The organism is Leisingera sp. F5, from assembly GCF_001593695.1.
Genome location: NZ_LUKH01000008.1, coordinates 111732 through 168579, shown reverse-complemented (window position 1 = coordinate 168579; position 56848 = coordinate 111732). Strand labels below are relative to the sequence as shown.

Below are 56848 nucleotides of genomic sequence, written 5' to 3'. Positions count from 1 at the left end.
TACAAGCACGCCAGCACCGCCACCGGCGGCGGCATGACCTTTGGCCTGTTCCTGCCGGAAGAAGCCAAGGACGGCCCGGTGCCGGTACTGTGGTACCTGTCCGGCCTCACCTGCACCCATGAAAACGCCATGACCAAGGCGGGCGCCCAGGCCTGGTGCGCCGAGCAGGGCATCGCCATTGTCTTCCCCGACACCTCGCCCCGCGGCGAAGGCGTGGCAGACGACGAGGCCTATGACCTGGGCCAGGGCGCAGGCTTCTACGTGAACGCCACCCAGAACCCTTGGGCACCGCATTTCCGCATGTGGGACTACGTGGCCGAGGAACTGCCCGCCCTGCTGGGTGAAAAATTCGCCATCGACCTGGACCGCCAGGCAATCACCGGCCACTCCATGGGCGGCCACGGCGCGCTGACGCTGGCGATGAACCTGCCGGGCCGCTACAAGTCGGTCTCCGCCTTTGCGCCGATCTCCAACCCCACCGCCTCCGACTGGGGCCGCAAGCAGCTAAGCGCCTACTTGGGCGATGATGAGTCCGCCTGGGCCAAGCACGACGCCACCCTGCTGATGCGCGAGAAAGGGTTCGACGGCCCGATCCTGATCGACACCGGCACTTCTGACCAGTTCATCGACCTCTTGAAGCCCGAAGCGCTGGCCCACGCGGTGGCTGAGCGCCGCCAGCAGGCCACCCTGCGGATGCAGCCGGGCTATGACCACAGCTATTTCTTCGTGTCGACCTTTATGGAGGAGCATGTCTCCTTCCACGCCGACGCGCTGTACCAGAACTAAGACCAACAAAGGACGCGGCCATGAGTGAAGACTTTGATTATGACCTGATCATCATCGGCTCCGGCCCCTCGGGCCGCGCCGCCGCCATCCAGGCGGGTAAGCTGCACCGCCGGGTGCTGGTGATCGACCGCAAGGACCGGCTGGGCGGCGTGTCGGTGCACACCGGCACCATCCCCTCGAAAACTCTGCGCGAAACCGTGCTGAACCTCTCCGGCTGGCGCGAACGCAGCTTCTACGGCCGCTCCTACCGGGTCAAGGATGATATCCTCGCCGAGGACCTGAAGGCGCGCCTGCACAAGACCCTGGACCACGAGGTTGACGTGCTGGAACACCAGTTCAACCGCAACCATGTGGACACGCTGATGGGGCTGGCGAAATTCATCGGCCCGAACGAGGTCGAGATCGCCACCGAAGCCGGCGAAACCACCCGGCTCACGGCAGAGAAATTCCTGATCTCCACCGGCACCCGCACCTACCGCCCGGACTATGTGCCCTTCAATGGCCGCACCGTGGTGGATGGCGATGATTTCCTTGAGATGGCAGATATTCCGCGCTCTCTGGTGGTGATCGGCGCCGGCGTGATCGGGGTGGAATATGCCACCATGTTCTCCGCCCTCGATGTGCGCGTCACCCTGATCGAACCGCGCGAAAGCTTCCTCGATTTCATCGACAAGACCCTGATCCAGGACTTCACCCATCAGATCCGCGAAAACGGCGTCGACCTGCGGCTTGGCTCTGCGGTTGAGACCATCGAAGACGCGGGCGAGCATGTCGAGGTCACCCTGGCCAACGGCCGCCACGTGCGGGCCGAAATGCTGCTGTTTGCGGCCGGGCGCCTGGGCGCCACCGCCTCGCTGAACCTTGGGGCAACGGGGCTGAAGACCGACCACCGCGGCCGCCTCAGCGTGGACCGCAAGACCTACCAGACCGAGGTGCCGCATATCTATGCCGCCGGCGATGTGATCGGGCATCCGTCGCTCGCCTCCACCTCGCTGCAGCAGGGCCGGGTTGCCGCCTGCCATGCGCTCGACACACCAACCATGCCGGAGAGCCCCTGGTACCCCTATGGCATTTATTCGGTGCCGGAAATGTCCACCTGCGGCATGTCCGAGGAAGAGCTGCAGGAGCGCGGCATCCCCTATGAGGTCGGCGTCGCGCGCTTCCGCGAAACCTCGCGCGGGCATATCATGGGGCTGGAACATGGCATGCTGAAAATGCTGCTGTCGCTGAAGACCCGCCGGGTGCTGGGCGTGCAGATCGTCGGTGAAGGCGCAACCGAACTGATCCACATCGGCCAGGCGGTGATGAACCTCCAGGGCACCGTGGACTACTTCGTGCAGAACACCTTCAACTATCCGACGCTGGCCGAGGCGTATAAAATCGCCGGCCTCGACGCCTTTAACCGGATGCCGATCCCCGAAGAGTTCAAGGTCAGCAAGCCCGCCCGCAAGACCAAGGCCAAACCCGCCCCCAAGGTGGAGAACAAGCCCGAGGCAGACAAGAAGGCCGCCGAGTGACCGCGCTGTACATCGACGCCGACGCCTGCCCGGTGAAGCAGGAGGCCGAGCGGGTCGCCACCCGCCACGGGCTGCGCATGTATGTGGTTTCCAACGGCGGGCTGCGCCCCTCGCAGAACCCGCTGGTGGAGAATGTGATCGTCTCCGAGGGCGCCGATGTGGCCGACATGTGGATCGCCGAGCGCTGCGGGCCAGGTGATGTGGTGGTGACGGGCGACATCCCGCTTGCCGCCAAATGCATCGAAGCGGGTGCGCGCGTCCTGCGCCACAACGGCGAGTGCTTCACCGAGGCCAATATCGGCCAGCAGCTGGCGATGCGCGATCTGATGGCTGACCTCCGCGCCGCCAACCCGCTGGGCGCCGGCGGCAGCGGCAAAGGCTTCACCAAGGCCGACCGCTCGCGGTTCCTGGACGCGCTGGAGCGCGAACTGCGCACGGCCAAAGCCGGCCGCTAAGCCATCGCGGCTTTCAGCGGCGCCAGATCCCCCTCCAGAACAGGGCGCAGGAAGGTCCGGTCATAGCGCCGGACAATGTCGTTTTCCCGGGCGAAGCGGAACGCCGCCTGGCAATCGGCATCCTCAAAGCTCTTTGCGCGATACGCCTCATAGGCCGCCAGCGACGGGAAAGAAAACAGCGCCACCGCCAGATCATTGGCGCTTTCATGCGGCAGGAAATAACCGTGATGGGTGCCGCCGAACCGCTCCACCAGCGGAATCCAGGCCTTGCCGTAGATCTCAAAGGCCTCGGCCTTATCGGGGTGAATTTCATAAGTGATGTAACAGGTGATCATGGCCGCCTCATGTGCTGGTTCACGGCCAAACCTAGGCGCCGCTGCCCGCCTTGCCCAATGACATTGCGTGATCCCTCAATTCGCAAGCGTAGATATGCGCCCCAACAGGCCTGCTCCCGGGTCCAGGCTCCGCTTCAGCGGACCGTGCGCAGCACAGCTTGGCCTTGACGCGGGAGCAGGCCGTCAAACACTCAGACAGGCGCGTTCAGGGCAGACCTGCCCCTGAACCGCTTCTCAGCAAGAAATCCGGCCTCTCCCCGGCCCCGAAGCCCCATGTTCAGCACCCCAAAATTCCGCCCCGGAATTTTGCCCGGAAAAATTGCATTTTTCCGCCCCCGCCCATTGCCCGGCTACATCAAATCCGCCACTGATCAAGAGCAGGAGACGGGAGGGAAACAGCATGAGCGCAGAGATGAAAGTCAGCGTCCCCGGCCTGTTTGCCGCCGCCGGCGCGGGCATCGCCTTCTCGGTCATCGACATGATCTTCAAGTTCCTGTCGGGTGACTACCCGCTGTATGAAATGGTGCTGTTCCGTTCGGTCATCGCAGTTACGGTCATGCTGGCGATCATCGTGCCGCTGGAAGGCGGCTATCACCTGTTGCGCACCCATCAGCCGAAACTGCACCTCATGCGCTGCTTTGTGGTGTTCTTTGCCAATATCTGCTTCTTCACCGGCCTCACCCTGCTGCCGCTGGCCGAAGCTGTGGCGATCGCCTTTGCAACGCCTTTGATCGTCACCATCCTGTCGGCACTGTTCCTGGGTGAACGCCCCGGCCCTTGGCGCTGGGGCGCGGTGATTGCCGGTTTCCTAGGTGTGCTTATCATCATGCGGCCCGGCGCAGACAGCTTCCAGCCCGCTGCGATCCTGCCGTTCCTCGGCGCATGCGGCTATGCCACCCTGCATGTGCTGACCCGCCGCGCCGGCGGGACAGAGGCAGGCGCGACGCTGGCCTTATACCCGATGCTGGGCTTCCTGATCCTCAGCGCGCTGGCTGGGCTGATCTTTGGCGACGGCCGCTTTGCCACCGGCAGCAGCCCGGCCCTGGACTTCATCCTTCGCGCCTGGATCTGGCCCGCACCGGAAGACTGGCCCTATCTGATCGGCGTCGGCATTGCAGGCTCTGCGGGCGGCTATCTTGTCAGCCAAGCCTACCGCATGAACGAGGCAGCGCTGGCGGCACCGTTCGAGTACATCGCCATGCCGATGTCGGTGCTTTGGGGCGTGCTGATCTTCAACGAATGGCCCGACCTGCCGGTCTGGCTCGGCAGCGGCTTGATCATTGCCTCAGGCCTGGTCTCCGTCTGGCGCGAAACCCGCCGCAACCGCCCCGCCCCGCGGCCCCGCCCGCGTGCAGAAGGATGACCCCGATGCCCATTGATGCCATCGTCTTCGACATTGGCCGCGTGCTGATCGAGTGGGAGCCGGAACGCTTCTATGACAGCCGCATCGGCGCGGAGCGTCGCCGCCAGCTGTTCGAACAGGTGCCGCTGCACGAGATGAACCTGAACGTCGACCGCGGCTATCTCTTCCGCGGCAGCGTCTATGCTCTGGCAGAGCAGCACCCGGATTGGGCCGAAGAAATCCGCTGGTGGCACGACTGCTGGCTGCAGATGGTGCCGCGCGCCATCCCCCGCACCGTTCGCCTGATGCAGGCCCTGCAGACCAAACACATCCCGGTCTTTGCCCTCAGCAACTTCGGTGCGGAGACATTTGAACTGGCCTGCGGAACCTACCCCTTCCTGCGTGGCTTTGACCGCACATTTGTCTCCGCGCATCTGAAATGCATCAAGCCAGAGCCGGAAATCTATGCCATTCTCGAACGCGAAACCGGGGTGGCGCCGGACAGGCTGCTGTTCACCGACGACCGCCCCGAAAACATCGAGGCCGCCAATGCGCGCGGCTGGCAGACCCATATGTTCACCGCCCCCGCCCCCTTTGCGGCGCGGCTGGTGCAGGCCGGGCTGCTGACAGAACAAGAGGCCGCCTGAGACGGCACACGAAGAAGGAAGACAGGCACATGAGTATCCCAATCATCGGGTTTGACGAGGGCGAGGCGCTGCTGGACTGGGTCAGCTTCACGGACGCGCTGGCCGCCAGCCACGATTTGCCCAAGGCAGAGATCGGCGATACTTTCCTCTACCGCGATCCAGACACGCTGCTCAGCCGTTCTGCCTGGATTGACGGCATGGGTCTGGCGGTGAAGACAGCCAACATCTTCCCGCGCAACCCCGATGCAGGCAAGCCGATGATCAACGGCTCGGTCTGCCTTTACTCGGACGCGGACGGCACCCTTGAAGCCCTCGTCGATTTTCACCTGGTGACCAAGTGGAAGACCGCCGGCGACAGCCTGCTCGGCGCCCTGCGGCTGGCCGACCCCGATGCGCAAGAGGTGCTGATCGTCGGCGCCGGCACCGTCGGCGGCTCCCTGATCGAGGCCTTCAGCGCCGGTTTCCCGCAGGCGCAGATCCGGGTCTGGAACCGCACCGGATCCAAGGCCGAAGACCTCTGCGCCCAATACCCCGGCACCCTCCCTGCGCCGGATCTGGAACCCGCAGTGCGCGCCGCCGACATCATCGTCACCTGCACCATGTCCTCTGACCCGGTGATCCACGGAGGCTGGCTCCGCCCCGGCCAGCACCTCAACCTGATCGGCGCCTACCGCCCCGACATGCGCGAGGCCGATGACGCGGCCCTGAGGCGCGCAAAGATCTACTGCGACAGTTTTGATACCACGCTGGACCACATCGGTGAATTCAAGATCCCGCTGACCACAGGCACCATCCAGCGCAGCGATGTGCTGGCCGATTTCTACAACCTTGACCGGTTTCCGGCCTATGACCCGGCGCAGATCACCCTGTTCAAAAACGGCGGCGGCGCCCATCTGGATCTGATGACCAGCCACCACATCCTGCAGAAATGGAAGGCCAAGGCATGATCTGGCTGCTGGTTTTTGTTGTTTTGCTGATCGCCGCAGCGCCTTTCCTTCGCGAACGCCTGCGCAAACCCATGAACGCCAAGGCCCGGCAGGCCGCCCCTGGCGACTTCGCACAGCTCTCCGGCGGGCTGACCCACTACCGCTGGTCCGGTCCTCTGCGCGGGCCGGTTGCGGTCTGCGTGCACGGCCTCACAACACCATCATTTGTCTGGGACGGGATGGCCCAGGGCCTGGCCGCCATGGGCTACCGGGTGCTGAACTATGATCTTTACGGCCGCGGCTATTCCGACCGGCCTGAAGGGTTGCAAGACAGCAGCTTCTTCACCACCCAGCTTGAGGAGCTGCTGCAGGATCAGGAGGCCGGCGACGATTTCACCCTGATCGGCTATTCGATGGGCGGCGCCATCGCCACCGCCTTTGCCGCCGCCCACCCAACCCGCCTGCGCGAACTGATCCTGCTGGCCCCTGCCGGTTTCGGCAGCAGCCCCGGCCGCCTCACCCGGATGATCCGCCAAATCCCGATGCTTGGCGATTGGCTGATGCACGCACTCTATCCGGCCCTGCACATCCGCGGCACCGAGGCCGAGCGCACCCTGCCGTCCTCGGTGCCGGGCATTGCCGATCTGCAGCAGCGCGAGTTGGGCTATAAAGGCTTCATTCCCGCGGTGCTTACATCCCTGCGCGGCATCCTGAACGAAGATTTCACCAAAGAACTGCACAGCCTGCACAGCAAGGGCGTGCCGGCCCTGGCGATCTGGGGCCAGAACGACGCGGTGATCCCGCCAAACTCCGCCGGCCGCCTGGCCGAACGCGCCCGCTCCGTCCGGCAGGAGGAAATCGCAGGCGCAGGCCACGGCCTGCCTTACACCCATACGGACGAAGTGCTGCAGATCATCGCCGAAAACCACCGCCGCGGTTTAATGTAACACCCGCGGACTGGCCCCTGCCGCTTCTTCTTTGCAGAAATACTCCGGGGGCTGCCTATTGGTGCGCCATTGGTTCAAGCCCAATGGCGGCGGGCAGCGCCCCGGTCCGGTGCATTCTGCAAACAAACCGCCAGCGTTACGCCGCCACCGCCGCAGCCCGCAGCGGGCGCTCCTTAACGGGCAGATGCACAATCGCACTGAACGCTCCGACACCAACGCCGATCCACCAGACAAAGGTGTAATCGCCATAGGCGTCATACATCCGCCCGCCCAGCCAGACGCCCAGGAAGCTGCCCAGCTGATGGCTGAAAAACACAATGCCATAGAGCGTGCCCATATAGCGAAGCCCGTAGATATGCGCGACCAGCCCTGACGTCAGCGGCACCGTCGCCAGCCACAAGGACCCCATAGCAACCGAGAAAATGATCACGCTCAGCGGCGTGATAGGAAAGATAATGAAAGCCGCCGCCGCAATGGTCCGCCCGGTATAAATCGCCGCCAGCAGGTATTTTTTGGAGTACCGCTTGCCCAGATACCCCGCCAGCAGCGTGCCGCCCACATTGGCCGCCCCGATCAGCGAGATCGCCACCGCCCCCAGCGCCGAGGTTGAGGTGATGCCAATGGAATAGAGCGTCCCGCCCGGCAGGATCGGCCCGCACATCTCGGTCACGAACGCCGGGAAGTGCGCGGTGACAAAAGCCAACTGATAGCCACAGCTGAAAAAGCCGAGAAAGATCAGCGTATAGAACGGATCCTTGAAGGCCTTGATCAGGATCGCCCCCATGCTCTCTTCCAGCTCCGCCTTGCCGGCCGCCTCCGGCGCGCGCATCAGCGGCAGCGTGGCAATCAGCGCCAGCACCACACCGGCAAAAATCAGAAAGATCGTCTGCCAGGGCAGGAAGCTCAGCAGCCACTCCGCCGCCGGCGCGCCGAAAATCTGCCCGGCAGAGCCCGCAGCGGTGACAACCGCCAGCGACATCGACCGGTTTTCATCGGAACTCGCCCGCCCGACCACGGCCAGCACCACGCCGAAACCGGTGCCCGCAATGCCAAACCCTACCAGCCATTCATAGGCCTGCATTTCAAACGGCGTCGTCGACCCGGCACTCAGCACCAGCCCGGCGGCATAGACAATCGCCCCCATGATGATCGCCTTGCGGTCGCCGATCTTCTCGGCAATGGCGCCAAAGATCGGCTGCCCGATGCCCCAGGCCAGGTTCTGAATCGCAATCGCCAGCGAGAACTCCGAGCGCAGCCAGCCGAATTCCTCGGCAATCGGGATCTGGAACACCCCGAACGAAGCACGCACCGCAAAGCTCACCATGATGATGATGCAGCCGACGATCAGAACGGGGGTAAACAACGGCGCGGGCCGGTCCATGGCGTCTCTCCTGACAAGCCGGAAAACCCTCAAGGATATTGCGGCGGCCGTCAAATCAGGAATTTTGGGCACACCATTAAGAAATTTTGATGTGAGGCCAGCACTTCCCGGCCGCCATCCATCCCCGCACGATTAGTCTTTGCGGTGCTTCCCATCCCCCGCGCCCCGCGCTATCCCTTTCCCATGACCCATCTGACCACGCTGTACCGGCAGAAGATCGACGCGGGCGAATTGCAGCCCGACCCGGCCCAGGAGGCCGTGCTTCCCCATTTCGACCGCATCGCCAAAGGGCTGACAGCGCCGCCGGTGAAACGCGGCTTCTTCCGCAAGGCGGAACATGAAGCGGTCAAAGGGCTTTACCTCTGGGGCGGGGTGGGCCGCGGCAAGTCGATGCTGATGGATCTCTTTGTCGACAGCCTGGAAGATATCCCCGCCCGCCGGGTGCATTTCCACGCCTTCATGCAGGAAATCCACACCCAGCTGCACGAAGCCCGCCAGAGCGGGGTGGAAGACGCGCTGGCCCCGGTGGCCAAGGCGGTTGCAGACTCGGTGCGCCTGCTGGCCTTTGACGAGATGCAGATCACCGACATCACTGACGCCATGATCGTGGGACGTTTGTTCGAGGCGCTGTTTGCCGCAGGGGTCTGCGTGATCACCACCTCCAACCGGGTGCCGGATGATCTGTACAAGAACGGGCTGAACCGGCAGCTGTTCCTGCCCTTCATTGATCTCATCAAGGCACAGATGAACGTGCATGAGATGGTCAGCCCGACCGATTACCGCCAGCACCGTCTGACCGGCGCCCAGGTCTATTTTGCCCCCGTCGATGCCGAAGCCCGCGCGCAGATCCGCGCGATCTGGACCGATCTGTCCGGCGGCCCGGCGCAGCCCCTGACGCTGGAGGTTAAGGGTCGCGAAGTCACCCTGCCCGCCTTCCGCAACGGCGTGGCGCGCGCCACGTTCTATGATCTCTGCGGCAAGATGCTGGGCCCCGGCGACTACCTCGCCATCGCCGAAGAGGTCAAGGTGCTGGTGCTGGAAGACATCCCCCGCCTTTCCCGCAACAACTTTAACGAGGCGCGGCGCTTTGTGACCCTGATAGATGCCCTATACGAGGCCAAAGTGCGGCTGATCTGCTCCGCTGCGGCGCAGCCTGAAATGCTCTATGTCGAGGGCGAGGGCACGTTTGAGTTCGAACGCACCGCCTCCCGCCTGCGGGAGATGCAGGCCAAAGACTGGGGAGCCGAGACCCCATGATCGTTCGCGGCACGCCCCGGCGGCGCGAGATTTTCCTGATCCTGAACGGATCGGTGGTGCCGCGCATCCTGCCCAATATCATCGGCGCCGCGCTTTGGGCGCTGCTGGTGCTGGTGCTGGACCGCTATGTTCTTGCGATGCCGCAGATCTCGATCGGCGCGATGGGGGTCTTCGGCCTGTCGCTGTCGCTGTTCCTCAGCTTCCGCAACAACGCTGCCTATGACCGCTGGTGGGAGGCGCGCAAGATCTGGGGCCGCATGGTCTCAGACGTGCGCAGCCTGGCGCAGGAGCTGCGGATCTTTGCAGGACGTGGCCCGGACGAAGATTACATCCTGACCCGCATTCTGGCCTTTCACCACCTGCACCGCGCCCAGCTGCGCGGCGATGAGGTGGCCGATACCGTCCGCCGCTGGGTCGGGCCCGAAGACGCAGATCAGCTGATGAAGACGGAAAACAGCCCCAACGCCGCCTTGCGCGACATCGCCACCCGCCTGCGCCAGATGGCCGAGGAGGGCCGCATCGACGGCTTCGGTCAGCGCACGCTGGCCGAACGGCTGGCTGCTTTCCCGACCGCGCAAGCCGGCAACGAACGGCTTCTCAGCACGCCCTTGCCCTTTGTCTATTCGCTGCTGGTCTGGCGCACCACCTATCTTTACTGCCTGCTCCTGCCCTTTGCCCTTTTGGACAGCGCGGGCTGGTTCGAACCGCTGGTGGCGGCGGTGGTGGCTTATGTCTTCTTCGGCCTGGCCGAGGTCACGCATGAGCTGGAACACCCGTTCCGCAAACAGGCCAATTCGGTGCCACTCAGCGCCATGTGCCGGGTGATGGAAATCTCGGTCTGCAATGCCTTGGGCCGCGAGGTGCCGCCCAAGCTGGAGCCGGTGGACTACGTTCTGGACTAACGGCTGGCCGCAGCAAGGGGGCGCTGCCCCCTCGGCCTTGCGGCCTCACCCCCGAGGTATTTAAGACCAGAAAGAAGCAGCGCGCCGCGCCAGCGGCGCCCGGCCCAACGGGTTGAGATCGTCGGATCGAAGCCGGGCGGGAGAACCTCCCCCGCCACGGGCGCAAACCTCAGCCGTTTTTGCGCAGGATATGCCCCGCCAGGTAGAGCGAACCGCAGATCAGCACGCGAGCCTGCGGGTCTTCGGCGGTGATTGTTTTCAAAGCCGCCATGGTGCTGTCCGCTGTACCTGCTTCGATACCGACCGACTTGGCCGCAGCCTCGGTGTCTTCAGCGCTCAGCGTGTTGATCTCATCCGGGATCGAGATTGCGGTCAGACTTGCGACATGCGGTGCCAGGGGAGCCATGTAGCCGCTCACGTCCTTAGTGTTCAGCATGCCGCAAATAAGGTGCGTGGGGCGCTCCGGCAGTTTTACCAACACATCCGCCAGCGCAATACCGGCCGCCGCGTTGTGGCCCCCGTCCAGCCACAGCTCTGCCTCCGGCGCGGCCTCGATCAGCGGTCCGGTCTTGAGCCGTTGCATCCGCGCAGGCCATTCGGCGTTTTTCATCGCCGCCTCGCAGGCCGCCTCATCGGCGTCCAGATGGCGCAGAGCGGCCAGTGCGGCACCGGCGTTCTGGATCTGATGCGCGCCCAGCAATGCGGGCAGCGGCAGATCCAGCAGGCCGGTTTCGTCCTGGAACACCAGCCGGCCGTGTTCCTCGGAAACATGCCAGTGCTGGCCATAGGCAATCAGCGGCGCGCCCAGACGGGCGGCGGTGGCTTCAATCACCTCCATCGCCTCGTCAGGCTGCGGGCCGACCACAACCGGCACGCCGCGCTTGATGATACCGGCCTTCTCGGTGGCGATCTTGGTCAGCGTGTCGCCCAGGAACTGCTCGTGATCGATGGAGATCGGAGTGATCACGCTGATGGCGGGCTTATCGATCACATTGGTCGCATCCAGCCGCCCGCCCAGGCCCACCTCCAGCAGCGTATAATCCGCTGGGGTGCGGGCAAAGGCCAACAGGCCCGCCACCGTGGTGATCTCAAAATAGGTGATGTTTTCGCCGCCGTTCGCGCCGTAGCACTCGTCGAGAACTTCAGTCAGATACGCCTCGGAGATCAGCTCGCCCGCCAGCCGGATCCGTTCATGGAAACGCGCCAGATGCGGCGAGGTATAGGCATGAACGCTCTTGCCCATGCCCTCAAGGCCGGCGCGGATCATCGCCTGGGTCGAGCCCTTGCCGTTGGTGCCCGCCAGATGGATCACCGGCGGCAGCTTGTCCTGCGGGTTGTCCAGGGCCGCCAGCAGTCGCCAGACCCGGTCCAGCGTCAGATCGATGATCTTGGGGTGCAGCGCCATCATGCGGGCGAGGATCGCGTCGGAGGTCTGGGTCATCGGCCTGGTCCTGTCAGATCGGATAGTCTTGCGTGGAAAAAACAGCGCCCGCCCTGATAAGGACGGGCGCGGCCAGGCCTTGCAGCCGGGCGATTCAATATAGGCCGGATTATTCGGCAGCTTCTTCGCTGACTGCGGCCTCGGTTGGCGCATTTGCGGCCTTGGCGGGTTCTTCGTCTTCCGGCGAGGGCAGGTCGCCCACCACCTGCGGCGGCAGATCCATCAGCATCCGGATAATGGTGATCAGCTCGCCGCGCATTTCGGTGCGCGGCGTCACCCGGTCCAGCATGCCGTGGTCCAGCAGATACTCGGCGCGCTGGAAGCCCTCGGGCAGCTTCTCGCGGATGGTCTGCTCAATCACCCGCGGGCCGGCAAAGCAGATGAGCGCGTTGGGCTCGGAAATATGCACGTCGCCCAGCATCGCATAAGACGCGGTCACCCCGCCGGTGGTCGGATGGGTCAGAACCACGATATAGGGCAGACCCGCCTCTTTCAGCATCTGCACCGCCACGGTGGTGCGCGGCATCTGCATCAGCGACAGGATGCCTTCCTGCATCCGCGCGCCGCCTGCGGCAGAGAACAGCACCAGCGGGCGGCCCAGCTTCACCGCTTCTTCAGCCGCGGCAATGATGGCGTTGCCGACATACATGCCCATCGAACCGCCCATGTAGGAAAAGTCCTGCGCGGCGGCGATAATGGGCGTGCGGCCGATATCGCCCGCAGCCACCAGCATCGCGTCTTTTTCACCGGTCTTCTTCTGCGCCGCCTTGATCCGGTCGGGGTATTTCTTCTGGTCCTTGAACTTCAAGGGATCCGCCAGCGGTTCCGGCACCGCGACCTCGGTGAAAACACCGCCGTCGAACAGCGCGGTGAACCGGTCGCGCGGGGTGATATGCATATGGTGGCCGCAGCTGGTGCAGACGTTCTGATTGTCGCTCAGCTCGCGGTGAAACAGCATGGTGCCGCATTCATCGCATTTCTGCCAAAGGTTCTCGGGCACTTCGCGGCGCGAAAAGATCGAGTTGATCTTGGGCCGGACGTAGTTGGTGATCCAGTTCATATTGCTTGCCTCTCCGGGGGCGCGGTTTGCCCCCCAAATAAGACGCCTTGGCCGCAATTGCAATCAGCGGCGTATGGCAAGCCGCGCTGTCAGCCAGCTGACCAGCATCAGCGCAAAGTCCACAGCCATCCACGGCCGCAGCGCCTGCACGTCCGCCATCTCGAACGGGATCAGATACAGCGCCAGCCCGTTCAGGCTGGTCGGCGAGGCAAACAGCAACAGCGCAGTGACGTTGTTGAAGAAATGCACTGCCATCGCCGGCCCCAGAGTGCCGGCCCGCGCCGTCAGATCCGCCATCAGCACCCCGAACAGCCCGGCCCAGACGGTGATCAGCAGCGCATTCTCTCCGGCCTCAGCCGGCAGATAATGCCCCAGCGCAAACAGCGCCGATGGCCCTAGCAGCCACACAGCCGGGCTGCGGAACCGCGCCGCCAGTGCCTGCTGGATATAGCCGCGAAACAGGATCTCCTCCGAGGAGGTCTGCACCAGCACCGCAGCAATGGACAAAGGCAGGATGCCCAGCCAGGTCCAGACCGGCAGGTTCGGGGTCATCGCCGGCCCCATGCTGTAGGGCGGCAGCAGCATGATCAGCACGCTCAGCCCCATCAGATACAGGCTCACCCTCGCGAACTGCCAGATCAGCGGCCTCAGATGCCCGGTGACGGTGGCGAACCCGCGCTGGTGAAACAGCCGCGCCGCCATGGCCACGCCCAGCGACAGAAAGGCAAAGCTGCCCAGCAGCACCAGCATAGCACCGGGCGTGCTGCCGTCGGCCAGCCCTTGCAGCCAGGCGCCGGGGAACAGGCCTGCCACCGTCACCTGCAACGCCGCTGTCATCGCAAAGCTGACCGCCGCCACCAGCACCAGCCCCAAAAGCAGCCGCCACAGTGCGGGCTGCAGCCGGGCAAAGCGCACCAAGGCCTCATGCGCCCTGTAACTGTGCCCGTCGCTGTACCCGTCTCTGCGCCTGTGCTGCATGTATCCTCCGGCTGGAATGGCGACAAATTGCGCCAACGTTATGCATTGCTGCAACGCCATGGCAAGGCAGACAGCCCGGCGCGCGGTTCACACTTGCCGCGCAGCAGCCCTGCCCGTAATAAAATTGTCAAAAAACAAGACCGGCAGGGATAGCAGTGACCATAATAAGCAACGGGAAACCTGTGTCTTTTCCGTCCGCCGGCGGAAAGACGCCAAGACTGCGCAGGGTTGCAGCCGCAACCGCGCTGGCCGGCCTGGCCCTGGCGGGATGCAGCCCCGCTCCCACCAGCCTGTCCTTTGCCGCCCGCGGCACCAGCCAGACGCCGCGCCTCAGCGGCCAGGTCATGTCCTTTGCCGGCGGCGGGGTGCTGCTGGCCGCCCCCGAAACCTATTGCTTTGACCGGCGCAGCAGCACGGCGGATGACAGCGGCGGCTTTGCCTTGATTGCCCATTGCAGCCGGCTGGACCGGAACCGCTGGTTCGGCTCCCGCAATGCGGCCGTGCTGACCGCCTCGATCGGGCCGGCGCAACAGGGCGCCGCGGCCCCGCAAGCGGCTGATATCCTGGCCATGTTCCCCGGTGCCACGCTGCTGGAAACCCGCGAGGACCAGCTGCTGCCGCTGGTCCGCCTGGAGTTCCCCGAAGCCGTCGCCGAAGGGGCCAGCCCGGTTCACTGGCGCGGCGCCTTTGTGCTCGACCGGCATCTGGTCGCCCTGGCGCTTTACGCGCCGGAGGGCAGCCGTGCCCTGGGCCGTCAGGGGGCAGCGCTTCTGAACGAAGTGACCCACCGCTCGCTTGAAGCCTCCACCCTGCCGGATCTTGAGGAAGCCGGCGCGGTGCTGCCCAAAGGCCCCCGCCAGTCCCTGCGTCCCCTGGCGCGGCCCGTAACAGCTGCAACCGGTGCCCCGGAAAGCGGCGGGGCGCCAGCGCCGCGCAAAAAACGCGGGCTTGGCCAGCGGATTGCCGGTTTATTTCAATAGCCGCCAGAGGTTACACTGGCGCCAGCGCCCGCCGCATTGTCGCGCGGGCCGGACCCCGCAACACGGCGCAACAGGCAAGAGAGAGCACGATGGGCAGGATCATGGACCGGCTGATGCACCTGCGCAGCCTGCGCCGCTGGCGCGCTGCGGCAGAGGAGTCGTCCCGCGCGCCGCTGTCTGAACTGCGCCGCCAGCGCAATCAGGCCCGCCAGCTGCGCACCCATCTGGACCGGCTGATCCACACCGCCGACGGCCGCCTGGCGTTGCCGCAGATCGGCTCCTCCTTCTTTCCCCGTCCGCATGGCACCGACTGGTCCTGGCGCCCGGAGCTGTGGCGCGGGCCGCTGCCCGAATGCGGGCTGTCTTCCGTCCCCACCAAAGCGCGGCTCGGCGATGAGGCGCAGCTGTTTCACGATTGCGCCTTCTCCGAGCTGACCCTGCGCCAGCTGCGCAATACCCGCGAAGAGGACCTCGCCCCCTTCGGCCTGCGCATGGATGTGTTCCAATTCGACGGCTCGTTCCTGTCGCTGGTGATCGACCTGCCGCCTGCCGCTGCCAATGGCATGACCCGGCAGCATCTGCTGCGGATCGACAGCATTATCGAATCCGAAAAACCGATTGAGATCTTCGCCCGGCTCAACATCCAGCACGGCCCCAATACCGAACAGATCGTGCGCGAGCTGCCGCAGGACGAGAAGAACATCGTGGTGGAGTTCGACCTCGCCTATTCCAAGCTGAACGAAAAGCGGATCGAAAAGATCTGGCTTGATCTGATTTTTGAAGCGCCTGATATGAACCAGGTGATCCTGCGCGATCTGACCTTCTCGCGCCACCGCCGCGCGGCGATCTGAGGAACCTGAGCCATGAGCGACCTGTCACTGACCAAAATCCGCTTCCGCAACGGCATCTGGGAGGGCCGGATCAGCAACGCCTCCGCCAGCGGAGCGCGGCCCGAGATTTCCGTGATGTTCCAGGATCAGCCAGTGGCTGATGCAAAACTGGAGGAAGGCCAGGCCGGCGGCGAATGGCTGGTATCGGTTCCCGTCCCGGCCGAGGCGCTGGCTGACGGGGTGCAGACCTTCGTGATTTTCGATGCTGCCGACAGCACCCGGCTGGGTGATTTCACCCTGATCGCCGGGGAGGCCGTGGCGGACGATCTGCGCGCCGAAGTGGAACTGCTGCGCGCAGAACTCGACATGCTGAAACGCGCCTTCCGCCGCCACTGCCTGGAAACCACCTGAGCAGCGTTTACTCCAGCGTTTGGAAATGCTCCGCCAGCACCTGCATCAGCTTGGCGTGCGGGATCGGGCCATAGCTGCAGCGCGCCACCCCGGCCTGCCGCGCGGTCTCCAGCGTGATGCCGCGCATCATCGTGTTGACCGGCAGGCTGCAGCCCTCGCAGACTTGCGCAATCAGATCCGGATCGGTCAGGCCCGGGATGAAATACCCATTGCCGCCGGCCTCGGCATAAGCCGCGCCGCGCTCCAGCGCCTCCGCCATCAGGCCCGCGTGTTTCGACGCATCTTTTTCCTTCAGAAACAAATCTGTGCGCGCATTGACGAAAATATCCGCATTGGCCGCCCGCACCGCGGCAACCCTCCGGGCCTGCTCTTCAATGCTGTAGAACCCCGCCGTCCCAACCACCTGGTCCTCAAAGTTCAGCCCCACGGCGCCGGTTTCGGCCAGCCGTTTCACATTGGCGGTCAGCTGTTCGGGTTCGCGCGCATAGCCGCCCTCGAAATCAATCGTCACCGGCAGCTCCGTCGCCGCAACGATGCGCTCTGCATTGCCCAGAACAAACTCCAGTGGCATCTGTTCGCCGTCCGGGAACCCCTGCGCTGCCGCCACCGGGAAACTGCCGGTTGCCAAGGCCGCTGCCCCTGCACCGGCAATCGCCCTGGCGCTGCCCGCGTCCCATATATTGTATAAAATCAACAGGTTACCCGGCTGGTGCAGCGCCGCAAAGGCGCGTGCGCGGTCGGAATATGTCATGCAGAAATCCTCTGTTTGTAACTTGTTTCTATCTCGATCAGCCGCTGCTTACGCCACAAACCGCCGCCATAGCCGGTCAGCGACCCATCGGCGGCAAGCACCCGGTGGCATGGCACCACCAGCGCCAGCTGGTTGGAACCATTGGCCCTCGCCACCGCGCGGGTGGCCGAAGCCCGGCCCAGTTCGCGCGCGATCTGCGAATAACTGCGGGTTTCGCCCGCCGGAATGGTCAACAGATAGCGCCAGACCTCGCGTTCGAATCCGGTGCCATGCAGGGCCAGCGGAGTTTGAAAATCAGCTCCTTCACCGGTAAAGAACCGGCGCAGCTCTTCGGCAATCTGTTCCGTCGGGGGCAGACGGCCAAAGCCCAGGCCGCCGGGCTGTGCCTTTTGCAGCTTCGCCACCTCGCGCGGCAGCGCCTTACGGTCGGCAAATTCCAGCAAATGCAGCTGGTGCTGGCAGCTGATCGCAATCATCGCGCCAAGCGGCGTGTCGATCCAGTCGGCCAGCAGCAGCGCGTCCTTGCGGAACGCCCCGGGCGCAATCCCGACCAGTTTGGCAAAGGCGGCGCGGAATGCGCTTGCGGACCCGAAACCCGCATCAATCTGTGCCGCAATCACCGGCTCGCCCGCCTTCAGCGTGGTGAAGCCTTCGCGCAGGCGGCGCTGGCGGGCCATCTCCAGGAAGGTCATGCCGAAATGCCGCTTGAACGCCCGCCGCACGGTGGACGCATCCAGCCCCAGCCGCACCAGATCGTCCTCGCCCCAACGATAGGCGGGGCGTTCTTCCAGCCGCGCCAGCAGGCCCTGCACCACCGGATCATCCCCGGCAGCCGCCGCCAGCGGCTTGCAGCGCTTGCAGGCCCGGAACCCCGCTTCTATGCATTGGCCGGGAGAGGCATAGAACTGACAGTTCTCGAACTTCGGATTGCGTGCTGGGCAGGTCAGCCGGCAAAAGATGCCGGTGGAGGTCACACCGACATAGGCGCGCCCCTCATAGGCATCATCACGGGTGATCAGCGCTTGGTACAGCGTCTGGGAATCAGGCAGGTCAATCATCATAGGTCGAGCATAGACCAGCCGCACCCGCCAATGCGCCGAAGATCGGGCGTTGATGTTCACTTTGACGCCAGGACAGGGAAGAGCCGGGCAGAGCCCGCCGCCAATTCCAGGCGGCACTGCAGATATGAAAAAGGCCGCCCAACCGGACGGCCCCTTTGGTGCTGCAATATGACCAAGCCTTACTTCGGTCCCAATGCCACCATCCCCTTCAGGATGTCGATGGCATAGGCCAGCTGGTAATCCTCTTCGCGCAGTTCGGCGGTTTTCTCGGCCTTTTCGCGCTCTTCCTCGATCTGGCGGATTTCATCCTCGGACAGGCTGTCGTTGTTCAGGCTGCCGCGCAGGTCCGCCTCCGAGCGCGACCGGCGGGCAGGCGAGTCGTTCTCCTCCTCGGCTGCGGCCCTGCGGCGAGGCTGCGCCACCACGATATCCGGGGAGACGCCCAGCGCCTGGATCGACCGGCCCGACGGCGTGTAATACCGTGCAGTGGTCAGACGCATCGCGCCCTCGCCCTTCAGCGGCATCACGGTCTGCACCGATCCCTTGCCGAACGACTTGGTGCCGATGACGATGGCGCGGCGGTGATCCTGCAGCGCACCGGCCACGATTTCCGAGGCCGAGGCCGAGCCGCCGTTGATCAGCACCACAATCGGCTTGCCATCAGCCAGGTCGCCCGGGGTTGCGTTGAACCGCTCGCCATCCTCGGGGTCGCGGCCGCGGGTCGAGACGATCTCACCCGACTCAAGGAAGCTGTCCGCCACCCTGATTGCCTGGGTCAGCAGCCCGCCCGGGTTGTTGCGCAGGTCCAGAACGATGCCGTTGACGTTGTCGATGCCGCCGGCGTCCTCGATCTGCTTTTTCAGATTTTCCTCAAGATTCGGCGTGGTCTGATCGTTAAAGGTGGTGATCCGCATCACCACGGTATCGCCCTCGGTGCGGGCGCGCACAGCTGTCAGCTTGATGGTGTCGCGGATGATCGACACATCAAACGGCTCGCTCTCGCCTTCGCGCACCACGGTGATCACGATTTCAGACCCCACCGGCCCACGCATCAGGGTGACCGCATCATCCAGCGACAGGCCCAGCACGCTTTCGCCATCCACATGGGTGATGAAATCGCCGGCTTCCATGCCGGCCTCATCCGCCGGGGTGCCGTCGATGGGAGAGACAACTTTGACAAAGCCCTCTTCCTGGGTGACTTCGATCCCCAGGCCGCCGAATTCGCCGCGGGTCTGCACCCGCATGCTGGCCGCGTCATCCGGCGACAGATAGCTCGAGTGCGGATCCAGCGAGGTCAGCATGCCGCCGATCGCCGCCTCGATCAGCTCTTTCTCATCGACTTCCTCGACATATTGCGCGCGGATACGCTCGAAGATGTCGCCGAACAGGTCCAGCTGCTCATAGACATTGGCCTCGCGCGCGCCTTCCTGCGCCAGCAAGGGCCCCGCCACATAGGTTGTTGCCACGATCCCTGCCAGCGTGCCGCCAATGGCGGCCATCGCAAATTTTTTCATCAAGCCTTCATCCACCTTTTCCAGTGCGGAACCATGTTTCCGGGTCCACCGGGCTGTTGTCCATTCTCACTTCTATATAGAGCGTTTCTGTCCGGTCAGTTCCACCCCCTTCACCGCTTAGTGACAGAATTGCATCCGGCTTGGGGTTTTCTCCGCTCATCAGGCCGACCGGGGTGCCCTCGGGAATCACCTGGCCCGCCTCGCCGAACACTTCGGCCAGGCCGGAGAGCACAAACAGCGTGTCCGCCTGCGGTTCCAGAATCACCACATTGCCCAGATCCAAGAGCGGCCCGCGGTAGCGGATTGTGGCAGCGGCCGGCGCGGTGACCAGGGCACGCGGACGGGCAGCAATCAACAGACCGGGGCGGGCAATGCCTGCCGCATCCCGTTCGCCGTATCCACGCAACACCAGCCCTTCGACCGGCAGCGTCAGGGTGCCGCGCAGATCGCTGATGTCAGCGCTGGTTTCAGCGATATTGCCACCGGCAATCTCGGCCAGCCCGTCGGCAAAGCCCGACAGCGTCTCGGTCGAGGAAATCAGGATCGCGGTGCGCACCGGATCGGCGGTAAAGCGGCGCGGCAGGGTGGTGCGGTCGGCAATCGCGGTCGACAGCTGCACCCGCGCGGACTGCACGCCCGCCAGCCCCTCTTCCAGCGTTCTGGCCGCGTTCTGCTGCAGCCGCCGCAGGCCCTGCACCTCATCCAGATCCGCCTTCAGCGACTGCGCCCTGGCGTGCAGGGCCGGGGTCACCTCGGCCAGCATCATCGCCGACCGCGCCGCGCCCAAAGGGCCGGAGGGATGCACCATCAGCACCGGCGGCGGCGAGGTTTCAATGGTCTGTATAATCCCCAGCAGCCCCGAGACCTCCTCTTGCCGTGCGGCCAGCTGCGCGCTCAACTGCGCCTCGCGCCGCGCCACCCGGCGCAGGCCGTCGCGCATCGCCGCCAGCCCGGCCTCGAACGCCTGCACGGTTGCGGTCAGCGCCTTCACCCGGTCGCGGGAGCTGTCAGCCTCCTGCAGTTGCACCGAGACCCCCTCCAGCTGCGCCGCCGCCTCGCGCGCGGCCCCTGCCGGATCCGCTGCCGATTGCAGCGGCGCGGCCAGCAGCGCCAGCAGCAAAAGGCCCGCACGCAAAGTCATGACAGCAGACTCTCTCCAGTCATTTCCGCCGGCTTCTCCAGCCCCATCAGCTCCAGAAGGGTCGGCGCCAGATCTGCCAGCCGGCCATCGCGCAAACGCGCACCCTCCGGCCCGCCGACCAGCGCCACCGGCACCGGGTTCAGCGTATGCGCAGTATGGGCACCGCCGGTTTCGGGATCCACCATCACCTCGCAATTGCCATGGTCAGCGGTGACGATCATCGCGCCGCCCGCCTTCTCCAAGGCTTCAACCACCTGCGCCAACCCGCGGTCCACTGCCTCGCAGGCCAGCATCGCCGCTTTCAAGTCACCGGTATGGCCGACCATGTCCGGGTTGGCGTAATTGGTGACAATAAGGTCATAGTCCGCCTCAATTGCCTCGACGAATTTCGCTGTCACCTCCGGCGCCGACATCTCCGGCTGCAGGTCATACGTCGCCACATTCGGCGACTTCGGCATGAACCGGTCTTCGCCTTCTTCCGGATCTTCCTTGCCGCCATTCAGGAAAAACGTCACATGCGGGTACTTCTCGGTCTCCGCCAGCCGGAACTGGCTTTTGCCCTGCTTCGCCACCCATGCGCCCAGCGTGTTCACAATCGCCGCCTTGGGATAACACGTAGTCATGTAATCGCTATGGCTGTCGGAATACTCCACCATGCCCAGCAAGGCTGCCAGGTCCGGGCGAATGCCGGTGTCGAATTCGGCAAAGCCAGGTTCACCGATGGCGCGCAGGATTTCCCGTGCCCGGTCGGCGCGGAAATTAAGGCAGAAGAACCCGTCCCCGTCCTTCACGCCGCCATATCCCGCCAGCACAGTGGCTGCGATGAATTCATCAGTTTCCGACTGGTTATAAGCATGATCCACCGCGCCGTGGGCATTCATCCCCGGCCGGCCCTTGGCGTGGATCATCGCGTCATAGGCCTCGCTTACCCGGCCCCAGCGGTTGTCGCGGTCCATAGCAAAATATCGCCCGGTCACGGTGGCAATCCGCGCGTCTTCGGGCAGTTTTTCCTCTAGCCGGCGGAAGTGGCGGAAGGCCGATTTCGGCGCCACGTCGCGCCCGTCGGTGATGGCATGCAACCAGACCGGCACGCCTGCATCCGTCACCGCCTTCACTGCCGCCAGGATGTGGCTGATATGCCCATGCACGCCGCCGTCCGAGACCAGCCCCATCAAATGCGCCGCGCCGCCGGTTTCCTTCAGCCGCGCGATAAAGGCTTGCAGGGCCTCGTTTTCAAAGAACGATCCATCCTCGATCGCCAGGTCGATCTGCCCCAGATCCATCGCCACCACCCGGCCCGCGCCGATGTTGGTGTGGCCGACCTCGGAATTGCCCATCTGCCCGGTCGGCAGACCGACATCCGGCCCATGGGTGATCAGCCGGGCGGCCGGCCCCTTGGCCAGGATTGCATCGAAGGTTGGGGTGTTCGCCAGATAGGGCGCGTTTGCCTTGCCCGGCTCGCCACTGCCCCAGCCGTCAAGAATGCACAGGACAACGGGTTTGGGTGCGGTCATGGGTCGGCTCCGGGGCTAGGCAAGGTTGGGCAATGTTCGCAAGCCTTCTAACGCCTTGCCGCGCCGGGGTGAACCGGCATTCCTGCCACAGTTGGCGTTATCGGGCCGCTTGGCGGCAGCTAGTCTCCTGCAAGCCCCCTCATCTTTCCTGAAATACTCAAGCGCCGCTGCGCCGCTGCTGGCGTTCCGCGGCGCCAGAACCGGCACCCGCCGTGCCAGATCGCTGGCCAGCGTTTTCGCCGGGAAGTACCTGCCCAACACGCCCGGCTGCAGGAGATCGGCATTGCCATTCAGGGAGGCGTCCGTGTCCTGATAGCCGCCCGCGGCCAGTTCCGCTGCCATCACGGCATAGTCGGCACGTGCGCTCATTGCGGATCCTCCGTCAGGCCGTGGCTGTCGGCGACGGTCAGGTCCAGCCCGTAGACTGCGCGCAGCGCTTCGATCTTGCCAAGGGTTTCGTCCGAGAACGGCGCCTTGCCCTCAAAAGCGTGCAGCGCCATGCCTTCGACCAGTTCGGCCACCGAAATATCCAGATATCTCCGCCAGCGCCTTCATAGTCTTCAATAGCCGCGTCTCCAAACGCAGCCCGGTTAGCACCCGTGTTGCTGTTTTTATCACGCTTTCCTTTCGGGAGGTGATATAGAGGGCATTGGTGGCAAGGTACTTGGATTTACCCCTTAAGTTCCCCGCCCCTTCATCTTTGCCCAAATACTGAACGACTACCGGCTGGCGCCTGCAGGATCGGCGATATGGTTTTCCAGGCACTGAAGTACGATGTCTTCAGTGATCGCTCCGTTGGTGGTTGAAAAACACCCGCGCGCCCGGAACCGGCAGCCCCAGTAGCGTCTGCGGATCACCGGAAACTCCCGCTGCGCCCGGTAAGACGAGCGGCCCTTCATCTTGCGCACCAGATCCGGAATGGCGAGCTTGGGCGGCACCGGGACGAACATATGCACGTGGCCGCCCGACAGCACCCCGCGCAAGAGGCTGACACCGTTCTCAGTACAGACCTGGCGGCTCTCAGTACAGACCTGGCGGCAAATGTCGCGCACCCGCAGGCGCAACGCCCCGCGCGGCACCTTGCAGCGGTATTTGGCGGATCGCACGATGTGATAGCGGTGGCAGAAAACGCAGTGTTTGCCGGTATCATTTTCCAAGGTAAGGCCATAACCGGATTCTTTCACGCTAAAGCGGTTCCGGCTGGTGCCGGAGGGTTTGCTCCAGAGAGTGGATACAAAATTCCCTGACTGGTCCTCTGCACCGCCGTCCGGGTTCTGCGGTGTCAATAGATGCCGGATCAGCGCCACCGGATGCACGTGCCCTCTCATCGATACAGCGTATCGGCTGCCGGGTAATAAATCATCCTGATTCCGCTCCCGCCTTCCAGAAGAGGGATAGCAAAGCTGTGCCGCAGAGTGCGGGGCAGGACCTTCTTCTTGATCCGGGCAAAGCCGCAGGCCGCTCCGAACGCCTGGTTGAATTGCCGCGCCGGGATCGGACCGGCTGCGCCCCGGAAACAACCATCCGGCCGGGCGCGCTTCGCGGTAATAGCCGCGCAGCAGATCCAGCAAGATCGGCGGCAGCATCAAGTGGCGATCCTTTCGGCCCTGGCCCCGGTCAACCCGGATCAGCATGCGGCCGCTGCCGGCATCACCGGCCTTCAGATGCGTGACCTCGCGCAGCGCCCGCAGATACACCGTCTGCGGCTCTGCAGCCTCTTGATCCGCATATCTTCGAGAAACCGCCGGCCCAGCGCCGGAACATGTTGATCTGACATCGAAACCTCCTGCCATCAAATTGAGAAGGCCCCAATCGTCAGACAGATTCGTCAGTTCGCAAAATTCACGCGGCTCACATCAGCGCGCAACACCCGCCGCAAGCGCCAATACCGCGAGTGCGGGTTCGTCCAAGGGTTGAGAGCAGCCCCCCTTATCCCGCCTTCGTCAGCGACAGGAAGACATCCTCCAGATCGGCCTCTTCGGTCTTCACATCGCGGATGCTGATGCCCGCGGCATGGACCGCGGCCAGCACGTCCTCGGCGCAGGTCAGGCGGCTGCGGTAGCGCAGCACCACGGCGCCGTCTTCGCGCAAGCTGGCGTCGATACCCTCGCCCTGCGGCAGTACCGTGGCGGGCACCGCCGGATGCACCACCATGGTCTTGGCATCCAGGCGGCCTAGCAGGCTCGCCTTGGAATCCCGCGCCACCACCTCGCCCTGATTGATGATGGCGATCTCGTCGCACATTTCCTCGGCCTCTTCCAGGTAATGGGTGGTGAGGATGATGGTCATGCCTTGAGCATTGAGCTTGCGGATGTTCTCCCACAGCATCTGGCGCAGTTCGATGTCAACGCCCGCGGTGGGTTCGTCCAGCACCAGAACCGAAGGGCGGTGGACCAGCGCCTTACCGAGCAGCAGACGCCGCCGCATTCCGCCGCTCAGGGTCCGGGCATAGGCCTCTGCCTTATCCGAGAGGCCGATCATCCGCAGGATCTCGTCGCTGTGGCGCTCGTGCTTGGGCACGCCGTAAAGCCCAGCCTGCACCTCCAGCGCGCCGCGCGGGGTGAAGAACGGGTCGAGGTTCAGTTCCTGCGGCATAACCCCGATGGCGGCGCGGCTCTGGCGCGGGTTTGCGTCCTGGTCGAAGCCCCAGATCGAGACGCTGCCGGAGGTCTTGCGCACCAGCCCCGCCAGGATATTGATCAGAGTGGATTTGCCCGCGCCGTTGGGGCCGAGCAGCCCGAAGACAGAGCCGCGCGGCACCGTCAGGTCGACGCCTGTGAGCGCTTGTTTCTCCGGCTGGCCCTTGTAACCGCCATAGATTTTGCGCAAAGCTTTGATCTGGATTGCATCGCTTGTCATCGCCGCTCTTGCCCCCGGTTTTTCCTTGGCTCATAAAAGCGCCTAGCCGAAAAGTGAAAGGACTGCCAGCCATGAGCCCCGCCCCTAGCCCTGATGCGCCGGAAACCAGGATCGTGAACAGCCGCAAGGTGGCCTGCGACGGCAGCGAGGGCGCGCTGGGGCATCCGCGGGTCTATCTGCAGATCCCCGAGGCCGAGGGTTTCGTGGAATGCCCCTATTGCGACTGCAAGTATATCTATGAGGAAGCAGCCAAGGCGGCGGAGTGATTCAACGCAGCCAAGCCCAGGCCTGCAGCGGCTGGGAACCGGAAAATTCGAATTTTCCGGCCAAATTTCTTTGAAGAAATTTGCCAGCGCCCGGTATGGTCCCGCAGGGCCGAAGAAAACGGATGGCGCGCATGGCACAGCTTCTGATCGTCTACCACTCGCGCACTGGCGGCAGCCACCGGATGGCAGAGGCTGCGGCGGGGGCTGCACGCGGCGAGATTTCCACTGTTTTGAAGCGGGCCGAAGGGGCCGGGCCGGAGGATCTGCTGGCGGCGGATGGCTACATCTTCTGTGCGCCGGAGAACCTGGCGGCGCTGTCCGGCCAGATGAAGGAATTTTTCGACCGCTGCTATTATCCGGTGCTGGGACGGCTCAACGGACGGCCCTATGCGCAGATGGTCTGCGCCGGCTCCGACGGCGAGAACGCGGCGCGGCAATGCGCGCGGATTGCCACCGGCTGGCGATTGAAACAGGTGCAGGAGCCGCTGATCCTCTGCACCAATGCGCAAACGCCCGAGGCCATTCTGGCGGAGAAGGTGATCCCGGAGGATCAGCTGGAGGCCTGCCGGGAGCTGGGGCTGGCCTTGGGTGCGGGGCTGGCGATGGGGGTGTTTTGAGTGTTCCGCGTTTCGGGTAAAACTGCAAAAAAAACTCGCCCCATATGGCACTAACTTGGAATTCAAATGCGCATCCTATTTATTGCCCTGATTTCTCTCCTTGCGTCTCAGCCCGTGTATTCCGAGGAAAACCTGCCTTACGAACCTATGTTTGACGCATTTTTTGACCAATGCGTCGCCCGGCTTGCCGCAAATCGACCACCGGAACCTGGCAGCTCCGATCCGTTTCCGGATGCACCCGAATTGGAGTTTCAGAAAGAATCGCCCGGCAACAATTGGGTGGATCGGGAGGCCAACGTTATACTCCAATGGGGTAAAAGGACTTCTCAAGAGCTTGATTTTTGCGTCGTTAGTTGGCTTTCAATCATCGCGGAAGACCAAGACAACAACTCCGATGTGGTAAAGGCAATTTCAGAATTCGATAATTGGGCCGACATGCAAATTCGGTCTGGAAACTATGCTGAAATCATCCGGTGCCGAGAACCATCCGGGTCGTACAGGAGAACGCTGGATAGCAAGTTCTCCAGAACCCTGCCCGTTAGAATTGCTTTCCATTGGCAAACAGACACTGGGTTTATTCTTCACATCGCTAGTGAAGTAGGTTCAGATGAAGTTCCGCCCTCCTGCAAGCTGCCTCCATCAACGTGATTGTTTTCTGCGGACGTGGCCGCGCCTGAACCAGCACGCATTGAACCGCTCCACCGTCAAACTGCAATTGCCCTTCCGCACCGGATCACCGATAACCGGGAAACAGAACACGAACGGATTTTCCAGGGAGCGCGGCGGACATGAGCGGGACACAATTCGGCAAGGGCTGCCATCTGCATTTGATCGACGGCTCGGCCTTCATCTTCCGCGCCTATCACGCGCTGCCGCCCTTGACGCGGAAATCCGACGGGCTGCCGATCGGCGCGGTGGCGGGCTTCTGCAACATGCTGTTCAAGCAGGTGGAGGACAACAAGGGGCCGGATGCGCCGACCCATGTGGCAGTAATCTTTGACTATTCGGGCAAGTCGTTCCGTAACGAGATGTACGATCTCTACAAGGCCAACCGCCCGCCGGCGCCCGAGGATCTGGTGCCGCAGTTCCCGCTGACCCGCGAGGCCACCCGCGCTTTCAACATCGCCTGCAAGGAAGTCGAAGGCTTCGAGGCCGATGACATCATCGCCACCCTGGCGCATCAGGCGCGGGATGCCGGCGGGCGGGTGACCATCATCTCCTCGGACAAGGACCTGATGCAGCTGGTCGGCGGCGGCGTCGAGATGCTGGACGCGATGAAGAACAAGCGCATCGACAGCGACGGCGTGGTGGAGAAATTCGGCGTCGGTCCCGACCGGGTGGTGGATGTGCAGGCGCTGGCGGGCGACTCGGTTGATAACGTGCCGGGGGCGCCGGGGATCGGGATCAAGACCGCGGCGCTGCTGATCAATGAGTTCGGTGATCTGGAAAGCCTCCTGGACCGCGCCGAAGAGATCAAGCAGCCCAAGCGCCGCCAGACCCTGATCGAGAAGCGCGATCAGATTGAGTTGTCGAAAAAGCTGGTGCAGCTGGACTGCAACATGGCGCTGGATTTCACCCTGGACGATCTGGAGGTGATGGAGCCGGATGCAGAGGTGCTGCTGGAGTTCCTGAGCAGCATGGAGTTCCGCACGCTGACCAAGCGGCTGGCCGATCAGCTGGGGCTGGATGCGCCTGCGATCCCGGAGGCGCCTGCTGCCGTTTCCGAAGCCGCAGCCCCGGAGGCCGTGCCGTTCGACAAGGAGAAATACGAATGCGTCCGCGACGCCGCGGCACTGCAAGTCTGGGTCGACCGCATCCGCCAGCGCGGCTGGGTGGCAGTGGATACCGAAACCACCGGACTGGATGAAATGGTCGTCGATCTGGTCGGCATCTCCCTATGCGTGGAGGCGGGCGAGGCCTGCTATATCCCCCTGGCGCATAAGGCCGGCGGCGATGATCTGTTCGGCGGCGAGGGGCTGTCCGAGGGGCAGATGCCCTTGGAAGACGCCGTGGCGATGCTGAAACCGGTTCTGGAGGATCCGGCGATCCTCAAGATCGGCCAGAACATGAAGTACGATGCCAAGATCCTGCACCGCTACGGGGTCGATGTGGCGCCGGCCGACGACACCATGCTGATGTCTTATGCGCTGCATGCGGGCATGCACGGGCATGGCATGGATACGCTGTCGGAACGCTATCTGGACCACACGCCGATCCCGATCAAACCGCTGCTGGGGTCGGGTAAATCGGCGATCACTTTTGACCGGGTGCCGATTGACGACGCAGTGCCGTATGCGGCCGAGGACGCAGATATCACCCTTCGCCTGTGGCAGCAGTTCAAACAGCAGCTGCATCAGGAGCAGGTGACCACGGTTTACGAGACCCTGGAACGGCCGCTGGTGCCGGTACTGGCAGATATGGAGCGCAACGGCATCAAGGTGGACCGCGATACGCTGAGCCGCATGTCCAATGCCTTTGCCCAGAAGATGGCCAGGCTGGAGGCGGAGATTCACGAGCTGGCGGGCCGCAGCTTCAATGTCGGCTCTCCCAAGCAGCTGGGGGAGATCCTGTTTGACGAAATGTCCCTGCCCGGCGGCAAGAAAGGCAAAACAGGCGCCTATGCCACCGGTGCGGACATCCTGGAGGATCTGGCCACCGAGCATGATCTGCCCGCGCGGGTACTTGACTGGCGGCAGCTGAGCAAACTGAAGTCGACCTACACGGATGCGCTGCAGGATCACATCAACGCGGATTCCGGCCGGGTGCATACGTCCTACGCCCAGACCGGGGCGAGCACTGGGCGCATGGCCTCGACCGATCCGAACCTGCAGAACATCCCGGTGCGCACCGACGAGGGCCGCCGCATCCGCGAGGCCTTTGTGGCGGAAGAGGGCAATGTGCTCCTGTCGCTCGACTACAGCCAGATCGAGCTGCGTATCCTCGCGCATATGGCCGGGATTGATGCGCTGAAACAGGCCTTTGCGGAAGGCGTCGATATTCACGCGCTGACCGCCTCGGAGATGTTCGAGGTGCCGCTGGAGGAGATGACGCCGGAAATCCGGCGCCAGGCCAAGGCGATCAACTTTGGTGTGATTTACGGCATCTCCGGGTTTGGCCTGGCGCGCAACCTACGCATTCCGCGCAAGGACGCGCAGGGGTTCATCGACCGCTATTTCGAGCGCTTCCCCGGTATCCGCAAATACATGGACGCGACGGTGGAGTTCGCCAAAGAGCACGGCTATGTGCAGACCCTGTTCGGGCGCAAGATCCACACGGCGGAGATCAACGCCAAAGGGCCGAAGGCCGGCTTTGCCAAACGCGCCGCGATCAATGCACCGATCCAGGGGACAGCTGCAGACGTGATCCGCCGGGCGATGATCCGGATGCCGGAAGCGATTGCCCATCTGCCCGCGCGGATGCTGCTGCAAGTGCACGACGAACTGTTGTTCGAAGTGCCGGAATCGGCAGTGGAGGAGACCATCGCAGCCGCCCGCCAGGTGATGGAGACCGCCGCAGATCCGGCGGTGCATCTGGACGTGAAGCTGGTGGTCGATGCAGGCCGCGGCCAGAACTGGGCAGAGGCACATTAAAGCAGGCCCCCTACGAGGCAGGCGGGGCACTCCCGCCCGGCTTCGATCTGGCGATCTCATCCTGTTGGGCCGGGCGCTGCTAACGCAGCGCGGGATGTGCCGGACCCTCTCCGCTCCGGGTCAAGGGAGGCGCAGCCTCCGCGCGGTCAGCGCGGCTTGCCCTTGACGCGGCCCAGCAGAAAAACAATCGAAAACGCCCCTCAAGGGCAGACCTGCCCTTAGGGGCTTCTCAGCAAAAGCCTTGCGCCGCGTCAGCGGCGCCACGCCCAACGGACGCTGCGGCATCTTTGATGCTGCTTGCGGCGGGCGGGAGTTTTCCTTGTCCTGTGATGCCCGGTCTCAGCCGCCAGCGGGCTGCTTGACCAGTTTCGCCACCAGCCTGCGCACCAGCGGCGCTGCGGTGAAAGCAACGGCGAAAGCAATCGGCCAGCTGACCGACCAGGCCTGCATCCAGGCGCCGCCAAAACCCGTACCGACCCCCAGCGCTTTCCAAGTCGCCACGCCGGTGACGATGAAAGACATCAGCCCCGACAAAATCAGGCTGAACAGAACAGGAGCAAATCGGGCGGGCAGCATCGGCGGGGTCCTTCCTGTGATCTTGCAGCCGTTATGCCGCGCCGGAATTCACATTTCAATTCACGAATATGACAGCTGATCTGCGGCGGCTCAGCGCATCCAGCCGAGGCTGTCTTCGGTGCGCCGGGTCGAGGGCGTGTATTCAGCGCTGATCCATCCGTCATAGCCGCTGGCCTCAATAGCGGCAAACAGCTCTTGGAAATCCACCGGCCCGGTGCCCGGCTCGCAGCGGCCCGGGGCGGCGGCGATCTGCACATGCACCGCGTAGCGGCCGAATATGTCCCAGACCCTGGCCGCATCGCCGTGGATCAGCTGGGCGTGATAGGCATCATACTGCAAGCCGACATTGGGACGGTCCACCGCCTCCAGTACCTCCATCGCCAGGTTGTAATCGTCCAGGAAATAACCGGGCTGGTCGCCGCTGTTCAAAGGCTCGATGGTGAATTGCTGTTCCGGCGCCCGGTCCGCGGCCGATTGCAGGTTTTCGACAAAGGTTTGCTGCGCCGCCGTGCCCTTGGCATAGCCCGCCATCACGTGGATCTTGCCCGCCTTCAGCGCTTCAGCATAGCGCAGCACCCGGCGGATGTCGCGCTGGAAGCGGTCGACGCCTTCCGGCACCGCCGCATAGCCGGGCATGCCGCCGGTGTAATTGGGAGGCGGTGCGTTGATCAGCAAGAGCTCCAACCCGTTGGCCAGCAGCGCACGCTGGGTCTCCTTGGCTGCCAGCTCATAAGGGTAGAGGATTTCCACCGCCTCGAACCCTGCCGCCGCAGCGGCCTGGAACCGGTCGAGATACGGCAGCTCGGCAAACAGCATCGAGATGTTGGCTGCGAATCTGGGCATTAGGCTTCTCCTGGCTTCACGGTGGTTTATCCCGCGCAAATCCGTAAGGCCAAGAGATAGAAAACGACGCATTGTCGCTTTCCCGCAAGACACAGGCCGGGGATTCGGCTGCAACTGCAGAAAACCGGCATATTTTCGCCGGATTCCCTGAGGATAGCAGCCATGACGATGAACCCCGAGCGCCTGCCCGCAGGCCCTTCCGCATCCGCGCCGCCGCACACCAAAGCGCTTGGCGGCAATGCCTTGGCGGCGGCAGCGATGATCACCTGGTCAGCGGGCTTTCCGGCGGCGGAGGTGCTGCTGCAGACCTGGCCGCCGGTGATCCTGCTGGCCGCACGGCTGATTTTGGCGGCCACCGGGATCTTGCTGCTGTGGGGGATGCGCGAAGGCGTGCAGACGGTGCTGCGCGCGCCCTGGCGCAAGGGGCTGATGATCGGCTTCTTCGGCTTTGGCGCCAGCGCCTATCTGATCATCCAGGCGCAGGTGCTGACCAATGCGGTCACGGCGGCGCTGATCTGCTCAGCCGCGCCGGTGATAGGCGGGGTCATTGAAATGCTGCAGGGCCAGCGGCGGCTGGGAGTGCGGTTCGCGCTTGGCGCGGCGGCAACGGTCATCGGCGGCATTATCGCCACCAGCTCGCTCAGCGGCGCGGAGCTGGGGCTGGGGGCCGCCGCGGCAGCCGCCGCGATCACGCTTTACACCTGGGCGAGTTCCGCCGCGGTGCGCGAACTGCCGGACCTGTCGCCTTCAGGGCGCAGTGCAGTCACCATCTGCGGCGGGCTGGTTCTGGCCAGTGCGATGACCGCGGGCACGGCAATGCTCGGCGGCGAATGGCTGCCCAGCGCGCCCGTGGACGGCTATCAGCTGCAGATGCTGCTGATCTTCGGGTTGGTCTCGGTGATGATCAGCCAGCTGTTGTGGCTGTCCTCGGTGGAGCGGCTGGGGGTGGCGCTGGCCTCCTTCCACACCAATCTGGCGCCCTTCTATGTGATGATCCTGATGCTGTTCCTGGGCGAAAGCTGGGAGTGGCCGCAGGCGATTGGCGCCGCGGTAGTCGGGCTTGGCGTGATCGTCGCCCAGGACCAGCGGCCCAGGCTGGCGGAGCCGCTGAGCGGCAGCCAGGCGTGAAGAAACTCTGCGCTATTTGTGAAAATTCGCTAAGGGCGGCGCTCGTTCCGGCGGGGTGGGAAGCGTAGCGCCCGCCCCGTGGGGGGCGGGACGGGCACTGCCCGGCCTGCGGCCAGGCGGAACTTTCCTTAGACGTTAATCCGCCTCCAATTCTGCCGACGGGATCAGCGGAAAGAATTCGCCGCCGGACCGGACGCCGAACCAGCCATCGTGATGTTCGCCAAGCTCCGCCAGCCGGTAGAAGCTCTTGCGGTCGATCAGCGCCTCCAGTCCGGCGCGCACCATGACGTAAGGAGCGGGCTCGCCGGTTTCCGCGTCGCGTTTCACCCGGATCACGTGGTCCGGGCCGGCCTCGGCGGTGTCGCCGATGTTGGTGGTGAAGGTGATGACCTGATCGCGCCCCTCACCTTCGGCATTGAAGTCCACCGCCACAAAAGGGGCATCCTCGACAGTGATGCCAACCTTTTCAACCGGGGTGACAAGGTAATACTTGCCCTCCTCCAGTTTCAGGATCGAGGCGAACAGTTTGACCAGTTCAAACCGGGTGAAGGGCGTGCCGAGGTAATGCCAGCTGCCGTCGCGGGCGATACGGATGTCCAGGTCGCCGCAGAACGGCGGGTTCCACAGGTGGACAGGCGGCAAACCCTTGTCTTTATCGGCCGCTTTGGCTGCTGCGGCAAGGCCTTCGGCATCGGGGGTCACAAGTTTTTGTCCGCTCATTGCTTTTGCCATTTCCAGTCAGCACGATAGAGTGACAGCATATATCCGGGAAACGAGGAATGTCATGCCTGAAACGGACGATCTGCTGGCCGGTATCGAAGCGCTGGAAGCCAAGCTGCAAGAAGCGCGCGCGTCGATCACCAAGCGCTTTATCGGACAGGAGCGGGTGGTGGACCTCACCCTGTCGGTGTTGCTGTGCGGCGGCCACGGGCTGCTGATCGGCCTGCCAGGGCTGGGCAAAACCCGGCTGGTGGAAACCTTAAGCACCGTGATGGGGCTGGATGGCAGCCGGATTCAATTCACCCCGGACCTGATGCCGGCCGATATTCTGGGATCGGAGGTTCTGGATACCGCTGCGGACGGCCACCGATCGTTCCGGTTTGTGCCGGGGCCGGTGTTCTGCCAATTGCTGATGGCGGATGAGATCAACCGCGCAAGCCCGCGCACCCAGTCGGCGCTGCTGCAGGCGATGCAGGAGCGGATGGTGACGGTGGCGGGCGAGGATCGCAGCTTGGGCGCCCCGTTCCACGTGCTGGCGACCCAGAACCCGATTGAGCAGGAGGGCACCTATCCCCTGCCCGAAGCGCAGCTGGACCGGTTCCTGCTGCAGATTGACGTCAATTACCCTGACCGAGCGACCGAGAGGGATATTCTGCTGGCCACCACAGGCGCCGAAGAGGCCGAGGCCTATCAGGTGTCTACCGCGGCTGAGCTGATCGCGGCGCAGACCCTGCTGCGGCGGATGCCGGTGGGGGAGTCCGTGGTAGAGATGATTCTGGACCTGGTGCGTGCTTTCCGCCCTGAAGAATCCGGCGTGTCCGACCATGTGGCGCAGACCGTGGCCTGGGGTCCGGGTCCGCGGGCGGCGCAGGCGCTAATGCTGGCGGTGCGGGCGCGGGCGCTGCTGCAGGGGCGGCTGGCGCCCAATGCCGAGGACGTGCTGGACATGGCGCAGCCGGTGCTGAGCCACCGGATGCAGCTGAACTTTGCCGCAAGGGCGCGGGGTGACAGCCTGGCTGCGCTGATCGCGGAAACCGCTGCGGATCTGGCCCGGACCGGGGCCGCCGCGTGACAAGGCCTGTCGCCTCTGAAGCTGCAACCGGATTGCGGCACCGGGCCGAGGCCGAGGCCAGCGCCCTGCCGCCGCTTTTGGTGCAGGCGCGGCATCTGGCGGGGTCTGTCCTGATGGGCGAGCATGGCCGCCGCCGAGCAGGCACGGGGGATGATTTTTGGCAGTACCGGCCTGCGCAAGCGGGTGACAGCCGCCGGATGATCGACCACCGGCGTTCGGCCCGCGGCGACATCCAGTTTGTCCGCGAGCGCGAGTGGCAAATTTCCCAGACCGTGCATCTGTGGGTGGATACCGGCGCCTCAATGCGGTTTGCGTCTTCGCCCAAGCTGCCGCAGAAGATCGACCGCGCGCGACTCCTGGCGCTGGCGGCCTCCGTGCTGATGGTGCAGGGCGGCGAGCGGGTGGGCCTGACCGGCGGCAGCCTGCCGCCCCGGCGCGGCAATGTGCAGATCCTGCGCCTGGCCGAGGCGTTGTCGAACGACGCAGAGCAGGATTACGCGCCGCCCAATGACCGCGCCCTGATCCCGCATGCCCGCGCCCTGTTCATTTCGGATTTCCTGGGACCGTCCGAACCGATGGAGCAGGCCCTGTCTAAGGCTGCCGCGCGCGGTGTGCGCGGAGTGCTGTTGCAGGTGCTGGACCCGGCAGAAGAAGCCTTTCCGTTCTCGGGGCGCACCCTGTTTGAAAGCATCAATGGCGGTGTCACACATGAAACATTGAAGGCCTCTGCGCTGCAGGAACGCTATCTGGACCGGCTGACAGAGCACCGCACCGTGCTGGAGCGCTTATGCCGCGAGGCCGGCTGGCGGTTTGGCCAGCATCACACGGGAGACCCGGCGCAGACCGCGCTGATGTGGCTCTATCACGCATTGGAGCGGACCGCGCCATGACAATGATTGCGGGCATCGGTTTCAGCGCGCCCTGGCTGTTGCTGGGGCTGCTGGCCTTGCCGGTGCTGTGGCTGCTGCTGCGCGCGGTACCGCCTGCGCCGAAGCGCCAGCCGTTTCCGGCGGTGACGCTGCTCTTGGGCCTCAAGGACGACGAAAGCCTGTCGGACCGCACGCCCTGGTGGCTGCTGCTCTTGAGGATGCTGGCGGTGGCGGCGGCGATCATCGGGCTGGCGGGGCCGGTGCTGAATCCCTCCACCGAGGAGACCGGCGGCCGCGGGCCGCTGCTGATTGTGATGGATGCCAGCTGGGGCGGGGCTGCGGGTTGGAAACAGACCAGCGCCCAGGCCGCGGCGCAATTGGAGGAAGCAGGCCGGGCAGAACGCCCGGTGGCGCTGCTGCGGCTGAGCGCACCGGAGATGCTGCAGTTCCGCGCTGCCAGCGATTGGCAGCGGCAGCTGGCCGGGCTGGCGCCTCTGCCATGGCAGCCGGGACCGGATCAGCTGCAGCAGGCCTTGGCCGCGATTGATGAGGCAGAGGGCGGATTTGACACCATCTGGTTCAGCGACGGGCTGGAATACCAAGGCCGCGAGGGCCTGATCGAAGCCCTGGGCCGCCGCGGCGATATCGAAGTGTATGAGCAGCCGCTGCCGGTGCTGGGGTTGCTGCCGGCCAGCTATTCCGGCGGCGCGATCGAACTGACGGTGCAGCGCAGCCGCGCCGGGCCGGCGCAGGAAGTTTCGGTGGTGGCGCAGGGCAAGGACCCCGGCGGCACCCCGCGCAGCCTGGCGGCGCTGCCGGTGCAGTTTGCAGATGGAGCCCGCACGGTCTCGGCTGAGCTGTCGCTGCCGGCTGAGTTGCGCGCGCGGCTGTCGCGGTTTGAAATCCGCGATGTGAAATCCGCAGGCGCAGTGGCGCTGACCGATGACTCGTTACGCCGCCGCGAGGTGGCGCTGGTCTCCTCGGAAAGCGCGGATGAGGCGCTGGCACTGCTGTCACCGCTGCATTATCTGCGCCAGGCTTTGGCGCCCTCAGCCGAGCTTCTGGAAGGCGCGCTGGCGGATCTGCTGCCTGCCAACCCGGATGTGATCGTGCTGGCGGATGTGGCGCGGCTGGCGCCCGCGCAGGAAGAGGCGGTCATCGAATGGGTGGAAAACGGCGGTCTCCTGTTGCGCTTTGCCGGACCGCGGCTGGCCGCCAGCGACACCGCCCGCAGCGGCGAAGAACCCCTGATGCCGGTGCGTTTGCGCATTGGCGGCCGCAGCATTGGCGGCGCGATGAGCTGGGGCGAGCCCAAAACACTGGCGCCATTTGCCGAGACCTCGCCCTTCTACGGGCTGGAGGTTCCGGGCGAGGTCTCGATCAGCTCGCAGGTGGTGGCGCAACCCGATCCGCAGCTGACCGACCGGGTGATTGCAGAGCTGGCGGACGGCACCCCGCTGGTCACCCGCAAGCCGCTGGGCCAGGGCCAGGTGGTTCTGTTTCACGTGACCGCCAATGCGGAATGGAGCAGCCTGCCGCTGTCCGGCCTGTTTGTGTCAATGCTGGAGCGGCTTGCGGTGTCATCCTCTGCCGCGGCACCGCAGGCAGAGGACCTGGAGGGCACAACCTGGACCCCGGTAGAAGTGCTGGACGGCTTTGGCAGGCTGGCGGCTGCGGAAACCCTGCCGGGCGTCAAAGGCCCGGATCTGGTGGCAGCACCCGCCGGGCCGGAACTGCGCCCCGGTGTCTATGATGGCGGGCGCAGGATGCTGGCCCGCAATGTGCTGCGCCCCGGCGATGAGCTGCAGGCCGCGCGCTGGCCTGCCTCGGTTGCGGTCAGCGGCTACGGCGCACCGCAGGAGCTGCCGCTGGGCGGCGCACTGCTGACACTGGCGCTGATGCTGCTGGCGGCGGATGTGCTGGGCACGCTGGCACTCTCCGGCCTGCTGGGCGGCGCCCGGACTGCCGCGCTGGCAGCAGCACTGGGGCTGGCGGCATGGGCCGCACCGCAGGGTCTGCGGGCGCAGGACACCCCGGCGCCTGAAGATTTCAGGGCGGCAGAGCTGGCCTCGGAACTGGTACTGGCGCATGTGCTGACGGGTGAGCGGGAGGTGGACCGCATCGCAGCGGCTGGCCTGCGCGGATTGACGGAAACGCTGTTTTTCCGCACCTCGGTCGAGCCTGCTGCCCCGGCAGCCGTGGATCTGGAGCGGGATGAGCTGGCGTTCTATCCGCTGCTCTATTGGCCGGTGACGCGGGATCAGCCGCTGCCCTCGTCCCAGGCCTATGGCAAGTTGAACGCCTATCTGCGCGCCGGCGGGATGATCCTGTTTGACACCCGCGATGGGGATCTTGCGGCCTCGGGCGCCACCAGCCCGGCAGCGCGGCGGTTGCAACAGATAGCCTTGCCGCTGGACATTCCGCCGCTGGAAGTGCTGCCGGAGGACCACGTGCTGACCCGGGCCTTTTATTTGCTGCAGGCCTTCCCCGGCCGCCACAGCCGCGGCCCGGTTTGGGTGGAAGCCGCGCCGCCGGATGCGGAACAGGCGGAGGGCATTCCGTTCCGCAATCTGAACGACGGGGTGACGCCGGTGGTGATCGGCGGCAACGACTGGGCGGCGGCCTGGGCGGTGGACGGCAACGGCCGGCCTCTGCTGCCGGTCGGGCGCGGCTATGCCGGTGAGCGGCAGCGGGAGCTCGCGTTCCGGTTCGGTGTCAACCTGGTGATGCATGTGCTGACCGGCAACTACAAATCCGACCAGGTGCATGTGCCGGCACTGCTGGACCGGCTGGGGCAATAGGGGACCGCGATGACACAGACAATCCTGTTTGACCCGCTGGTGCCCTGGCCCGTGATCTGGGCCGCCGGGGCTGTAACCCTGGCGGTGCTGATCCTGGGTGTTTGGAAGGGGTTGTCGGGCTGGGCCTTGCGCGCCCTGGCAGCGCTTGTGCTGCTGGCCGCGCTTGCAGGCCCGGTGCATCAGAGCGAGGACCGTGCACCCTTAAGCGATATCGTGATTGTGGCTGAGGACCAGACCGCCAGCCAGCAGCTGCGCGACCGCCCGGAGCAGATGGCGCGGGCGAGGACCCAGCTGAAGGCAGCATTGGCTGCCCGGGCAGGCACCGAGGTGCGCTGGGTCACCGTCCCGGATGGCGAAGGCGACGAGGGCACCCGTCTGATGGCGGCCATCGCGCAGGCCTTGGCAGATGAGCCGCGGGCGCGGGTGGCCGGCATCATCGCATTGTCCGACGGGCAGGTGCATGACGCGGATCAGGTGCTGAACCTGCCGGCGCCGATGCATCTGCTGCTGACCGGCCGCAAGGATGACTGGGACCGGCGCCTGATCGTGAAAAACGCCCCCGGCTTTGCCATCATCGGCGAGCCGGTGAAGCTGACGCTTCGGATCGAGGATCAGGGCGCGTTGCCGGTTCAAGGAGGCTTTGTTGATTTGGATATTTCGGTCGGCGGTGACGCCCCGCAGCGCTTTGCTCTGCCGGTGGGTGTGGATTTCGAGCTGCCGATGGTGCTGCAGCACGGCGGGCGCAATGTGATCCAGTTCAGCGTGCCGGAAGAGCCGGGCGAGCTGACCGCGCGCAACAATACCGCCCTGGTGCAAATCAACGGGGTGCGCGACCGGCTGCGTGTGCTGCTGGTCTCGGGCGAGCCGCACGCGGGCGGGCGCACCTGGCGCAACCTTTTGAAATCCGACAGCGCGGTAGATCTGGTGCATTTCACCATCCTGCGCCCCCCCGAGAAACAGGACGGGGTGCCGGTGGAGGAGCTATCGCTGATCGCTTTCCCCACCCGCGAGCTGTTTCTGGAGAAGATTGAGGATTTCGACCTGATCATCTTTGACCGCTACAAGCGGCGCGGCATCCTGCCGGCGGTCTATCTGGACAATGTGGCCAATTACGCGGTGGGCGGCGGTGCGGTGCTGGTGGCAGCGGGGCCGGATTTTGCCAGCGCCGACAGCATCTACCGCTCGCCGCTGTCGCTGATCCTGCCAGCGGAACCTTCGGCGCGGGTGCTGGAGGAGGCCTACCGCCCCACGGTGACCGATCTGGGCAAGCAGCATCCCGTGACCTCGGGCCTGGAGGGGGCGGAGGAGTGGGGCCGCTGGCTGCGCCAGGTTGAGCTGCGCACGCCGGAGGGCCATGTGCTGATGAGCGGTGCTGACGAACGCCCTCTGCTGGTGCTGAACCGGGTGGGTGAGGGCCGGGTGGCGCTGCTGGCGTCGGACCACGCCTGGCTATGGAGCCGCGGATATGAGGGCGGCGGGCCGCAGCTGGAACTGCTGCGCCGTCTCGCCCATTGGATGATGAAGGAACCGGAGCTGGAGGAAGAAGCGCTGTGGGCCGAAGCCTCGGGCCAGCGGATGCGGATCCTCCGCCGCACCCTGGCCGGGCAGGCCGGGCCGGTGACGGTGACCAACCCGGATGGCTCCACTGTGGAGCTGGCGCTGCGCCAGACCGCGCCGGGCCAGTGGGAAGCCCGCTATGAAGGGCCGGAGGCTGGACTCTACCGGCTGGAGGAAGGTGGCGAGACGGCAGTGGCAGGGCTGGGGCCTGCGGCACCGAAGGAGTTCGAGGAAACCATTGCCACCAGCGATGTGCTTACTCCGGTGCTGGAACCTTTGCGCGGTGGTGTGCTGCGGCTGGAGGACGGGATGCCGTCCTTGCGCAGCGTGCGGGCCGGGCGCCCGGCGGCGGGGCGTGGCTGGATCGGCCTCACACCGCGCGCGGCATATGAGACTCTCTCGGTCAGCCAAGGACCGCTGCTGCCAGGCTGGCTGGCGCTGGTGATGGCGTCTTTCTTTATCGTCGCGGGCTGGCTGCGGGAAGGCCGCCGCTGAGTCTGCCGCAACAAATGCACTCCCGCCCATTGCCGGTGCCCTGGCGGACACCGCACTGGTTGGGCCAAGCGCCGCGCCAAAGGCGCGGCGCGGGTCGCTTCGGGCACAGCCCGAAGCGAAACACCTCTGCCCGGTAACGCCGCGCGTCAATTGATCCGCCTGCATCAGTCAATCCGCAGGTCAACCCGGTCAGATCGGCCTGCACCATCGACAATCACCAGCGAGGAAAAACCGGGACCTGGTGAGGGGACAGAGAATTCTCGCTGCCTTTGCCCCGAAAGCACCGGCTCTCCATTCGCCAGCACCAGGAAAGGCGCAGTGCCGCCGCGCAATTTCAGGGTGAGGCCGCTGCTGCCCAGCGCCAGCCGGGCGCCGTTGGGCGGGAAAATCAGCTCCGGCGCATCCGCTGGCTCTGAAAAGGCCGCATCGCGGGGACGGAAGCGCCGCAAGGGCTGCGGCAGTTCGGCGGAGCTGACGATCAGCGTCGCGGGGGGCGGGGGCGGCAAGGGATCGAACGCGGGTTTCAGGCGGCCAAAAGCCTCAAACAGCACCGGTGCGGCCAGATCGCCGCCAAAGATACCCGGTACGGGCGTACCATCGGCGCGGCCCATCCAAACGCCGATTACATGACGCCCGTCCCAGCCGATGGCCCAGGCATCACGGTGGCCGTAGGAAGTGCCGGTCTTGTAGGCGATGCTGCCGGCGCGCGCGCCTGCAGGCACCGGCAGCCCGCGCAGGATGTCACCGACCTGCCAGGCGGCCTCGGGCGAGATCAGGCGGCCTGCGGTTCTCTGCGCCTCTCCCTGCATCACCCGCAGCCCTGATCCGCGCCCGCCTGCCGCCAACCCGGCGTAAAGCTGCACCATGTCCTGCAAGCTGATGCCGACACCGCCAAGCGACAGCGCCAGGCCGGGTGCACCGCCGGGGAGTTCCGGCTGGGCGCCGCCGGCGCGCAAGGACGCCATCACGCGGGCCGGGCCAAGCTCCTGCGTCAGCTTTACGACGGGAATGTTGAGCGACAGCTGCAGTGCTTCGCGCAAGCGTATGTCGCCGCGGAATTCACCGTCGAAATTCTGCGGCGCGTAGCCTGCGAAGTTCACGGGGCCGTCGTGGATCAGGGTTTCCGGGTGCGCCAGTCCCTGGTCGAAGGCAAGGCCGTAGACCAGCGGTTTCAGGGTCGAGCCAGGGGAACGGATGGCCTGGGTCATGTCGACAAAGCCGCGCCGGTCCGCGTCGGAATAGCCGGGCGAGCCGGCCAGCGCCAGCACCTCGCCGGTCTGGTGGTCGGCGGCGATCAGCGCGGCAGAGAGACGCGGGCCGGTGCGCTGCACAGCCCCTGCCAGCAGCTGCTGCATCCGCGATTGCACTGCGCCGTCGAGGGTCAGGCGCAGCTGGCGTTTGCCAGGATGCAGCGCCGCCACCCGGTCCGCCAGATGCGGGGCCAGCCGCGGGAAGGCGGCCATGCGGTGCGGCAGCGGGGCGCGGCGGGCGGCCTTGGCCTGTTCATCGCTGACGAGGCCCTGGTGCTGCATCCGTTCCAGCACCCGATCACGAGCCTCATTGGCGGCCGCAGGGAAGCGGTCCGGGCGGTGGCGTTCGGGGGATTGCGGCAGGGCAACCAGCAAAGCGGCCTCTGCCGGGGTCAGGCGCTTTGGCTCCTTGCCGAACCAACTATAGGTTGCCGCGCGGATGCCCTCTGCCGCGCCGCCATAAGGGGCGTGGGTCAGGTAAAGGGTGAGGATTTCGTCCTTGCTGAGACGGCGTTCCAGCGCCAGCGCTACCCGCATCTGGCGCAGCTTGCCGGACCAGCGGCCGGTGGTACCGTCCTCCAGCAGGCGCGCGACCTGCATGGTGAGGGTAGAGCCGCCAGAGACGGTTCGCCCGTTCCGCAGCGCCTGGCCCGCGGCACGCAGGAGGGCGATGGGATCGACGCCGTGGTGGGAGCGGAAGCGTTTGTCCTCGTAGCGCAGGAGCATGTCGAGGAAGCGCGGGTCCACGTCTGCAGGCTGAACTGCGAGGCGCCGGAGGCCGTCACCCACGGGGTAGGCGCGCAGCAGCTTGCCGTTGCGGTCGAGGACTTCGGTGGAGGTTTCAGTGAGGGTGAGGGGGAGGTCTGTATGGTCTATCCAAGCGTCGAAGCTACGCCATGCGGCGGAAGTCACTGCAATCAACAGTGCTAAGGATAGAACACTCCGTTTCCAGCTTTTGCCTGGCCGAAGGCCGGGTATCGCCCGTCCCACCCCCTCGGGCGGGCGATACCCGGCCCCCCGCGGACGGGCGATGCCCTCCGTTCTTTTCCACCAGCGTTTCACTTCACGACCACGCGCCCGGTGCCGGTGCGGGCGCGGTAGGCGGGGCGATACATGTCCTCGACCGAGGCCGCCGGATGGTGGAACACACCGGGCGTGACCGCGCGAACCACATAGGCCAGCGTCACCTGCGCTGTATCGCGCACGTTCACCGCGGCCAGAAAGCGGTCGCTGCGGAACTCTGCGTGTTCGGCCTCTGCCGGGTTCAGCCAGTCGAGGTCGCGCAGATCGCCGGAACGCAGGAGGTTCGGGTTGTCGATCTCAAACCCCGCGGGCAGCGGGTCGTTGATCATCAGCCTCGCGCCGGTTTTCTCATGCGGTTTCACCCGCAGGACCGCCACAAAGCGCGCGCCAGCACTGACGGACTGCACGTCCAGCGGCTGGCCCTCGAGCGTGAAGTAGCTGCGCTCGATCGTGTAACCGAAACCGCTTGCGGCGGGCGGCACCTCAGGCACGCCAAGGGTGGTGAGAGTGATTTCCGCGGTGCGCCCGCTGGCGGCGGTCAGGGCGAGTTCCGGCATGTCCTGCCCGTCTGCGGCCTGTACAAATGGGCCCTGGACGGGCTGACCGTTGACCAGCAGGCCCGAGTCTTCGGGGTTCTGCGCCAGCGCATGGGCCGCCATCAGGGTCCAGGCGGACTCCTGAGTGGAGCGGTAGCCGGATGCGTTGGTGAGCCGCGCCGACAGGTGGCCGCGGTCCACAGCCTCTGACCCTGCCTCCGCCGCCAGCGCCAGAACACCGGCAGTGTCGCGCAGCCTTGTGCCGAAGTCGGCGCGCCAGAGGCGGGCCTCATCCTGCGTTTCAGCGCCGATCATCTGCGCGGCGCGGGCAAACATCCGGTCGGCGCGGCGCTGGTCGCCATAGGCCGCAAGCGCTGCGCCCATTTGGGCGGCTGCGAGGGGCGTGGCAAAGGCGTCGCCCTTCACATCGGCATAATAGCGCAGGTCGCCCATCTGCGCGGCGCCTTCGCGGGCCAGCACCAAGAGGGCATAGGCGATTTCCTCGCCGCCCCTGTCAAAGTCCCGGGCGTAGTTGATGCGGTTGCGCAGGTTGTCCATCGCCTGGGCGAAGGCCTGCTGCGGCACCTCATATCCTTGCACGCGGGCGCGGCTGAGGAAGTCGCTGGCATAGGCGTCGAGCCAGAATTCACCGCTGTCGGCACGCCAGAGGCCAAAGGCGCCGCTGGGGGCCTGGCGGGTCAGCACCTTGCGGATGGCGGCGTTGATGCGCGCATTCACCGCCGGGCCATTGCCCAGCCCCGCTCCTTGCGCGACGCTGCTGAGGTAGAGCAGCGGCAGCGCCTTGGACGCAACCTGTTCGGTGCAGCCGTAGGGGTACTGGTCCAGTTCCGCCAATAGGCCCGGCACGTCGAACTTGGCCAGCGGGCCGGAGGAGATGGTGGCACGGGCGGTGCCAGGGCGCAGGCCGGTGAAGACGTCCTTGCTGAACAGGAAGGTGTCACCAGCAGCCAAGATGAAGCGGCGGGTCTCGGACGTCACCGGATCATTGGCGCGGACCGGCATCCGCAGGGTCTGCTGCAGCTCTTGCCCGTCGGGCGTGGTGAGGGAGAGGGTCAGCTCGTGGTCGCCGACATTTTCTGCCGTGACCGGGAGTTCGAGCACTGTCTTGCCCTGCTCCGCCAGAGTGACGGCGGCGGGCAAATTGCCCAGCGTCAGGCCGCCTGCGGTGCTGGCGGTCAGCTTCATTTCGCCGGCGGGGCCATCGGCATGGACGATTTCAATGCGGGCGCGGCTTTCATCGCCCGGCGCCAGGAAGCGCGGCAGCGAGGTGGTGACCACCACCGGGTCGCGCACCAGCATGCCGGCCTCGGCCTGGCCGACGGCGCGGCCGGACCAGGCCACCGCCATCAGCCGCACGGTGCCGTTAAAGGCCGGGAGCGGCATTGGGAACTCCGCCTCGCCATTTTCGTCGACCTTGAGAGGACCGGAGAACAGCGCCACCAGATCCTGCGTCGGCGGCGGCGATTGCATCTTCATGCCGCTGTCCGCATCGCCGCCGGAGCGGATGCGGCCCAGGGCGCCGTTGCCGGGGTCGATCAGGCGGCCGTAGACGTCGCGCAGCTCCATCCCCAGACGGCGCTGGCCGTAGTAGTGGGCGCTGGGGTCGGGGCTGGTGAAGCCGGTGAGGTTGAGGATGCCGAGGTCGACGGCGGCCACGGTCAGCCAGACCTCCTCGCCCTTTGCCGCGCCATCGACACGGAGTTTCGCAATTTGGGTGCCGCGGGGGCGGGCCACCTCGGGGACGTCTATCGAGACCTCCAGCTGCTGGCCGGGCTGGGTGACGCTGGCGTGCGCCAGGCCCAGGGCGCGCAGCGGGGTGCGGCCCCGGTCGCCAGTCACAGGCTGAATGACCGTCGCGGTCACATAGGCGCCGCTGCCCCAATCCTGCGTCACCTCCAGCGGGATCACGGCTTCGCCGGCCGGGACTTCGACAGCCATGCGGTGGATCAAGTGGTTCGAGACAACCGAGATCAGCGCGGTGCCCGCAGCCTGCGGCACCATGCGCAGGCGGGCGGTATCGCCGGGGGCGTAGCTTTCGCTGTCCAGCGACAGTTCCAGCCGGGCCGGTGTTTCGGTGCTGCCTTGGGGTGCGTACCAGCCGACGTAGAAGTCATAGGCGGCAGAGGCATAGGCGCCGTCGAGGCGTTCCACCACCAGCTCGTAGCGGCCCCAGTCCACGGGCTGCGACAGCGGCAGGGGATCGCTGCCAAGCTGCGCCTCGCCGGTAGCGATGCGGGTGCGGCGGGTGATCGGCTCCCAGTTCCAGTTGCCGTAGAGCTGATACCACTGGTAGCGCGTTTCGACCCGGTTCAGGGTCCATTTCACGCGCATCGGCATCGGTTTCAGATCCGGCGACAGGGCGATCAGGTCAAAGCCTGCCTCCGAGCCTTCCGCCGCGACCTCATCAAACTGCGGCTTGATGCCAAGGATCGGACCGGCGGGGCGGACGGGCAGCTCCTGTGAGCGCTCTACCGGGCGGGCAGAGCCATCGGCAACGCGGGTGGTGAGGGTAGCCAGCAGCGGCTTACCCTCTGCCGGGGTGGTCTTGGGCAGGCTGACCGCAAAGGACGCGCTGCCGTCGGGGCCGGTTTCCTGGCCGCCGAAATACTCGATCTGGGCAGAGGAGGCTTCATCGTAGCGGCCAAAGCGGAAGCCAGACCATTGGTCCAGCGTATTGGCGGCGGTGAGACGGATATCGCCCTCGACCTTAAGCCCCGCGCCGGGGGCGCCGAAAAGGTAATCTGCTTGCAGCGCAATCTGGGCCGCGCTGCCGGGCTGGAGGCTGTTCGCATTGGCGACTTGCTGTTCGAAATCGATACGCTCGGGCAGGAAATCCTCGACCAGGATCTGGCGGCTGGCGAGCGCGGGGGCCTTGAGGTTGCTCTTGATCTCGATCCGCCAGGTGCCGCGCGGGGCGGCGGGACCAGTGGGAAGGGCAAAGACATGGCCGCCCTGATGGCCGCCCGCAGAGGTCTGGCGGGTGTATTCCACGCCGTCGGGACGCAAGAGGACCGCGGTCAGCGGCAAGCCTTCGATCGCTTTCGCCCTGCTGTCGCGCGCCAAAGCGGTCACATGCACGGTCTCGCCCGCGCGAAAGGCGCCGCGGGTGGTGGCAAGGAACACATCCACCGGTCCCGGCGCGGGGCGGCCGGCAACGCCGCGGTCCGACAGATCAAAGGCGGCATCGCTCAGCGGCAGGAAAGTGAAATCCCCCTGCCCCGCCTTTGCGGTGATCAGCGCTGGTGCCGCGCCGCCAGCGCCGCGGATGAGGCCGGGGGCGAAATGCGCATAGCCGCTCGCGTCGCTGGTTTCAGTCGCCAGAACCTCATTGGCGTTGGAAATCAAACTGACCGTGGCGCCTTCCTGCGGCTTGGCATCTGCCAGGCCCTGGACCTGCACATGCAGACCATCGCTGCCGGACATAGTGCTGAGGCCAAGGGTGGTCAGCACGAACCATTGCGTGGCGCCGGCATCGTCATAGGGATCGGCCCCGGGTATCCGCGCGGTGAGGGCATAGAGGCCGGGTTTCTTTTGCCCTGTCAGCGCATCCTCCAGCGGCAGGCGGCTGGTCATTGCTTGATTGAGCGCAGTGTCTACTTCGGCGCTGCCAGTCCAGATTTCCTCGGCTATATCAGAGGCGAAATGCTTATCCTCCCATTGGGAGAGCGGCTTGGCAAAGTACCCCTCCTGCAGGGTGCGCAGCACGTTGCGGCTGCTGACCCGGCGCAGGCGCAGGTCCAGTTCTGTGAGGTTCACGGTTTCCACAGGCAGTGCTGCCGGGCCGCCTGCGGGCAGCATATAGGCGCGGCCCGGGAAGCGGACTTTGGGCGCACGGTCGCGCACATAATGAGTCAGCTCTACATCCCTAAAAAGCTGCTCACCGCTGGCCGAGGGCAGGCCGCGGCGCAGGGTCAGCTGGTAGCGCTTGCCATGCTCCACCCCGTCAAAACACAGCTGCCGCCCGGATGCAGTTACCGCCAGGCTGCTACCGGCCAAGCGCACATAGTTTTCGTAATCGGTTCCGGCCTGTTCCAGATCTTCGGAGAATTCAGCGCAGATGCGGGGGGCTTCACTGTCGCTTTCGGCCGTGGAGCCGGTCACGCGAAAACCGTATTTCCGGATCGCATAGTTGATCAGCTCGGCATTTGCCTTGAGCGGAATGATGTTGTCAGCCAGACGCAGCAGCGGCAGCATCTCCCGGCCGCGGCCAAGCGCCTCTACCGCTTCGGCGGCCTGACGCAGGGCTTGCGCCTGATCTGCCGGGGACGCCGCCCGCAAGTAGCCATTGAGGGCCGCGAAGTAAGCCTCCTGCCGGAAACGGCGCTGCTGGGAGCGATTGCCGGAGTCTTTGGCGGCCCGCAGCAAATAGGCCGAGAATCGGGTCCAATCCTGAGCGGCATCCGTCAGCACCACGGCCTGCCCCATCCAGCGCAGCGCCGCGACCGGCTCCCCGGCGCGGAACAGCGAACGGGCTGCCGAGACCGCCTTGGCCGCGTCCTCAGTTGTCAGCGGATAGGCCAGGCCCAGCGACTGCGCGAGCCCGGCAGCGCGCTGCAATTCCAGGTCCGGGATTGCGTCCAGCCGGCTTGCCCGCCCAGCGGCCTCTGCCTGAAGCCCGCCGGGCGCCGGCTGTTTGAGCGCAGAATAGGCGCCCTCATAGGGACTGGGCTGAGTCAGCGCTGATTTCGGAAAGCAGGCATTTGCCTTTTGGTTGAACACAAAGCCCGCGCAATCCGCCTGGGCAGAACAGGCCCGCGCGCAGGCCTCGGCATCGGTGTCGAACAGCGGTTGCAGATCCGAGCCGAAAAAATCGGTGTTGGCAAACCCCTTGTAGCGGAAATCAGGAACCCCCGGCCCGGCCCAGGCAGCGGGCAGGAACATAATAAAAGCAATAATATACAGTAGAACAGAAGCAAACAGACGCGGCATGGCACCCTCCAATACTGGGCGCAGGCTGGCACGGGCTTAACGTCATAGCAAGATTCACCCGCGTAACACGTAAGGGCAGCCCTGCTGTCTCCTGCGTGCGGAATTGCCGCGCGCTGTTCGTGTTAATGTATTGCCGGAGTTCGCAGGGATGACCCTTGCCAGCAAATTAGCGGAAGAAAGACGGGCCCGGCTGGCCGCCGAACGGCTGCTTGAGCTGAAGCAGGCCGAGCTGTCGGCTGCCAACCGCAAGCTGGGCCGCCATGCGCTGGCGCTGACCAAACAGATCGGCCAGACCCAGGCCGAAGTGGCCACTGTGCGCGACGAAAACGCCAAGGTGAAATCCGATCTGAATACCGCGCATGAAAAGGTTGAGACTGCGGAACGGCGGCTGTGGCATTCGATCCAGGCGTTTCAGGACGGCTTTGCGTTCTTTGATGCCGATGGCAGCCTGATCGGGGCGAACACCGCCTACCTCAATATCTTCGACGGGCTGGAAGAGGTCTCGCCCGGCATTTCCTATGTACGGATCCTGCAGCTTCTGACCGATGAGGGGCTGATCAATACCGGCGAGCTGGGCACCGAAGCCTGGCGCGAAATGATGAGTGAGCGCTGGCTTTCGCCCTCGCCCGATCCGGTGGTGATCCAGCTGTGGGATGAGCGGTATCTGCGGCTGATCGACCAGCGCGGCCATGGCGGCGACGTGGTGACGCTGGCGCTCGATATCACCTCGACTGTTCGGTACGAAAAGGACCTGCGCGGCGCCCGTGCCCGCGCAGAGGCGGCAAACCGGGCAAAATCCGCCTTTCTTGCCAATATGAGCCATGAGATCCGCACCCCGATGAACGGGGTGGTGGGCATGGCCGAGCTGCTGAGCGACACCGAGCTGGACGAAGAACAGCGGCTTTATGCCAACACCATCAAAAACTCGGGTGAAGCGCTGCTGGTCATCATCAACGATGTGCTGGATTACTCCAAGATCGAAGCCGACAAGCTGGAACTGCATCCCGAACCCTTTGACCTGGAGCGCAGCCTGCACGAGGTGGTGATGCTGCTGCAGCCCACAGCGCGGGACAAGGGGCTGACGCTGCTGGTCGATTACGACCTGTTCCTGCCAACCCGCTTTACCGGCGATCCAGGCCGGATCCGGCAGGTGCTGACCAATCTGGCCGGCAATGCGGTGAAGTTCACCAAGGAGGGCCATGTGACTCTGCGGGTGACCGGTGTTTCGTCGCCTGATGACAAGCAATGCGCGGTGCATATCTCGATTGAGGACACCGGCATCGGCATCCCTGAAGAGAAGATTGAGCATATATTCGGCGAGTTCAATCAGGTCGAAGACGAGCGCAATCGCAAGTTTGAAGGCACAGGGCTGGGGCTGGCGATCTCCAAGCGGCTGATCGAAATGATGGGTGGCGAGATCTGGGTCGACAGCGAAGAAGGCAAAGGCTCCTGTTTTGGCTTCCGCTTGCCCCTGCCCATTGAAGGAACAGCAGAGCAGCCTCTGCCGAAGCTGCCCAGCTCGCTGCGCCATGTGTTGCTTGTGGATGACGCGCCGCTCAACTGCGAGATCCTGCAAAAGCATCTGCTGATGCTGGGCATTCAGGTCACCACTGCTGAAACCGCAGCTGGTGCGCTTGCCGCGATGCATAACAGCATTGATCTGGTCATCAGCGGCCATAACCTGCCTGGGCTGGATGGCGTCCAGCTGGCGAAGGATCTGAAATCCGGATCCTGGCGCGGGGTGCCGGTGCTGATGCTGAATTCCGGCCCGCATGGCGCCAATGATCCGGAAATCCGCCAGCTGGCGGACGGGGTGCTGCAAACTCCGGCACCGCGGGACGATCTTTTCAACCAGCTAGCCAATCTGGGGGCCAATGCTGCCGGCCCCGGCTGCGAGGCGCCGCTGCAGGACGCGCTGATGGCGGCTGACACAGTAGTGGACACGGCAGCGCCGCTGGCAGGCCTTGAGGCGCCGCAGACCGAACCGCCCGCAGGCCCGCCGCCGGAACCGGAATCGGAAATCCGCCGGATGCGGGTGCTTGCGGCAGAGGACAACAAGACCAATCAGCTGGTGTTCAGAAAAATGGTGAAAGAGCTGAACATAGAGTTGAAATTTGCCAGCAACGGCCTGGAGGCGGTCGAAGCCTTCCAGACATTCCACCCGGATCTGATTTTCATGGACATCTCGATGCCAATGATGGACGGCAAGGAAGCCACAGCCAAGATCCGCAGTATCGAAGCGGACACCGGCGGCCATACCCCGGTTGTGGCGCTGACTGCGCATGCAATGGCAGGCGATTCGGAAGGCATTCTCGCGGCCGGCCTGGACCATTACCTGACCAAGCCGCTGCGCAAGGCGCTGATCCACGAAAAGATCCGCGCCTGTGCGCCGGACGGGACACAGGCCTTGGATCCGGACGGCCCGCCTGCCCCGATTGTTGCCCAAGCACTCTGAATAAGCAGATCTCCCCGCCGTCGGCACGCCATGGCGGTCAATCATTGAAACAAGCTGTTCTCAGGGTACGCCTGGGCTTTTGCTCTTCGCATAGTGCTTAGCTGGGTCCTGGTTGCCGGGCGCCGCCAGGATCCGGCTTTTCCGGGTCTTGTCCCACCCGTTTGCAACGGACGCTCTTGCCATCACCCGGCCTGCCTTAAACAACGGCGAAGCTCTCCCGCGCCCGCAGGCGCACCGGCTGCGCCTTTGTGCTGCCACGCCCAACCGTTAAGGTGCATTCTTTGAATGTGCCGAAGCGGGCGGGAGCCCTCCGCCTGCCTCAGGCGCCGCGCAAAAAGACTGGCTTGCCGGGGGCCGACATTGCTGGTTGAAAGACATAGCCGCCGGCATCGAATTCATTGAGACTCTCCGCATCTGTCAGCCGGTTCTGGATAATGAACCGCGCCATCGCACCGCGGGCGCGCTTGGCGTAGAAACTCACCACCTTGGGGGTGCCGTTCTTGTCTTCCATGAACACTGGCGTGACCACCCGCGGCGTCAGCGCCGCCAAATCCACCGCGCCGAAATACTCCTGGCTGGCGCAGTTCACCAGCACGCCGGCGTCCACAGCATCCGCCTGCGCGTTCAACGCAGCTGAAATCCGGCTGCCCCAGAACTCATAGAGGTTTTTGCCGCGCGCATTCTTCAGGCGTGAACCCATTTCCAGCCGGTAAGGCTGCATCGCATCCAACGGGCGCAGAACGCCATAAAGACCGGACAGGATGCGGAAATGTTCCTGCGCCCAGGCCAGTTCATCGGTGTCCAGCGAAGACGCTTCCAGCCCCTGATAGGTGTCGCCGGCAAAGGCCAGCGCCGCCGGGCGGGTGGCCACAGTTGCCGGATCCGCCGAAAACTCTTGAAACCGTGCATAGTTCAGCTTGGCCAGATCCTCGCTGATGTGCATCAGCTTCATCAGGTCCGCCACGGATTGTTCGCGGGCCGCTTCTGCCAGCTCCACCGCGTCGTCATGCAGCGCGGGCCAGGTCATCTCCTGCTCCCGTTCCGTCCAGTCCAGCTTCTTGGCCGGAGAGGTCACTACCAGCATATCTGCCCCCTTACATTCTTGGCGCGACCCTAGCCCGCACCGCGCAGGACGTCCAGAAATGCCGCTGCGAAACGTTCTGCGCGGCGCTCTCCTAACAGCCTTGTGATGCCAGCCTCGTCATCTGCGCGCATCTGCGCCACCTTGGCCAGCAGCGAGGCGGAGCAGCTGAGCGGTTTCAACGTGCCGCAATCGCCACGGGCGAGCTGCGCCTGCGCTTCTAGCAGACCGTCATACATAGAGCCGGACCCGCGCCCCGCCAGCTTGCGCCTTGCGGGGTGCAGCTGTTCGGCGGCGCCGGTGATCACGCTCAGGAAGTCGTCGCCGTAGCGTTCCAGCTTCTTGGCACCGACGCCATTGACCCGCGCCATCTGGTCCAGCGTTTCCGGCCGGCTTTCAGCCATCTCGATCAAGGTGCGGTCGGGAAAGATCACATAGGCCGGCACTTTCTGCGCCTCGGCCAGGGCGCGGCGTTTGGCCTTCAGCGCCGACAGCAGCGGCGCGTCCTCTTCCGACACCAGCGCCTTGACTGCCGGGCGGCGCTCCGCCGCCTTGATGGTGTCACGGCGCAGCTCGATACTCTGTTCGCCGCGCAGGATTGGCAGGGCGGCCTCGGTAAAGCGCAGCGCGCCATGGCGTTCGGGGTCCGGGCGCAGCAGGTCGTGGCCCATCATCTGCCGGAACACTGCCTGCCATTGGCGCTTGCCGAATTCCTTGCCACAGCCAAATACCGACAGCTCGTCATGGCGTTTGGCCCGCACCCGGTCGTTCTGCGTGCCCAAGAGGATGTCAATCAGATGGCCGGAGCCGAACCATTCCTCGGTCCGCAGGACCGCCGACAGCGCCTTGCGCACCACGGTGGTGCCGTCGAACACATCCGCCGGCGTGTCGCAGAGGTCGCAATTGCCGCAGGGTTCCGCTTCCTCGCCGAAATAGGCCAACAGCTTCTGACGGCGGCAGCGCAGCGCCTCGGCCAGGCCGAGCAGAGCGTTCAGCCGGGCATGGTCGGCGGCGCGTCGTTCCGGAGGGGCCAGCCCCTCGTCCACCTGAGTGCGGCGCAGGCGGATGTCATCGGGGCCGAACAGAGTGAGGGTTTCCGCAGGTGCCCCATCCCGGCCTGCCCGGCCGATTTCCTGGTAATAGGCCTCGATGGATTTCGGCAGGTCGGCGTGGGCAACCCAGCGGATGTCCGGTTTGTCTATCCCCATGCCAAAGGCCACGGTGGCGACCACGATCAAGCCATCCTCTCGGGCAAATCGGGTCTCGACAATGCGGCGGTCCTCAGCGTCCATGCCGCCGTGGTAGAAACAGGTGGAATGACCACCTTCGCGCAGGGCTGCCGACAGTGCCTCGGTCTTGGCGCGGGTACCGCAATAGACGATGCCGGACTGGCCTTTGCGGGCGGCAGCGAACTCCAGGATCTGGCGGCGCGGGCTGTCCTTAGCGCCAAAGGCGAGGTGGATATTGGGCCGGTCAAAGCCGCGTAAGAAACTGCGGGGTGCATCACCGTCGAACAGCTTCTGGACGATTTCTTCCTGGGTTTCCTGGTCCGCCGTTGCGGTGAAGGCGGCCAGCGGCACGCCCAGGGCGCGGCGCAGCTCGCCGATGCGCAGGTAATCGGGGCGGAAGTCGTGGCCCCACTGGCTGACGCAGTGCGCCTCGTCCACCGCGATCAGGCTGACACCGATCCGGCGCAGCATCCCCATCGCCGCACCTGAGGCCAGCCGTTCAGGCGCCATGTAAAGGAGCTTGAGCCGCCCGGCCTCGATCGCCTCCCAAACCGCTTCGGTCTCTTCCTCGGTATTGCCGGAGGTGAGCGCGCCGGCAGTGACGCCAGCCTCCTGCAGGGCGCGGACTTGATCGCGCATCAAGGCAATCAGCGGCGAGATCACCACGGTCACCCCGTCGCGCAGCAGCGCCGGCAGCTGGAAGCACAGGGACTTGCCGCCGCCCGTGGGCATGATTGCCAGCACGTTTTCGCCTGCGGTCACGGCGTTGACGATCTCCTCCTGCCCGGGGCGGAAGGCGTCAAAGCCGAAAATCTCACGCAGGATCGGGGACGCGCCTGTCAGGGCTGCCGGGGCTGTCATGGGGGCAAGGGGCCTCAAAGTGGTGGTCTGCTCGTATTGGCAGGCACAATCCCACAGGAGGCATAGGGCGGCAAGGGCTGCCGCGCAAAAGCCCGGCGAAAGCCGCCGGGCCTGGCACGTTCAAGTCAGTAGAACGCCGAGACGTTGTTCACCAGGATGATGCGCAGTGCATAGACGCCGATCAGCACCGCCAGCGGCGCCAGGTCAATACCGCCCATGTTCGGCATGATCCGGCGCACCGGAGCGTACAGCGGCTCAAGAACCCGGTTCAGCATGTACCAGATCTGTGCCACCAGCTGCTGGTGCAGGTTCAGAACCTGGAAGTTGATCAACCAGCTCATGATCACATGGGCAATGATGAAGAACCAGACAATGTCCAGGATCAGCATCAGAATTTGGAACAGCGAAACCATCTGTTTTTCCCTTTTTCGAACAGCCTCACAGGTAAGCAGACACGGCGAAATGCGCAAGGCTTCCGCGAGGTTGCAGTTGACGCGCTGTAAACGGGTGGCATCACGGGCACAAGCGAATGAGGAGCCCCTGCCCATGTACCCTTTTTTCCGACTGATCAAGGATACCGTTCTGGCCAGCCGGATGCCACGGCTGCCGATCACCGGCCTGCATGTCTCGCATCACATCTGCTGGCCTTGGGATCTGGACATGTGGATGGAGCTGAACAACGGCCGCACCATGACTCTGTACGACTTGGGCCGCACCATGCTGGCACAGCGGGCGGGACTGATCAGTGCACTGAAGAAAAACCGTTGGGGCCTGACTGTGGCGGGCTCATCCGTGCGCTACCGGCGCCGCATCCGCGGATTTGAACGGTTCGAAATGCGCAGCCGCGCCGCGGGCTGGGATGACCGTTTCATCTATGTCGAACAGTCTATGTGGAAGAAAAACGGCGATTGCGCCAGCCATGTGATGCTGCGCACTGCGGTCACGGACCGCAATGGCATCGTCCCCCCCGCCAAAGTTCTGGCGGCATTGGGGCAGGATGCTGAAACCTCTCCCGATTTGCCCGGCTGGATCAAGGATTGGTGCCAAGCGGATGGCGGCCGGCCCTGGCCGCCGATGCAGGACGGGCTTGCCTAGGCCCCTGCCCGCCTGCCATACCTGAAGGCAACTATAATAAGAGGCCGGGCATGCAGCAGGTATCCACGCGCAAGCGGATCTGGGGATGGTGGTTCTTTGACTGGGCCAGCCAACCGTATCAGACGCTGCTGGTCACCTTTGTATTCAGCCCGTTTTTTGCTGCAGCGGCGGCAGATTATTTCATGACCCAAGGGCTGGCGGGTGAGGCCGCCAAGGCGCAGGCGCAGACCGTTTGGTCGATGTGCCTGACCGTGACCGGGCTGATCATCGCCTTTGGCGCGCCCTTCCTTGGCGCGCTGGCCGATATCACCGGGCGCCGCCTGCCCTGGATCATGATGTTTTCGCTTATGTATCTGATCGGCGCCTGGGGATTGTGGTACATGGACCCTGCCGGAAGCAACCTGTGGTGGATGCTGGTCAGCTTCGGCTTTGGCTTCATCGGTGCCGAGTTTGCGCTGATCTTTGTCAACGCGCAGCTGCCAACGCTGGCCAGCCGCGAGGACGTGGGGGCGGTCTCCGGTTCCGGCTTTGCATTCGGCTATCTTGGCGGCGTGATCGCGCTGTTCATCATGCTGCTGCTGTTTGTCGAGCAAAGCTCAGGCAAGACGCTGATCGGCCTCAGTCCGGCCTTTGGACTGGATGCCGAGGCCAAGGAGGGCACCCGTGCCGTCGGCCCGTTCACTGCGGTCTGGTTTGCTGTTTTCATGATCCCCTACTTCCTGTGGGTACAGGACCGCGGCGCCACCGGGCGCAAGGCCAGCTTGGGCAAAGCCTGGCAAATGGTAATCACGCTGGTTGCCAGCCTGCGCTACCGGCTGAGCCTGGCAACCTATCTTGGCTCTTCGATGTTTTACCGGGATGCGCTGAACGGGCTGTACGGTTTCGGCGGCGTCTACGCGAAACTGGTGCTGGGCTGGGAGATCACCCAGATCGGCATCTTCGGCATTGTCGCCGCCTTTGCCGCCACTGTTTTCAGCTGGCTCGGCGGCAAGGCAGACCGGCGGCTGGGCCCGAAACCGGTGATCATCGCCTCGATCCTGGTGCTGGCCTTTGTCTGCCTGATCATCGTCAGCATGTCGCGCCATCAGATTTTCGGCATAGCCCTGGCGGAGGGCTCGACCCTGCCCGACACGGTGTTTTTCGGCTGCGGCATGCTGATCGGCGGCTTTGGCGGCATCCTGCAGTCGGCCAGCCGCAGCCTGATGGTGCGCCACACCAGCCCTGCGGATGCGACCGAAAGCTTTGGCCTGTATGGCCTGTCGGGGCGCGCCACCGCGTTTCTGGCCCCGGCGCTGATCGGCCTGGCCACCACCGTGACCGGCAGCGCCCGGCTGGGGATCACACCGGTGATCGGGCTGTTTCTGATCGGATTGATACTGTTGTTCTGGGTTCAAGGAGAAGGAGATCAGGGTTGAAACTGTTTCTTGCCATCTGTGTGGCGGTTGCCGGGTTATGCAGCCCGGCAACCGCGCAAACCCCCGCCAAGGCCCTGTTCGGGGCCAAGCCCAGCGCCTCGCAGCAGCGCCCGGCGCCGTTCGGCTCTTATGCCAAGGGCTGCGTTGCCGGCGCCGCCCAGCTGCCTGAGACCGGCCCCACCTGGCAGGCGATGCGGCTCAGCCGCAACCGCAACTGGGGCCATCCGGCGGCGATAGATTTTGTTCAGGATCTCAGCCGTTTTGCCGCCAAGCAGCGGGGCTGGAAGGGGCTGTACATCGGCGACATCAGCCAGCCCCGCGGCGGTCCGATGCTGTCCGGCCACCGCAGCCACCAGATCGGCCTGGATATCGACATCTGGATGCGGCCGCCGGACCGGCTGAACCTCAGCCGCAGCGCACGGGAAAACATCTCCTCAATCTCCATGCGCCGGGCCAAGGGCGCCTATGTGAACGCCAGTTGGACCCGCGCCCACCACGAGATTCTGAAAGCCGCGGCGCAGGACAAACGGGTGGCGCGGATTTTCGTGTTTCCCGGCGCCAAGGTGCAGATGTGCAATGACGAGAAGGGCGACCGCCGCTGGCTGCGCAAGATCCGGCCCTGGTGGGGGCACCACTATCACTTCCACGTGCGGCTGGCCTGCCCGCGCGGTGCCCGCGGCTGTGCCGATCAGGCGGCCCCGCCCAAGGGCGACGGCTGTGCCGATGCGCAGCGCTGGGTCAATGACATTCTGAATCCGCCTCCGCCGAAACCGGTTGACCCCAACGCGCCAAAGCCTAAACCGCGGCGTGATTACACCCTTTCGGACCTGCCCAAGCAATGCGCTGCCGTTCTGCAATCAAACTGACCCTCGCCGTTGCTGCCGCCGCCTGCCTGACGGCGGCGGCCTATGCGGCAAACCGCCCCGCGGCGGCGGCCGCAGGCAAGGCGCGGCACCTCAGCAGCTACACCTGGAAGCTGAACCAGCACTGGTTCGGCGGGTTCTCGGCGCTGAAGCTCAGCAGCGGCGGCACGGCAATGACCGTGCTCAGCGACCGGGCCACTTTGGTGACAACCCGGATCCAGCGCAGCCAGGGCCTGATTTCAGGCATCACGGCCCGGCGCGCGCACGAGCTGCGGGCCTCCACCGGGAAAACGCTCAAGGGCTTTGCCGGCGACAGCGAAGGGCTGGCGGTGGCGGCGGATGGCAGCCGCTATATCTCTTTCGAGGGCGCCGCCCGGGTGGCGCGCTACCATCGCCCCGGCGACCGCGCCAAGGTGCTGCCGCGCCCCAAGGCTTTCCGCAGCCTGCCGCCCAACAAATCGCTGGAAACCCTGGCCATCGATTCCCGCGGGCGGCTGTACACTTTGCCCGAACGCGCCTTG

At 64.9% G+C, this 56848-nt stretch carries 49 protein-coding genes (2 of these 49 only partly in view); 27 read left to right on the top strand and 22 right to left on the bottom strand.

Features of this window, described 5'->3' with window-relative positions:
• The 3 genes in view from fghA to A2I95_RS07180 are tightly spaced (at most 20 nt apart) and all read left to right on the top strand, a layout consistent with a single transcriptional unit that may run on beyond the window.
• On the top strand, window positions 1–786 hold the 3' portion of the coding sequence (fghA, locus tag A2I95_RS07190) for an S-formylglutathione hydrolase (RefSeq protein ID WP_291729109.1). The gene continues 48 nt to the left of window position 1, outside the view; the window shows 786 of its 834 coding nt (coding positions 49–834); its start codon lies beyond the left edge, outside the window; the stop codon is at window positions 784–786.
• 20 nt (window positions 787–806) lie between these two features.
• A complete protein-coding gene (gene sthA, locus A2I95_RS07185) occupies window positions 807–2303 on the top strand; it encodes a Si-specific NAD(P)(+) transhydrogenase (RefSeq protein ID WP_291729108.1) in 1497 nt (498 codons plus the stop codon).
• Complete coding sequence (locus A2I95_RS07180; protein ID WP_291729107.1) at window positions 2300–2758, top strand: YaiI/YqxD family protein; 459 nt, start codon at window positions 2300–2302, stop codon at window positions 2756–2758. The genes sthA and A2I95_RS07180 overlap by 4 nt, the downstream gene beginning before the upstream one ends.
• Here the strand turns inward: A2I95_RS07180 and A2I95_RS07175 are convergent.
• Window positions 2755–3093 carry an NIPSNAP family protein gene (locus A2I95_RS07175; protein WP_291729106.1) on the bottom strand — a complete coding sequence of 113 codons (339 nt, stop codon included), beginning with the start codon at window positions 3091–3093 and terminating at the stop codon, window positions 2755–2757. The genes A2I95_RS07180 and A2I95_RS07175 overlap by 4 nt on opposite strands.
• Window positions 3094–3493: 400 nt before the next feature.
• Here A2I95_RS07175 and A2I95_RS07170 point away from each other — a divergent pair, with 400 nt between their 5' ends.
• The 4 genes from A2I95_RS07170 to A2I95_RS07155 are packed head-to-tail and all read left to right on the top strand — an operon-like array spanning window position 3494 to window position 6955.
• The gene (locus A2I95_RS07170) at window positions 3494–4456 is read left to right on the top strand and encodes a DMT family transporter (protein ID WP_291729105.1); all 963 of its coding nucleotides are present in this window, start codon (window positions 3494–3496) and stop codon (window positions 4454–4456) included.
• 5 nt (window positions 4457–4461) lie between these two features.
• Window positions 4462–5082, top strand: coding sequence for an HAD family phosphatase (locus A2I95_RS07165; RefSeq protein ID WP_291729104.1), 621 nt, complete (start codon window positions 4462–4464; stop codon window positions 5080–5082).
• 29 nt (window positions 5083–5111) lie between these two features.
• Window positions 5112–6029: an NAD(P)-binding domain-containing protein gene (locus A2I95_RS07160; RefSeq protein WP_291729103.1), complete on the top strand. Its 918-nt coding sequence runs from the start codon at window positions 5112–5114 to the stop codon at window positions 6027–6029.
• Complete coding sequence (locus A2I95_RS07155; protein ID WP_291729102.1) at window positions 6026–6955, top strand: alpha/beta fold hydrolase; 930 nt, start codon at window positions 6026–6028, stop codon at window positions 6953–6955. The genes A2I95_RS07160 and A2I95_RS07155 overlap by 4 nt, the downstream gene beginning before the upstream one ends.
• A gap of 136 nt (window positions 6956–7091) precedes the next feature.
• Here A2I95_RS07155 and A2I95_RS07150 read toward each other — a convergent pair whose 3' ends face one another.
• On the bottom strand, window positions 7092–8336 hold the full coding sequence (locus tag A2I95_RS07150) for an MFS transporter (RefSeq protein ID WP_291729101.1): 1245 nt from the start codon (window positions 8334–8336) through the stop codon (window positions 7092–7094).
• Window positions 8337–8519: 183 nt separating this feature from the next.
• Here A2I95_RS07150 and zapE point away from each other — a divergent pair, with 183 nt between their 5' ends.
• Both zapE and A2I95_RS07140 read left to right on the top strand, forming a co-directional pair.
• Window positions 8520–9593 (top strand): cell division protein ZapE, encoded by a 1074-nt coding sequence (zapE, locus tag A2I95_RS07145; RefSeq protein WP_291729100.1) that lies wholly within the window; start codon window positions 8520–8522, stop codon window positions 9591–9593.
• On the top strand, window positions 9590–10495 hold the full coding sequence (locus A2I95_RS07140) for a bestrophin family protein (protein ID WP_291729099.1): 906 nt from the start codon (window positions 9590–9592) through the stop codon (window positions 10493–10495). Before zapE ends, A2I95_RS07140 begins: the two co-directional genes overlap by 4 nt.
• 169 nt (window positions 10496–10664) lie before the next feature.
• On the opposite strand, the gene A2I95_RS07135 is transcribed toward A2I95_RS07140, so the two are convergent.
• From A2I95_RS07135 to A2I95_RS07125, 3 genes are all read right to left on the bottom strand, one after another.
• Window positions 10665–11936 carry a folylpolyglutamate synthase/dihydrofolate synthase family protein gene (locus A2I95_RS07135; protein WP_291729098.1) on the bottom strand — a complete coding sequence of 424 codons (1272 nt, stop codon included), beginning with the start codon at window positions 11934–11936 and terminating at the stop codon, window positions 10665–10667.
• Between the two features lie 109 nt (window positions 11937–12045).
• Window positions 12046–12996: an acetyl-CoA carboxylase, carboxyltransferase subunit beta gene (accD, locus tag A2I95_RS07130; protein ID WP_291729097.1), complete on the bottom strand. Its 951-nt coding sequence runs from the start codon at window positions 12994–12996 to the stop codon at window positions 12046–12048.
• 63 nt (window positions 12997–13059) lie between these two features.
• Window positions 13060–13974: a type II CAAX endopeptidase family protein gene (locus A2I95_RS07125; protein ID WP_291729096.1), complete on the bottom strand. Its 915-nt coding sequence runs from the start codon at window positions 13972–13974 to the stop codon at window positions 13060–13062.
• 182 nt (window positions 13975–14156) lie between these two features.
• Between A2I95_RS07125 and A2I95_RS07120 the strand changes: the two genes are divergently transcribed.
• The 3 genes from A2I95_RS07120 to A2I95_RS07110 all read left to right on the top strand — a co-directional run bounded on the left by A2I95_RS07120 (window position 14157) and on the right by A2I95_RS07110 (window position 16195).
• Entirely contained in the window at window positions 14157–14954 is a 798-nt protein-coding gene (locus A2I95_RS07120; protein ID WP_291729095.1) for a hypothetical protein, read from the top strand.
• 89 nt (window positions 14955–15043) lie between these two features.
• A complete protein-coding gene (locus tag A2I95_RS07115) occupies window positions 15044–15805 on the top strand; it encodes a DUF6478 family protein (protein WP_291729094.1) in 762 nt (253 codons plus the stop codon).
• A 12-nt stretch (window positions 15806–15817) separates the two neighbouring features.
• Window positions 15818–16195, top strand: a complete 378-nt coding sequence (locus A2I95_RS07110) for a hypothetical protein (protein WP_291729093.1) — start codon at window positions 15818–15820, stop codon at window positions 16193–16195.
• Window positions 16196–16202: 7 nt separating this feature from the next.
• Here A2I95_RS07110 and A2I95_RS07105 read toward each other — a convergent pair whose 3' ends face one another.
• The 8 genes from A2I95_RS07105 to tnpA form a co-directional block, all read right to left on the bottom strand.
• The gene (locus A2I95_RS07105) at window positions 16203–16946 is read right to left on the bottom strand and encodes an isocitrate lyase/phosphoenolpyruvate mutase family protein (protein ID WP_291729092.1); all 744 of its coding nucleotides are present in this window, start codon (window positions 16944–16946) and stop codon (window positions 16203–16205) included.
• Window positions 16943–18007, bottom strand: coding sequence for a bifunctional transcriptional activator/DNA repair enzyme AdaA (locus tag A2I95_RS07100; protein ID WP_291729158.1), 1065 nt, complete (start codon window positions 18005–18007; stop codon window positions 16943–16945). Before A2I95_RS07100 ends, A2I95_RS07105 begins: the two co-directional genes overlap by 4 nt.
• 179 nt (window positions 18008–18186) lie before the next feature.
• On the bottom strand, window positions 18187–19521 hold the full coding sequence (locus A2I95_RS07095) for a S41 family peptidase (protein WP_291729091.1): 1335 nt from the start codon (window positions 19519–19521) through the stop codon (window positions 18187–18189).
• A 7-nt stretch (window positions 19522–19528) separates the two neighbouring features.
• A complete protein-coding gene (locus A2I95_RS07090; protein WP_291729090.1) occupies window positions 19529–20662 on the bottom strand; it encodes a peptidase M23 in 1134 nt (377 codons plus the stop codon).
• A complete protein-coding gene (gene gpmI / locus A2I95_RS07085; protein ID WP_291729089.1) occupies window positions 20659–22176 on the bottom strand; it encodes a 2,3-bisphosphoglycerate-independent phosphoglycerate mutase in 1518 nt (505 codons plus the stop codon). Before gpmI ends, A2I95_RS07090 begins: the two co-directional genes overlap by 4 nt.
• Window positions 22177–22191: 15 nt before the next feature.
• Window positions 22192–22545, bottom strand: coding sequence for a hypothetical protein (locus tag A2I95_RS07080; protein ID WP_291729088.1), 354 nt, complete (start codon window positions 22543–22545; stop codon window positions 22192–22194).
• Window positions 22542–22697, bottom strand: coding sequence for a hypothetical protein (locus A2I95_RS07075; protein ID WP_291729087.1), 156 nt, complete (start codon window positions 22695–22697; stop codon window positions 22542–22544). The genes A2I95_RS07080 and A2I95_RS07075 overlap by 4 nt, the downstream gene beginning before the upstream one ends.
• Before the next feature lie 198 nt (window positions 22698–22895).
• A complete protein-coding gene (gene tnpA / locus A2I95_RS07070) occupies window positions 22896–23492 on the bottom strand; it encodes an IS200/IS605 family transposase (RefSeq protein WP_367151008.1) in 597 nt (198 codons plus the stop codon).
• A gap of 120 nt (window positions 23493–23612) precedes the next feature.
• Here tnpA and A2I95_RS07065 point away from each other — a divergent pair, with 120 nt between their 5' ends.
• Complete coding sequence (locus A2I95_RS07065) at window positions 23613–23945, top strand: hypothetical protein (RefSeq protein ID WP_291729086.1); 333 nt, start codon at window positions 23613–23615, stop codon at window positions 23943–23945.
• 160 nt (window positions 23946–24105) lie between these two features.
• On the opposite strand, the gene A2I95_RS07060 is transcribed toward A2I95_RS07065, so the two are convergent.
• Window positions 24106–25035, bottom strand: coding sequence for an ABC transporter ATP-binding protein (locus tag A2I95_RS07060; protein ID WP_291729085.1), 930 nt, complete (start codon window positions 25033–25035; stop codon window positions 24106–24108).
• Between the two features lie 71 nt (window positions 25036–25106).
• Here A2I95_RS07060 and A2I95_RS07055 point away from each other — a divergent pair, with 71 nt between their 5' ends.
• The 4 genes from A2I95_RS07055 to polA all read left to right on the top strand — a co-directional run bounded on the left by A2I95_RS07055 (window position 25107) and on the right by polA (window position 29508).
• Window positions 25107–25301: a zinc-finger domain-containing protein gene (locus A2I95_RS07055; protein WP_291729084.1), complete on the top strand. Its 195-nt coding sequence runs from the start codon at window positions 25107–25109 to the stop codon at window positions 25299–25301.
• A gap of 131 nt (window positions 25302–25432) precedes the next feature.
• On the top strand, window positions 25433–25918 hold the full coding sequence (locus A2I95_RS07050; protein ID WP_291729083.1) for an NAD(P)H-dependent oxidoreductase: 486 nt from the start codon (window positions 25433–25435) through the stop codon (window positions 25916–25918).
• Window positions 25919–25984: 66 nt separating this feature from the next.
• Window positions 25985–26566 carry a hypothetical protein gene (locus tag A2I95_RS07045; protein WP_291729082.1) on the top strand — a complete coding sequence of 194 codons (582 nt, stop codon included), beginning with the start codon at window positions 25985–25987 and terminating at the stop codon, window positions 26564–26566.
• A gap of 140 nt (window positions 26567–26706) precedes the next feature.
• Entirely contained in the window at window positions 26707–29508 is a 2802-nt protein-coding gene (gene polA / locus A2I95_RS07040) for a DNA polymerase I (protein ID WP_291729081.1), read from the top strand.
• Window positions 29509–29847: 339 nt separating this feature from the next.
• Here the strand turns inward: polA and A2I95_RS07035 are convergent, their stop codons facing one another.
• Window positions 29848–30084 (bottom strand): DUF2798 domain-containing protein, encoded by a 237-nt coding sequence (locus tag A2I95_RS07035; RefSeq protein ID WP_291729080.1) that lies wholly within the window; start codon window positions 30082–30084, stop codon window positions 29848–29850.
• 90 nt (window positions 30085–30174) lie between these two features.
• Window positions 30175–30927, bottom strand: coding sequence for a TIM barrel protein (locus A2I95_RS07030; protein WP_291729079.1), 753 nt, complete (start codon window positions 30925–30927; stop codon window positions 30175–30177).
• 162 nt (window positions 30928–31089) lie between these two features.
• Between A2I95_RS07030 and A2I95_RS07025 the strand changes: the two genes are divergently transcribed.
• On the top strand, window positions 31090–32055 hold the full coding sequence (locus A2I95_RS07025) for a DMT family transporter (protein ID WP_291729078.1): 966 nt from the start codon (window positions 31090–31092) through the stop codon (window positions 32053–32055).
• 135 nt (window positions 32056–32190) lie between these two features.
• Here A2I95_RS07025 and A2I95_RS07020 read toward each other — a convergent pair whose 3' ends face one another.
• The gene (locus tag A2I95_RS07020) at window positions 32191–32775 is read right to left on the bottom strand and encodes a DUF1285 domain-containing protein (protein ID WP_291729077.1); all 585 of its coding nucleotides are present in this window, start codon (window positions 32773–32775) and stop codon (window positions 32191–32193) included.
• A 64-nt stretch (window positions 32776–32839) separates the two neighbouring features.
• Between A2I95_RS07020 and A2I95_RS07015 the strand changes: the two genes are divergently transcribed.
• From A2I95_RS07015 to A2I95_RS07000, 4 genes are read left to right on the top strand one after another with little or no spacing between them, the layout of a single operon-like run.
• Complete coding sequence (locus A2I95_RS07015) at window positions 32840–33847, top strand: MoxR family ATPase (protein WP_291729076.1); 1008 nt, start codon at window positions 32840–32842, stop codon at window positions 33845–33847.
• Window positions 33844–34737 carry a DUF58 domain-containing protein gene (locus A2I95_RS07010; RefSeq protein ID WP_291729075.1) on the top strand — a complete coding sequence of 298 codons (894 nt, stop codon included), beginning with the start codon at window positions 33844–33846 and terminating at the stop codon, window positions 34735–34737. Before A2I95_RS07015 ends, A2I95_RS07010 begins: the two co-directional genes overlap by 4 nt.
• Window positions 34734–37517 (top strand): DUF4159 domain-containing protein, encoded by a 2784-nt coding sequence (locus tag A2I95_RS07005; protein ID WP_291729074.1) that lies wholly within the window; start codon window positions 34734–34736, stop codon window positions 37515–37517. Before A2I95_RS07010 ends, A2I95_RS07005 begins: the two co-directional genes overlap by 4 nt.
• A 9-nt stretch (window positions 37518–37526) precedes the next feature.
• Window positions 37527–39569, top strand: coding sequence for a hypothetical protein (locus tag A2I95_RS07000; RefSeq protein WP_291729073.1), 2043 nt, complete (start codon window positions 37527–37529; stop codon window positions 39567–39569).
• Window positions 39570–39733: 164 nt separating this feature from the next.
• On the opposite strand, the gene pbpC is transcribed toward A2I95_RS07000, so the two are convergent.
• The gene (pbpC, locus tag A2I95_RS06995) at window positions 39734–41731 is read right to left on the bottom strand and encodes a penicillin-binding protein 1C (protein WP_291729072.1); all 1998 of its coding nucleotides are present in this window, start codon (window positions 41729–41731) and stop codon (window positions 39734–39736) included.
• Window positions 41732–41877: 146 nt separating this feature from the next.
• Entirely contained in the window at window positions 41878–47328 is a 5451-nt protein-coding gene (locus tag A2I95_RS06990) for an alpha-2-macroglobulin family protein (RefSeq protein ID WP_291729071.1), read from the bottom strand.
• A gap of 148 nt (window positions 47329–47476) precedes the next feature.
• Here A2I95_RS06990 and A2I95_RS06985 point away from each other — a divergent pair, with 148 nt between their 5' ends.
• Complete coding sequence (locus A2I95_RS06985; protein WP_291729070.1) at window positions 47477–49783, top strand: response regulator; 2307 nt, start codon at window positions 47477–47479, stop codon at window positions 49781–49783.
• 319 nt (window positions 49784–50102) lie between these two features.
• On the opposite strand, the gene yaaA is transcribed toward A2I95_RS06985, so the two are convergent.
• From yaaA to A2I95_RS06970, 3 genes are all read right to left on the bottom strand, one after another.
• Entirely contained in the window at window positions 50103–50867 is a 765-nt protein-coding gene (gene yaaA / locus A2I95_RS06980) for a peroxide stress protein YaaA (protein ID WP_291729069.1), read from the bottom strand.
• A 29-nt stretch (window positions 50868–50896) separates the two neighbouring features.
• Complete coding sequence (gene recQ, locus A2I95_RS06975; protein ID WP_291729068.1) at window positions 50897–52954, bottom strand: DNA helicase RecQ; 2058 nt, start codon at window positions 52952–52954, stop codon at window positions 50897–50899.
• A gap of 125 nt (window positions 52955–53079) precedes the next feature.
• Window positions 53080–53367: a YggT family protein gene (locus tag A2I95_RS06970; RefSeq protein WP_027256734.1), complete on the bottom strand. Its 288-nt coding sequence runs from the start codon at window positions 53365–53367 to the stop codon at window positions 53080–53082.
• A 133-nt stretch (window positions 53368–53500) separates the two neighbouring features.
• On the opposite strand from A2I95_RS06970, the gene A2I95_RS06965 reads away from it, so the two are divergent.
• The 4 genes in view from A2I95_RS06965 to A2I95_RS06950 are tightly spaced (at most 50 nt apart) and all read left to right on the top strand, a layout consistent with a single transcriptional unit that may run on beyond the window.
• Complete coding sequence (locus tag A2I95_RS06965; protein ID WP_291729067.1) at window positions 53501–54049, top strand: acyl-CoA thioesterase; 549 nt, start codon at window positions 53501–53503, stop codon at window positions 54047–54049.
• 50 nt (window positions 54050–54099) lie between these two features.
• Complete coding sequence (locus A2I95_RS06960) at window positions 54100–55464, top strand: MFS transporter (RefSeq protein ID WP_291729066.1); 1365 nt, start codon at window positions 54100–54102, stop codon at window positions 55462–55464.
• Window positions 55461–56330 carry a penicillin-insensitive murein endopeptidase gene (mepA, locus tag A2I95_RS06955; protein ID WP_291729065.1) on the top strand — a complete coding sequence of 290 codons (870 nt, stop codon included), beginning with the start codon at window positions 55461–55463 and terminating at the stop codon, window positions 56328–56330. Before A2I95_RS06960 ends, mepA begins: the two co-directional genes overlap by 4 nt.
• On the top strand, window positions 56303–56848 hold the 5' portion of the coding sequence (locus A2I95_RS06950; protein ID WP_291729064.1) for an esterase-like activity of phytase family protein. The gene runs 369 nt beyond the window's last position; the window shows 546 of its 915 coding nt (coding positions 1–546); the start codon lies at window positions 56303–56305; its stop codon lies off the right edge, out of view. Before mepA ends, A2I95_RS06950 begins: the two co-directional genes overlap by 28 nt.

Coding starts and splice junctions, on each gene's coding strand:
- sthA (WP_291729108.1), top strand. CDS start 807: ATGAGTGAAGACTTTGATTATGACCTGATCATCATCGGCTCCGGCCCC.
- A2I95_RS07175 (WP_291729106.1), bottom strand. CDS start 3,093: ATGATCACCTGTTACATCACTTATGAAATTCACCCCGATAAGGCCGAG.
- A2I95_RS07170 (WP_291729105.1), top strand. CDS start 3,494: ATGAGCGCAGAGATGAAAGTCAGCGTCCCCGGCCTGTTTGCCGCCGCC.
- A2I95_RS07165 (WP_291729104.1), top strand. CDS start 4,462: ATGCCCATTGATGCCATCGTCTTCGACATTGGCCGCGTGCTGATCGAG.
- A2I95_RS07160 (WP_291729103.1), top strand. CDS start 5,112: ATGAGTATCCCAATCATCGGGTTTGACGAGGGCGAGGCGCTGCTGGAC.
- A2I95_RS07155 (WP_291729102.1), top strand. CDS start 6,026: ATGATCTGGCTGCTGGTTTTTGTTGTTTTGCTGATCGCCGCAGCGCCT.
- A2I95_RS07150 (WP_291729101.1), bottom strand. CDS start 8,336: ATGGACCGGCCCGCGCCGTTGTTTACCCCCGTTCTGATCGTCGGCTGC.
- zapE (WP_291729100.1), top strand. CDS start 8,520: ATGACCCATCTGACCACGCTGTACCGGCAGAAGATCGACGCGGGCGAA.
- A2I95_RS07140 (WP_291729099.1), top strand. CDS start 9,590: ATGATCGTTCGCGGCACGCCCCGGCGGCGCGAGATTTTCCTGATCCTG.
- A2I95_RS07135 (WP_291729098.1), bottom strand. CDS start 11,936: ATGACCCAGACCTCCGACGCGATCCTCGCCCGCATGATGGCGCTGCAC.
- accD (WP_291729097.1), bottom strand. CDS start 12,996: ATGAACTGGATCACCAACTACGTCCGGCCCAAGATCAACTCGATCTTT.
- A2I95_RS07125 (WP_291729096.1), bottom strand. CDS start 13,974: ATGCAGCACAGGCGCAGAGACGGGTACAGCGACGGGCACAGTTACAGG.
- A2I95_RS07115 (WP_291729094.1), top strand. CDS start 15,044: ATGGGCAGGATCATGGACCGGCTGATGCACCTGCGCAGCCTGCGCCGC.
- A2I95_RS07110 (WP_291729093.1), top strand. CDS start 15,818: ATGAGCGACCTGTCACTGACCAAAATCCGCTTCCGCAACGGCATCTGG.
- A2I95_RS07105 (WP_291729092.1), bottom strand. CDS start 16,946: ATGACATATTCCGACCGCGCACGCGCCTTTGCGGCGCTGCACCAGCCG.
- A2I95_RS07100 (WP_291729158.1), bottom strand. CDS start 18,007: ATGATGATTGACCTGCCTGATTCCCAGACGCTGTACCAAGCGCTGATC.
- A2I95_RS07095 (WP_291729091.1), bottom strand. CDS start 19,521: ATGAAAAAATTTGCGATGGCCGCCATTGGCGGCACGCTGGCAGGGATC.
- A2I95_RS07090 (WP_291729090.1), bottom strand. CDS start 20,662: ATGACTTTGCGTGCGGGCCTTTTGCTGCTGGCGCTGCTGGCCGCGCCG.
- gpmI (WP_291729089.1), bottom strand. CDS start 22,176: ATGACCGCACCCAAACCCGTTGTCCTGTGCATTCTTGACGGCTGGGGC.
- A2I95_RS07080 (WP_291729088.1), bottom strand. CDS start 22,545: ATGAGCGCACGTGCCGACTATGCCGTGATGGCAGCGGAACTGGCCGCG.
- A2I95_RS07060 (WP_291729085.1), bottom strand. CDS start 25,035: ATGACAAGCGATGCAATCCAGATCAAAGCTTTGCGCAAAATCTATGGC.
- A2I95_RS07055 (WP_291729084.1), top strand. CDS start 25,107: ATGAGCCCCGCCCCTAGCCCTGATGCGCCGGAAACCAGGATCGTGAAC.
- A2I95_RS07050 (WP_291729083.1), top strand. CDS start 25,433: ATGGCACAGCTTCTGATCGTCTACCACTCGCGCACTGGCGGCAGCCAC.
- A2I95_RS07045 (WP_291729082.1), top strand. CDS start 25,985: ATGCGCATCCTATTTATTGCCCTGATTTCTCTCCTTGCGTCTCAGCCC.
- polA (WP_291729081.1), top strand. CDS start 26,707: ATGAGCGGGACACAATTCGGCAAGGGCTGCCATCTGCATTTGATCGAC.
- A2I95_RS07035 (WP_291729080.1), bottom strand. CDS start 30,084: ATGCTGCCCGCCCGATTTGCTCCTGTTCTGTTCAGCCTGATTTTGTCG.
- A2I95_RS07030 (WP_291729079.1), bottom strand. CDS start 30,927: ATGCCCAGATTCGCAGCCAACATCTCGATGCTGTTTGCCGAGCTGCCG.
- A2I95_RS07025 (WP_291729078.1), top strand. CDS start 31,090: ATGACGATGAACCCCGAGCGCCTGCCCGCAGGCCCTTCCGCATCCGCG.
- A2I95_RS07020 (WP_291729077.1), bottom strand. CDS start 32,775: ATGAGCGGACAAAAACTTGTGACCCCCGATGCCGAAGGCCTTGCCGCA.
- A2I95_RS07015 (WP_291729076.1), top strand. CDS start 32,840: ATGCCTGAAACGGACGATCTGCTGGCCGGTATCGAAGCGCTGGAAGCC.
- A2I95_RS07005 (WP_291729074.1), top strand. CDS start 34,734: ATGACAATGATTGCGGGCATCGGTTTCAGCGCGCCCTGGCTGTTGCTG.
- A2I95_RS07000 (WP_291729073.1), top strand. CDS start 37,527: ATGACACAGACAATCCTGTTTGACCCGCTGGTGCCCTGGCCCGTGATC.
- A2I95_RS06990 (WP_291729071.1), bottom strand. CDS start 47,328: ATGCCGCGTCTGTTTGCTTCTGTTCTACTGTATATTATTGCTTTTATT.
- A2I95_RS06985 (WP_291729070.1), top strand. CDS start 47,477: ATGACCCTTGCCAGCAAATTAGCGGAAGAAAGACGGGCCCGGCTGGCC.
- yaaA (WP_291729069.1), bottom strand. CDS start 50,867: ATGCTGGTAGTGACCTCTCCGGCCAAGAAGCTGGACTGGACGGAACGG.
- recQ (WP_291729068.1), bottom strand. CDS start 52,954: ATGACAGCCCCGGCAGCCCTGACAGGCGCGTCCCCGATCCTGCGTGAG.
- A2I95_RS06970 (WP_027256734.1), bottom strand. CDS start 53,367: ATGGTTTCGCTGTTCCAAATTCTGATGCTGATCCTGGACATTGTCTGG.
- A2I95_RS06965 (WP_291729067.1), top strand. CDS start 53,501: ATGTACCCTTTTTTCCGACTGATCAAGGATACCGTTCTGGCCAGCCGG.
- A2I95_RS06960 (WP_291729066.1), top strand. CDS start 54,100: ATGCAGCAGGTATCCACGCGCAAGCGGATCTGGGGATGGTGGTTCTTT.